Annotated in this window: 53 protein-coding genes (1 of these 53 running past the window's edge); 12 read left to right on the top strand and 41 right to left on the bottom strand. The window is 67.4% G+C overall.

Features of this window, described 5'->3' with window-relative positions; all coding sequences use genetic code 11:
• From ftsY to rpmB, 15 genes are all read right to left on the bottom strand, one after another.
• Window positions 1-545 carry the 5' portion of a signal recognition particle-docking protein FtsY gene (gene ftsY / locus WD184_10520; protein ID MEX0827169.1) on the bottom strand. The gene continues 436 nt to the left of window position 1, outside the view, so 545 of the gene's 981 nt are visible here — the first part of the coding sequence; the start codon lies at window positions 543-545; its stop codon lies beyond the left edge, outside the window.
• A 60-nt stretch (window positions 546-605) separates the two neighbouring features.
• Window positions 606-4,055, bottom strand: a complete 3,450-nt coding sequence (gene smc, locus WD184_10515) for a chromosome segregation protein SMC (GenBank protein MEX0827168.1) — start codon at window positions 4,053-4,055, stop codon at window positions 606-608.
• A 126-nt stretch (window positions 4,056-4,181) separates the two neighbouring features.
• Complete coding sequence (locus tag WD184_10510; protein MEX0827167.1) at window positions 4,182-4,451, bottom strand: acylphosphatase; 270 nt, start codon at window positions 4,449-4,451, stop codon at window positions 4,182-4,184.
• Complete coding sequence (locus WD184_10505) at window positions 4,448-5,101, bottom strand: hypothetical protein (protein MEX0827166.1); 654 nt, start codon at window positions 5,099-5,101, stop codon at window positions 4,448-4,450. The genes WD184_10510 and WD184_10505 overlap by 4 nt, the downstream gene beginning before the upstream one ends.
• Window positions 5,080-5,910, bottom strand: coding sequence for a bifunctional DNA-formamidopyrimidine glycosylase/DNA-(apurinic or apyrimidinic site) lyase (gene mutM / locus WD184_10500; GenBank protein MEX0827165.1), 831 nt, complete (start codon window positions 5,908-5,910; stop codon window positions 5,080-5,082). The genes WD184_10505 and mutM overlap by 22 nt, the downstream gene beginning before the upstream one ends.
• Entirely contained in the window at window positions 5,903-6,589 is a 687-nt protein-coding gene (gene rnc / locus WD184_10495) for a ribonuclease III (protein MEX0827164.1), read from the bottom strand. Before rnc ends, mutM begins: the two co-directional genes overlap by 8 nt.
• A complete protein-coding gene (gene plsX / locus WD184_10490; protein MEX0827163.1) occupies window positions 6,582-7,568 on the bottom strand; it encodes a phosphate acyltransferase PlsX in 987 nt (328 codons plus the stop codon). Before plsX ends, rnc begins: the two co-directional genes overlap by 8 nt.
• A 76-nt stretch (window positions 7,569-7,644) precedes the next feature.
• Window positions 7,645-7,818, bottom strand: a complete 174-nt coding sequence (gene rpmF / locus WD184_10485) for a 50S ribosomal protein L32 (GenBank protein MEX0827162.1) — start codon at window positions 7,816-7,818, stop codon at window positions 7,645-7,647.
• A gap of 18 nt (window positions 7,819-7,836) precedes the next feature.
• Entirely contained in the window at window positions 7,837-8,337 is a 501-nt protein-coding gene (locus tag WD184_10480) for a DUF177 domain-containing protein (protein MEX0827161.1), read from the bottom strand.
• A gap of 107 nt (window positions 8,338-8,444) precedes the next feature.
• Window positions 8,445-8,966: a hypothetical protein gene (locus tag WD184_10475; protein ID MEX0827160.1), complete on the bottom strand. Its 522-nt coding sequence runs from the start codon at window positions 8,964-8,966 to the stop codon at window positions 8,445-8,447.
• The gene (gene coaD, locus WD184_10470) at window positions 8,963-9,436 is read right to left on the bottom strand and encodes a pantetheine-phosphate adenylyltransferase (GenBank protein ID MEX0827159.1); all 474 of its coding nucleotides are present in this window, start codon (window positions 9,434-9,436) and stop codon (window positions 8,963-8,965) included. The genes WD184_10475 and coaD overlap by 4 nt, the downstream gene beginning before the upstream one ends.
• The gene (gene rsmD, locus WD184_10465; GenBank protein MEX0827158.1) at window positions 9,433-9,975 is read right to left on the bottom strand and encodes a 16S rRNA (guanine(966)-N(2))-methyltransferase RsmD; all 543 of its coding nucleotides are present in this window, start codon (window positions 9,973-9,975) and stop codon (window positions 9,433-9,435) included. Before rsmD ends, coaD begins: the two co-directional genes overlap by 4 nt.
• On the bottom strand, window positions 9,972-12,053 hold the full coding sequence (gene recG, locus WD184_10460; protein ID MEX0827157.1) for an ATP-dependent DNA helicase RecG: 2,082 nt from the start codon (window positions 12,051-12,053) through the stop codon (window positions 9,972-9,974). The genes rsmD and recG overlap by 4 nt, the downstream gene beginning before the upstream one ends.
• Window positions 12,050-13,696 (bottom strand): DAK2 domain-containing protein, encoded by a 1,647-nt coding sequence (locus WD184_10455; GenBank protein MEX0827156.1) that lies wholly within the window; start codon window positions 13,694-13,696, stop codon window positions 12,050-12,052. The genes recG and WD184_10455 overlap by 4 nt, the downstream gene beginning before the upstream one ends.
• A gap of 96 nt (window positions 13,697-13,792) precedes the next feature.
• Window positions 13,793-13,981 (bottom strand): 50S ribosomal protein L28, encoded by a 189-nt coding sequence (gene rpmB / locus WD184_10450; GenBank protein MEX0827155.1) that lies wholly within the window; start codon window positions 13,979-13,981, stop codon window positions 13,793-13,795.
• A gap of 142 nt (window positions 13,982-14,123) precedes the next feature.
• Between rpmB and WD184_10445 the strand changes: the two genes are divergently transcribed.
• Window positions 14,124-14,336 (top strand): cold shock domain-containing protein, encoded by a 213-nt coding sequence (locus tag WD184_10445; GenBank protein ID MEX0827154.1) that lies wholly within the window; start codon window positions 14,124-14,126, stop codon window positions 14,334-14,336.
• 22 nt (window positions 14,337-14,358) lie between these two features.
• On the opposite strand, the gene WD184_10440 is transcribed toward WD184_10445, so the two are convergent.
• Window positions 14,359-15,519, bottom strand: a complete 1,161-nt coding sequence (locus WD184_10440) for an alpha/beta hydrolase (protein MEX0827153.1) — start codon at window positions 15,517-15,519, stop codon at window positions 14,359-14,361.
• Window positions 15,520-15,603: 84 nt separating this feature from the next.
• Here WD184_10440 and WD184_10435 point away from each other — a divergent pair, with 84 nt between their 5' ends.
• Window positions 15,604-15,837: an Lrp/AsnC ligand binding domain-containing protein gene (locus WD184_10435; protein ID MEX0827152.1), complete on the top strand. Its 234-nt coding sequence runs from the start codon at window positions 15,604-15,606 to the stop codon at window positions 15,835-15,837.
• Between the two features lie 82 nt (window positions 15,838-15,919).
• On the opposite strand, the gene WD184_10430 is transcribed toward WD184_10435, so the two are convergent.
• Window positions 15,920-16,930 (bottom strand): D-alanine--D-alanine ligase family protein, encoded by a 1,011-nt coding sequence (locus tag WD184_10430; protein MEX0827151.1) that lies wholly within the window; start codon window positions 16,928-16,930, stop codon window positions 15,920-15,922.
• 16 nt (window positions 16,931-16,946) lie between these two features.
• Between WD184_10430 and WD184_10425 the strand changes: the two genes are divergently transcribed.
• Window positions 16,947-18,017, top strand: a complete 1,071-nt coding sequence (locus WD184_10425; protein ID MEX0827150.1) for a HAMP domain-containing sensor histidine kinase — start codon at window positions 16,947-16,949, stop codon at window positions 18,015-18,017.
• Here the strand turns inward: WD184_10425 and fabI are convergent.
• From fabI to WD184_10400, 5 genes are all read right to left on the bottom strand, one after another.
• Complete coding sequence (gene fabI, locus WD184_10420) at window positions 18,014-18,802, bottom strand: enoyl-ACP reductase FabI (protein MEX0827149.1); 789 nt, start codon at window positions 18,800-18,802, stop codon at window positions 18,014-18,016. The two genes, WD184_10425 and fabI, sit on opposite strands and share 4 nt — an antisense overlap.
• Before the next feature lie 184 nt (window positions 18,803-18,986).
• The gene (locus WD184_10415; protein ID MEX0827148.1) at window positions 18,987-19,340 is read right to left on the bottom strand and encodes a hypothetical protein; all 354 of its coding nucleotides are present in this window, start codon (window positions 19,338-19,340) and stop codon (window positions 18,987-18,989) included.
• Window positions 19,341-19,407: 67 nt separating this feature from the next.
• The gene (locus WD184_10410; protein ID MEX0827147.1) at window positions 19,408-19,869 is read right to left on the bottom strand and encodes a YbaK/EbsC family protein; all 462 of its coding nucleotides are present in this window, start codon (window positions 19,867-19,869) and stop codon (window positions 19,408-19,410) included.
• On the bottom strand, window positions 19,866-21,470 hold the full coding sequence (locus WD184_10405) for a long-chain fatty acid--CoA ligase (protein ID MEX0827146.1): 1,605 nt from the start codon (window positions 21,468-21,470) through the stop codon (window positions 19,866-19,868). The genes WD184_10410 and WD184_10405 overlap by 4 nt, the downstream gene beginning before the upstream one ends.
• Window positions 21,471-21,561: 91 nt before the next feature.
• Window positions 21,562-22,179 (bottom strand): PH domain-containing protein, encoded by a 618-nt coding sequence (locus WD184_10400; protein ID MEX0827145.1) that lies wholly within the window; start codon window positions 22,177-22,179, stop codon window positions 21,562-21,564.
• 928 nt (window positions 22,180-23,107) lie between these two features.
• Here WD184_10400 and WD184_10395 point away from each other — a divergent pair.
• Both WD184_10395 and WD184_10390 read left to right on the top strand, forming a co-directional pair.
• Window positions 23,108-24,289, top strand: a complete 1,182-nt coding sequence (locus tag WD184_10395) for an MFS transporter (GenBank protein MEX0827144.1) — start codon at window positions 23,108-23,110, stop codon at window positions 24,287-24,289.
• Window positions 24,290-24,305: 16 nt separating this feature from the next.
• A complete protein-coding gene (locus tag WD184_10390) occupies window positions 24,306-25,100 on the top strand; it encodes a PD-(D/E)XK nuclease family protein (protein MEX0827143.1) in 795 nt (264 codons plus the stop codon).
• A gap of 15 nt (window positions 25,101-25,115) precedes the next feature.
• Here WD184_10390 and WD184_10385 read toward each other — a convergent pair whose 3' ends face one another.
• On the bottom strand, window positions 25,116-26,402 hold the full coding sequence (locus tag WD184_10385) for a Glu/Leu/Phe/Val dehydrogenase (GenBank protein MEX0827142.1): 1,287 nt from the start codon (window positions 26,400-26,402) through the stop codon (window positions 25,116-25,118).
• 61 nt (window positions 26,403-26,463) lie between these two features.
• On the opposite strand from WD184_10385, the gene WD184_10380 reads away from it, so the two are divergent.
• From WD184_10380 to WD184_10365, 4 genes are all read left to right on the top strand, one after another.
• Window positions 26,464-26,940 (top strand): DUF488 domain-containing protein, encoded by a 477-nt coding sequence (locus WD184_10380; protein MEX0827141.1) that lies wholly within the window; start codon window positions 26,464-26,466, stop codon window positions 26,938-26,940.
• Window positions 26,941-27,088: 148 nt separating this feature from the next.
• Window positions 27,089-30,022, top strand: a complete 2,934-nt coding sequence (locus tag WD184_10375; protein ID MEX0827140.1) for an ATP-dependent DNA helicase — start codon at window positions 27,089-27,091, stop codon at window positions 30,020-30,022.
• Entirely contained in the window at window positions 30,019-33,081 is a 3,063-nt protein-coding gene (locus WD184_10370; protein MEX0827139.1) for an ATP-dependent DNA helicase, read from the top strand. Before WD184_10375 ends, WD184_10370 begins: the two co-directional genes overlap by 4 nt.
• On the top strand, window positions 33,078-33,656 hold the full coding sequence (locus WD184_10365; protein ID MEX0827138.1) for a glycerol-3-phosphate acyltransferase: 579 nt from the start codon (window positions 33,078-33,080) through the stop codon (window positions 33,654-33,656). The genes WD184_10370 and WD184_10365 overlap by 4 nt, the downstream gene beginning before the upstream one ends.
• Here the strand turns inward: WD184_10365 and dtd are convergent.
• Window positions 33,653-34,108 (bottom strand): D-aminoacyl-tRNA deacylase, encoded by a 456-nt coding sequence (gene dtd, locus WD184_10360; protein MEX0827137.1) that lies wholly within the window; start codon window positions 34,106-34,108, stop codon window positions 33,653-33,655. The two genes, WD184_10365 and dtd, sit on opposite strands and share 4 nt — an antisense overlap.
• 220 nt (window positions 34,109-34,328) lie before the next feature.
• On the opposite strand from dtd, the gene WD184_10355 reads away from it, so the two are divergent.
• Window positions 34,329-34,799, top strand: coding sequence for a hypothetical protein (locus WD184_10355; GenBank protein ID MEX0827136.1), 471 nt, complete (start codon window positions 34,329-34,331; stop codon window positions 34,797-34,799).
• Here WD184_10355 and WD184_10350 read toward each other — a convergent pair.
• Window positions 34,787-34,909: a hypothetical protein gene (locus WD184_10350; protein ID MEX0827135.1), complete on the bottom strand. Its 123-nt coding sequence runs from the start codon at window positions 34,907-34,909 to the stop codon at window positions 34,787-34,789. The genes WD184_10355 and WD184_10350 overlap by 13 nt on opposite strands.
• Window positions 34,910-34,922: 13 nt before the next feature.
• On the opposite strand from WD184_10350, the gene WD184_10345 reads away from it, so the two are divergent.
• Window positions 34,923-35,297 carry a hypothetical protein gene (locus WD184_10345; protein MEX0827134.1) on the top strand — a complete coding sequence of 125 codons (375 nt, stop codon included), beginning with the start codon at window positions 34,923-34,925 and terminating at the stop codon, window positions 35,295-35,297.
• Window positions 35,298-35,337: 40 nt separating this feature from the next.
• On the opposite strand, the gene WD184_10340 is transcribed toward WD184_10345, so the two are convergent.
• From WD184_10340 to WD184_10300, 9 genes are all read right to left on the bottom strand, one after another.
• A complete protein-coding gene (locus WD184_10340; protein ID MEX0827133.1) occupies window positions 35,338-36,606 on the bottom strand; it encodes a cation:proton antiporter in 1,269 nt (422 codons plus the stop codon).
• A complete protein-coding gene (locus WD184_10335; protein ID MEX0827132.1) occupies window positions 36,606-38,048 on the bottom strand; it encodes an NAD-binding protein in 1,443 nt (480 codons plus the stop codon). The genes WD184_10340 and WD184_10335 overlap by 1 nt, the downstream gene beginning before the upstream one ends.
• A gap of 208 nt (window positions 38,049-38,256) precedes the next feature.
• Window positions 38,257-39,327, bottom strand: a complete 1,071-nt coding sequence (ychF, locus tag WD184_10330) for a redox-regulated ATPase YchF (protein ID MEX0827131.1) — start codon at window positions 39,325-39,327, stop codon at window positions 38,257-38,259.
• Between the two features lie 62 nt (window positions 39,328-39,389).
• On the bottom strand, window positions 39,390-40,526 hold the full coding sequence (locus tag WD184_10325; protein MEX0827130.1) for a CaiB/BaiF CoA-transferase family protein: 1,137 nt from the start codon (window positions 40,524-40,526) through the stop codon (window positions 39,390-39,392).
• A complete protein-coding gene (locus WD184_10320) occupies window positions 40,523-43,039 on the bottom strand; it encodes an SMC family ATPase (protein MEX0827129.1) in 2,517 nt (838 codons plus the stop codon). Before WD184_10320 ends, WD184_10325 begins: the two co-directional genes overlap by 4 nt.
• Window positions 43,026-44,192 (bottom strand): exonuclease SbcCD subunit D C-terminal domain-containing protein, encoded by a 1,167-nt coding sequence (locus WD184_10315; GenBank protein ID MEX0827128.1) that lies wholly within the window; start codon window positions 44,190-44,192, stop codon window positions 43,026-43,028. Before WD184_10315 ends, WD184_10320 begins: the two co-directional genes overlap by 14 nt.
• Before the next feature lie 109 nt (window positions 44,193-44,301).
• On the bottom strand, window positions 44,302-46,011 hold the full coding sequence (locus tag WD184_10310) for an ATP-binding protein (GenBank protein MEX0827127.1): 1,710 nt from the start codon (window positions 46,009-46,011) through the stop codon (window positions 44,302-44,304).
• Window positions 46,008-46,934 carry a hypothetical protein gene (locus tag WD184_10305; GenBank protein MEX0827126.1) on the bottom strand — a complete coding sequence of 309 codons (927 nt, stop codon included), beginning with the start codon at window positions 46,932-46,934 and terminating at the stop codon, window positions 46,008-46,010. The genes WD184_10310 and WD184_10305 overlap by 4 nt, the downstream gene beginning before the upstream one ends.
• Window positions 46,935-47,040: 106 nt before the next feature.
• The gene (locus WD184_10300; GenBank protein ID MEX0827125.1) at window positions 47,041-48,426 is read right to left on the bottom strand and encodes a PQQ-dependent sugar dehydrogenase; all 1,386 of its coding nucleotides are present in this window, start codon (window positions 48,424-48,426) and stop codon (window positions 47,041-47,043) included.
• Window positions 48,427-48,465: 39 nt separating this feature from the next.
• Between WD184_10300 and WD184_10295 the strand changes: the two genes are divergently transcribed.
• Window positions 48,466-49,050, top strand: coding sequence for a GNAT family N-acetyltransferase (locus tag WD184_10295; GenBank protein MEX0827124.1), 585 nt, complete (start codon window positions 48,466-48,468; stop codon window positions 49,048-49,050).
• Here the strand turns inward: WD184_10295 and WD184_10290 are convergent.
• From WD184_10290 to WD184_10260, 7 genes are all read right to left on the bottom strand, one after another.
• On the bottom strand, window positions 49,047-50,222 hold the full coding sequence (locus tag WD184_10290; protein MEX0827123.1) for a hypothetical protein: 1,176 nt from the start codon (window positions 50,220-50,222) through the stop codon (window positions 49,047-49,049). The genes WD184_10295 and WD184_10290 overlap by 4 nt on opposite strands.
• A 34-nt stretch (window positions 50,223-50,256) precedes the next feature.
• Window positions 50,257-50,451, bottom strand: coding sequence for a hypothetical protein (locus tag WD184_10285; protein MEX0827122.1), 195 nt, complete (start codon window positions 50,449-50,451; stop codon window positions 50,257-50,259).
• A 38-nt stretch (window positions 50,452-50,489) separates the two neighbouring features.
• Window positions 50,490-51,293 carry an alpha/beta fold hydrolase gene (locus WD184_10280; GenBank protein ID MEX0827121.1) on the bottom strand — a complete coding sequence of 268 codons (804 nt, stop codon included), beginning with the start codon at window positions 51,291-51,293 and terminating at the stop codon, window positions 50,490-50,492.
• A gap of 93 nt (window positions 51,294-51,386) precedes the next feature.
• Window positions 51,387-53,375: an adenylate/guanylate cyclase domain-containing protein gene (locus tag WD184_10275; protein MEX0827120.1), complete on the bottom strand. Its 1,989-nt coding sequence runs from the start codon at window positions 53,373-53,375 to the stop codon at window positions 51,387-51,389.
• 61 nt (window positions 53,376-53,436) lie between these two features.
• The gene (locus WD184_10270; protein MEX0827119.1) at window positions 53,437-54,732 is read right to left on the bottom strand and encodes a FecR family protein; all 1,296 of its coding nucleotides are present in this window, start codon (window positions 54,730-54,732) and stop codon (window positions 53,437-53,439) included.
• A gap of 47 nt (window positions 54,733-54,779) precedes the next feature.
• Entirely contained in the window at window positions 54,780-56,693 is a 1,914-nt protein-coding gene (locus WD184_10265) for a FecR domain-containing protein (protein MEX0827118.1), read from the bottom strand.
• Window positions 56,694-57,069: 376 nt separating this feature from the next.
• On the bottom strand, window positions 57,070-57,671 hold a 602-nt coding region (locus WD184_10260), incomplete at its 5' end, for a hypothetical protein (protein ID MEX0827117.1).

Genomic DNA, 57,671 nt, shown 5'->3' with positions numbered 1-57,671 from the left:
TCGACCCCGAGGCGAGCACCCCACTGCTTCAGCTGCTCTGCGGCCGCGGCGCGGAAAGTGTCGGCCGCCCCCAACAGCACCGATTTCCCCTCGCTTTGCAGGAGGGAGGCAATCTTGGCGATCGTCGTGGTCTTGCCCGAGCCGTTCACGCCGACGACGACGATCACCGCCGGGCTTCCCTCCAGGGTGAGGCTCCGATCCCGGTCGGCGAAGGCGGCGATCAACTCGCGCCGCAGCGCTGCCCGCGCCTCCTCAGGCGTCGACACCCCTTGATTGCGGACCCTCTCCACGATCCCCACAGAAGATGCCACCCCGACATCGGCCTCGATCAGCGTCTCCTCGACCCCGGCCCAGAAGGCGTCGTCGATGCCTCTCCCGAAGAGACCGCCGAGCCGCCCCCCGAAACCGCGGATGGCGGGGGGGCGATCGACCGTCGGAGTGACTCGACGGATCTGGGGTGACTCCCGGCGGAATCGCCATCGCCAGACGACGACCCCGATGACGAGGGCGGCGACAACCGCGGCAACCGTCAGAATCGGGTCCATGCCCACACGGTAGTTACGGGGTCGACAGACGAGCCCGGGCGCCCGAAGCCATCGAGTCGATCAGTTCGAGGTTGCCTTTGCCGCAACGGTCATGCGTTTGGCCAGTACTCGCGAGGTCTCGCCGGGCTCCATGGTGACGCCATACAGGATGTCGGCCGCTTCCATCGTCTGCTGCTGGTGGGTGATGATCACCAACTGCGAAGTGTCACGAAGCGTGTCGACGAGCCTGATGAACCGTCGCAAGTTGGCGTCATCGAGTGCCGCCTCGACCTCGTCGAGGACGTAGAAGGGGCTGGGCCGCGAGCGGAACACCCCGAACAGAAAGGCGAGGGCGGCCAGCGATCGCTCGCCGCCCGAGAGCAGGGTGAGGCGCCCCACCTTCTTGCCCATCGGCTGGGCGTGGATCTCCACACCCGTCTCGAGCGGATCGTCGGGGTGGGTGAGTTCGAGGCGGCCAGTGCCACCGGGGAACAGCACCGAGAAGTTCTCGGCGAACTTGGCCGCGATGTCGTCGAACGCATGCCTGAACAGGCGGCCGATCTCCTCGTCGAGAGCCTTGATCACCTTGCGGAGTTCGGACCGGCTCTCCTCTAGATCGGCCAACTGCCCGTCCATGAACTCGACCCGTTCACTGAGTTCGCGGTACTCGGCCGCAGCCAACTGGTTGATCGGACCGAGGCGGCGAAGGGTGGCGTGCAGTGAGTCGGCGTGCGCCTCGGGTTCGACCCCCTCGGGGATCTCGGGCCGAGGAGCGCCGAGCGCTTCCTCCTCGGAGGCGTCGATGTCCCGACGGAGTCCCTCGGAGATCGACTCATCACGCACCCGCAGTTCGGCTGCTTCCACCCCCACCGCCGACAGCGACTCCCTGGCGGATTCGATGATGGAGTTGAGCGCCTCACGCCGTTCGCGCGCTTTGTCCAGCCTCGATCCAGCTTCGCCGGCCTCCGACCGCAGCAGCCGCTGGCGCTCGCGGATTGCGCCCAGGTGGCTGCGAACCGCTTCACCCGCACGGCGGGCGTGGTCCTCGACCCTTGCCAGCAGCGTCACCCGGCCGGTGTCAACCACGGGTTCGCCTCCGGCGAGCGCTCCGGCGACTTCGGCCAGTCGCGTCTCGAGGAGTGAGCGCCGCTCGGCAGCGGCGGCGAGGACGGCGGCCGCCTCTTCGCGGCGCTTGCGGGCATCGTCGCGCCGCCCCGCAATCTCCTCGCGGCGGCGGGCGATGTCGTCCCACGCTGCCTGCCGAACCGAGTCGTCACCTTCGAGGTCATCGACCCTGCTCCGCATCCGCACGATCCGTTCACTCCGCCCGGAAGCAGCCTCTGCGATCGCCCGGGCGCGGGCATCGAGCCGATCGAGCTCAGCCTGGCGCTCCGCCCGTGACCGTTCGAGCAATGCCAGGGTTTCCTCGATCGCAGCCACCCGGCGCTCCATCGCGTTGGAGGCGGCGGCAGCCTCGGCCTCCCGGGCGGTGGAGGCCTGACGCGCCCGAAGCGCGGTGGTTTGCCGGCTGGCGGCGCGGGCGGCATCGGTCTCGGCCCGTTCGGCAGCGACGCGGGCCGCCTCGATCGCCGCGGGGCCGACACCGTCGGGGTGAGCGGCGACGATGCCGACCGAAGTGACCAGATCGCCTTCAGGCGTGACCACCCGTACCCCCGGGTAGGCCGCGACGATCGCTCGTGCCTGGACCCAGCCCTCGACCAGGACGACATCACCGAGCAGCGAGCCCGCCAGTACCCGGTCGGCTCCGGGCCCGAGCAGGTCGACGATGGCGTGCCCACCACCGGACACGGCCGCCTCACGGGCCGGCACCTTGCCGTCGCCGGTGCCGCTGACGAAAGCCACTCCCCCCCGGCCCTCAGACTTCAACGCCCCAGCCGCGGAGGCGACACCGGCGACGTCCCTGGTGACGAATGCGTCCGACCACGGACCCAGGGCGGTGGCGACGGCGGCGATCAACCGGCCGGGTACATCGAGGCGGGCGGCAATCGTGCCCATGACCCCCTCGAGGGCCGCCGCCCGCTCCCGGGTTTCGGGGTCGGCCAGACCTGCCCCGGCCGCTTCCAGCGCCTCCACCCTTGCCCGGGCGGCGGCGAGCACCGTCTCGACAGCCCGATGGGCGTCCTCGGCTGCAGCGAAATCCACTCGATCGCGTTCGGCTGCGATCCCGGCACTCTCATGCTCCCTGGCCAACCGGGAGCGCTCGGCAGACAACTCGCCGGCTTCGCCGCGGAGCCGGTCCAACTCCCTTCCCTCCTCGTCGACGATGGCCGCCACCCCGCCACGGCGCTGCGCCAACTCGGCCGACTCGCGCTCGTCGCGAATTGCGGCGGCCTCGAGGGCGGCGAGGTCACCCCGCATCGAAGCGGCGGCGCCCTCGGCGGGGAGCCGATCGGCATCGGCCAACGATCGCTCCTCCTCTTCGAGCGAGCGGAACATCATCTCGGCGCGATCGGCTGTCTCCCCGGCACCGGTCTCCTCGGTGCGGGTCGCCGCGATCCGACTGGCGAGGTCGTCGTGCTCGGCGGTGAGGTCGCGCCGCCGAGTATCGACCCCGGTCATCGTCGCCTCCAGCGCGATCCGGCGCTCACGGGCGACCAGGGCTATCCGGTGGAACCGCTCGGCCGAAGTCTCGAGGCGCCCTGCGGCCGCGGTGTCGCGGTCGAGTGCCTCTCCGGTCTCGCCTGCGGCGGCTTGCAGGTCTCCAAGACTGGCGACGATGTGCTCGCGTTCGGCCACGGAAGCGTCGAGCGACTTGCGGTTCTCGGTCTCGGTGGTCGAGAGCTCTTGGAGACGGGTCCGTGCATCCCTGAGACGCTCACCCCCCACCCACAGCCGCACGGATCGCCAGGCGTTGCGAACCTCATCGTGGCGAGCGGCGGCACTCGCCTGACGCTTGAGGGGCTTGATCCGCTTCTGCTGCTCGTTGAGCAGATCGCGTAGCCGGGAAAGGTCGATGTCGGTGGCCTCGAGTCGCCGCATCGCCCGGTCGCGGCGTGCCCGATGCTTGACCACACCGGCCGCCTCCTCGATAACTGCCCGATGCTCCTCGGGGCTGGCATTGAGCACTGAGTCGATCCGGCCCTGACCGACGAGAACATGCTGATGGCGCCCCACCCCGCTGTCGGAGAGGAGTTCCTGGATGTCGAGCAGCCGACACGGGGCTCCGTTGATTTCGTACTCGCTCGTGCCGTCCCTGAAGAGCCGCCGGGTCACCGTCACGTCGGCCATGTCGAGTTCGAGACGCCCCGAGGAGTTGTCGAAGGTGAGCGAAACCTCCGCCCGGCCCAGCGCCGACCGTATGGCCGTCCCGGCGAAGATCACGTCCTCCATCTTCGAGGTGCGAAGGGAGGTGGTGGCCTGGGTACCCATGGCCCACGCGATCGCGTCGACCAGGTTCGACTTGCCAGAGCCATTCGGGCCGACGACCACGGTCACCCCGGGCTCGCACTCGATCCTGGTCCGCTCGGCGAAGGACTTGAATCCCACCAGTGTGAGGGTCTTCAGATGCACAAGTGGTCGCAGGGTATCACCCCGAAATCACACGCGTGTTGTTCGTATTTATGGCTCTTCGGCTGACGCCTCATCGCGGTGTCGACTGGGTCCCTGCCCAGCCGACCCTGGGCCTGAGGCCCAGGGTCAAGCCCTGATCCCGAACCCTTCGACGCCCTCTGGCGATGCCTCGGCGGTCTCGACACTGGCCACCTTCGCCTCGGCAGGACCCTGCTCGAGCCACGCCACCATCGCCGCCACCCGCTCCGCTGGCCCCTCGATGTGAGCCTCGACCGCGCCATCCTCCCGATTGCGTACCCATCCGGTCACTCCGATTCGTTCGGCGGCCCGGCGAGTCGACCAGCGAAAACCCACCCCCTGCACCCGCCCGGCAACCACCACCCGGATCGCCTTCATGCCCCACCAACGAAGTCTGCGACGACCTGCTCGTGCTCGGGGCAGAAATAGAGGGCGGCGGAGGCCAGCGTCGCCCCGACCGCGATGCCCTGGGAATCGTCGAGCGCACCCTCCAACTCCTCGATGGTGGATCGCTCGACCCCGAAGAGGATGGCGGCCGCGGAGAGGGCTGCACCATCGACGCCCCCGCCCGCGTCGAGCGAGGCGCAGGCAATGGTGCCGCCCGCGATGAGGGGCTCGTCGTCCAGAACGAGGTCCGCTCCTGCTGAAGCGATCGCGGTCCGCACCGAGGCGAGGAATGCGTCCACGACCGAGGCGTCGCCGGTCTGCGTCGGGCACACCTGCACCAATCCGGCCACGATGACTTCACGAATGATCAGGTCGTCGGCCGGGTCACCGGGTGCTGCCGGCAACCCTTCGATGACCTCCTCGATCGAACCCCCCGACGCGCAAAGGCTGACGATGGCATCGGCGAGATCGTCCGCCGGCATCTCCTCGAACCTCGAACCGTCGAGAGCGCGGTCTGCCTCCGCGGCAAACTGGATGGCGGCCGGCATGAGCCCACTCGAGGAGTCCTCTGGTGTTCCGGCGGAGCAAGCGGCGGCGACCAGGGTCATCGCCACCACCGTCACACTTGACAGCCGGCGCACCAGAAACTGCTCCTATCGCGGATGACGCTCCTCTCGATGATGCCACCACATCGCCGACATGGTTCCCCCTCGCGCCCGTACGCCGCCAGACGCTGCATGTAGTCGCCGGCGCGGCCATCGGGGAGCAGGTACGCGAGGTCGCCCAGGCTCGTCCCCCCGTGGCGGATGCCGGCTTCGAGAACGGGTCTGATGGCCCGCCGGAGTGCCCGCACCTCGAGGGCGTCGAGAGATCCTCCGGGGCGATCAGGACGAATGGCGGCGCGGTGGAGGACCTCGTCGACATAGATGTTGCCGAGGCCACTGACGATCCGTTGGTCGAGCAGCAGCGCCTTGATCGGGCTGGTGCGACCGGCCAGCGCCTGCTCGAGGTCCCGAGAGGTGGGGAGATCGCCGAGCGCGTCCCGTCCGATCCGGCCCTCGAACATCAGCGCCAGTTCGTCGGCCGTCCACGCCGCCACGAACCCGAAAGTGCGCGGATCCACCAGCCTGATCTCTACCGGCCCGTCGATGTGGACGACGACGTTGGTGTGGGGGGCTTCGGCCTCGCCCGGTTCGGCCACCGCGATCCGTCCCGACATCCCCAGGTGAGTCACCCAGGTGATGTCGCCGGCGAGCCGGGCGAGGAGGAACTTGCCTCGTCGGTCGAGCGATTCGATCCGCCGGCCGACGACCCGATCGGCAAAGTCGCCGGGCCGTTCGTGGCGACGGACCATCCGGTCACGCCGCACATCGGCCGCCCGAATCGTGTGCCCGACGATCACCGGGGCGAGAAATCGGCGGGTGGACTCGACCTCAGGCAGCTCAGGCATCGGCGAAGCCGCGCGCTTCGAGCGCCGCCCGGGCAGCGGCCTGTTGGGCGCGCTTCTTCGATGTGCCGGTGCCGCGGCCGATCACTTCGTCTCCTACCCGGACCGTCGCGGCGAATGCCCGCGAGTGGTCGGGTCCCGATCCGATCATGTCGTAGACCGGGACACTTCCCTCCTGGGCGATCACCTCCTGAAGCCTGGTCTTGTAGTCGCGCTCCCCGGGAGCCGAGGCGCGTTCGGCGATGATCGGCCGCCACCGTTCGAGAACGACTTCCCGGGCGGCTTCGAACCCACCGTCGAGAAACACCGCGCCGATCAGAGCCTCCATGCCGTCCGACAGGATCGATGCCTTGTGGCGGCCCCCGCTGGCCTCCTCGCCACGGCTGACGCGCAGCGACGCGTCGAGGCCGATCGAGCGGGCGACCACGGCCAGCGTCGCCTCGTTGACGACCCCCGCCCGCACCTTTGCCATCTCGCCCTCGGTCAGATCCCAGGCTTCGTGGAGTTCAGTCGAGACGATCAGCCCCAGCACCGCGTCGCCGAGGAACTCGAGGCGCTCGTTCGATTCGTCGGTGTCCTCCTCGCCGATCCACGACCGGTGGGTGAGGGCGAGGTCGAGAAGCGAGCGGTCGGCAAAGGTGTGGCCCAGGGCAGTCTCCAGTGCCGGGGCGGGCTCAGCCACCACTCAGCCCGGCCTCGATGCGCGCCACCAGTCCCCGCTCGGCGCCTTCGGCGGCCATCGCGAGGGCATTGGCGATGGCGACGCGCGACGACGACCCGTGTGCGATCACCACGGTGCCCTTGACCCCGACGAGGTGCGCTCCGCCATATGCCTCGGGATCAAACCGGGCGCGCAGCGCCATGAGGCGGGGGAGGATCACCTGGGCCGCGGTCTGCACTTCGGGATCGGTGTCCGACGAGATCGCCTCGAGGATCACCCGGGCCACTGCCCGGACCGAGCCCTCGGCGGTCTTGAGAAGCACATTGCCGGTGAAACCGTCGGTCACGATCACATCGGCCTTACCTCGGCCCAGGTCGCGGCCCTCGACATTGCCGACGAAGCGGATGCCCGCCTGCCCGGAAAGGACCTTGTGGGCCTCGCGCTCGAGATCGCGGCCCTTCCCCTCCTCCTCACCGATGTTGAGCAGACCCACCGTGGGCTCGGTGACCCCGAGGTACACCTCGGCCACCACCGATCCCATGACGGCGAATTGGGCAAGGTGGCTGGCCTTGACGTCGATGTTGGCGCCGGCGTCGAGCACCACGGTCGGGGTGCCCAGCGGGAAGATGGTGGCGATGGCTGGCCGGGATACGCCGGGGATACGCCCGATGACGATGGCGGCCGCAGCCATTGCCGCTCCGGTCGATCCGGCCGAGACCATGCCAGCGGCCAAGCCTTCGCTGACCAGACGGGCGGCGACGCTCACCGATGCGCCCTTCTTCTCCCGGATCGCGGCGGCGGGGTCATCGCTCATGTCGATCACATCGGGGGCGTGAACGATCGGGAGATCGGGGCCGGCCTTCTCGAGTTCGGTGCGGAGAAGGCCCTCGTCGCCTACGAGGACGACATCGACCCCGCGGGCCGACGCGTCGATCGCGCCAAGAACCGTCTGCTGTGGGGCGAAGTCCCCGCCCATGGCGTCGAGCGCTATACGGACCATGAAATGGGCCTCAAGATATGCGGAAATCGTTCACGGCACCAATGAGAAGTCGTTATTGCCGATCGCCGCCATGACCTCAGCTGGGGAGGACCTCCCGGCCCTTGTACGTACCGCACTCCTTGCAGACGCGGTGAGAAAGCTTGGGCGCGTTGCACTGCGGGCAGCGAATGGTGGCAGTAGGAGTGATCTTCCACATCGCCTTCCGCCGCCGGGTGCGGGAGGCGGACATCTTCTTCTTCGGGACCGCCATGACGCGCCTTTCGAGACCTCAGGATTCGAACAATTCCCGCAACGACGCAAACGGGGAGTCACCATCCTCGTCATGCCCCGGGCAGGAGTTGGTATTCAAGTCGCCCCCGCACGTGGCGCAAATTCCGCGACAGTCGGGCTTGCACGTCGGAACAAGCGTCACCGACAGCAATACGGCGTCGCGTATGGGGATTTCGAGGTCGGCGACGTCTCCGTCGAGGGGGTAGGCGTCGGGATCCTCATCGAGCCCGAGCACCTCGGAGAACTCGACTCGAAGGGGTTCGGCCCACTCCACCAGGCAGCGGTGGCAGGTGTGGGTGACGTCGGTGTCGATCACCCCCCGGACGAGCACTCCGCCGGCGGCGCCCTGCAACACCAGATCGGCGTGCAGATGAGGCCCCACCACCGACAACTCGAGGGGCCACTCGATCTCGGCGTCGATGGTGACGGAACGGCGTTTGCCGCCATCACCGTGGACATCGGAAACGGGGATGCGGAAGGGAGCATGTCCCCGGGTCATTGGTGCCTCGTCTTAGGGGGTGAGCGAATAGGTCGCTGGCTTCATAGGGTCTCGGCTTGTGGCAAGCCGAGACCCTATCCCGGGGCGAGCCTATTCGCTCACCCCCTTCAGTCTTCGTGGCGCCGCGCCTGGTGCAGCTCTGCGCGGAACCCTCTCACCTGAGAGAGTAGATCGGACAGCACCGTTTCGGTTTGCTCGAACGCCTGCTCCGAGTAGTCCTCTGCCTCGAGCCGGATCCGTGTCGCCTCGTTCTCGGCGTGGCGGATCAGGGCGTTGGCCTCGTCGACCGCTTCCTTCACGATGTACGACTCGGTCACCAATTCCTCGGAACGCTGTCGGGCTCGTTCGAGCATCTCGCGCGCCTTCTCATTGGTACGGGCCACGAACGCCTCACGCTCCCGCACCATCCAACGCGCCGCCCGCAGCTCCTCGGGGAGGTCGTCGCGCAGGCGATAGAGCATGTCGATGAGCCGGTCGCGATCGAGCATCACGTTGCCCGAGAGGGGAACCGTTCGGGCCCCTTCGACGGCGATGATCAACTCGTCGACGAGTTCGAGCAGTTCACCCAACCGGGGCGGTACCGGGATCTCGTCGGGGGGATCGATGCCAAGGTCGTGCTCGTCGGTCATTTGCGGAACCTCTCCTGAAGGGCCTTGGCGACGACATCGGGGACGAGTTCATCCACCGATCCCCCGAATCCGGCTACTTCCTTCACCAGTGACGAAGACAGGTAGCCGAACTCAGGCTTCGTGGCGATGAACATGGTCACGATGCCGGAAAGCTGTCGGTTCATCTGCGCGAGCTGGATCTCGTAGTCGAAGTCGGTCATCGCCCGCAGGCCCTTCACCACGATGTCGGCGCCGATCTCACGGGCGAAGTCGACGAGCAGGCCCTCGAACCCGGCCACCTCGACGGTGTCCCAGGGGCAGCACTCCTCGAGCATCGCCTTGCGCTCTTCGATAGTGAACAGCGGCTGCTTCGACGGATTGGTTACCACTCCGACCACCACCCGATCGAACACCGCCACGCAGCGCGACACGACATCGACATGCCCGTTGGTCGGCGGGTCGAAACTGCCAGGGACCAGAGCCGTGATCACCGATCCTCCTTGGTCAGCATGGTGACCTCCGCATCTCCGTATCGGTGCCGACCGGCAACCTCGAGACCGGGAGGCAACGCGGGTTCGCCGGATCCCACCCTGCGGTGGAGCACCACGATCGCGCCGTCGACCAGCCTACGGGTCAATAGACCGAGAACCTGTTCAACCGACGGTAGTGCCAGGTCGTAGGGGGGGTCAACGAATGCGAGATCCACTCGCGCCCCCGGCTTCTTGAGGTGATCCTCGACCTTCTCGGGGACGACCACCCCACCGAGCGCGACCGTGTCGACGTTCTCCCGCAGTACCCGGGCCACATCGCGCCGCCACTCGACGAAGGTGGCTGACTCCGCCCCTCTGCTCAACGCCTCAAGGCCCAGGCTGCCGGATCCTGCGTAGAGATCGAGCACCCGGGCCCCGTTGACCGCCGAGCCGAGCGAGGAGAAGATCGCCTCCTTCACCCGGTCCATCATCGGCCGGGTGGAGTCACCGGGCGGACCCTTGAGCCGGCGTCCCTTGGCGGCTCCGGCGATGATCCTCACGAGATGAACAGCCAGTCGTCGGCCTCGCCGAGCAGCGCCCGTATCTCCTCGGCCAATTCCGGATGGGTCACCAGTTCGGGATCATTGGCGACGAGGGCGAAAGCCTCCCGGCGAGAAGTGACCAGCATCTCGGTGTCGCGCAGGATGTCGGCGAGGTGGAGGTCGGCCATGCCTGCCTGCTTGGCGCCGAAGACGGTGCCGTGGCCCCGGATGCGAAGGTCCTCCTCGGCGAGAAAGAAGCCGTCGTTGCTCTCCGCCATCGCCGCCAGCCGCTGCTCTCCTTCGGGGGTACCGGGGTCGGCGATCAGGATGCAATACGACTGATGCTCGCCGCGCCCCACCCGGCCACGCAGTTGATGCAATTGGCTCAGCCCGAATCGATCGGCGTCCTCGACCACCATCACGGTGGCGTTGGCGATGTCGATGCCCACCTCGATCACCGTGGTGGCGACGAGCACGTCGACTTCGCCGGCCCGCATCCGTCCCATCACCTCTTCCTTGTCGGCGGACCGCATCTGGCCGTGGATCAGGCCAACCCGCAAGTCGGAGAACACCGTCGACAGGCGCTCGTGCTCGGCGGTCGCCGACGCCGCTTGCAACTTCTCGGAGTCCTCCACCAGCGGGCACACCACGAAGACCTGGCGGCCGGCGGCGACCTCCTTGCGGATCAACGAGTACACCTCGGCGAGCGATCCCGGATCAGGTGGGACCACCCGGGTGATCACCGGGAGCCGACCACCCGGCATCTCGTCGAGAATGCTCATGTCGAGGTCGCCGTAAAGGGTCATCGCCAGCGTGCGCGGGATCGGGGTCGCCGTCATGATCAGCAGGTCGGGTTCGGGGCCGGTGGCCTTCTCCTTGAGTTGCACCCGCTGGTGCACCCCGAACCGATGCTGCTCGTCGATGACGGCCACCCCTAGCCGGCTGAACTCCACCCCCTCCTGGATGAGGGCGTGGGTGCCGACGACGATGTCGACCGTCCCTTCGGCGATGCGGGATAGCACCGTCGCGCGGTCGGGCGACGACCCGGTGAGAAGTGACATCCGCACGCCGACCCACAGCGCCATCGGGGCGAGACCGAGGAAGTGCTGCTCAGCGAGCACCTCGGTGGGCGCCATCACCGCCCCCTGATAACCACCCTGGACCGCGGTGAGCAGAGCCGCCATGGCGACCACCGTCTTGCCCGACCCCACTTCCCCCTGGAGCAGCCGGTGCATCGGATGGGGTGAGCTCATGTCGCCCTGGATCTCGGCGATCACTTTCTTCTGGGCATTGGTGAGCGTGTAGGGGAGCACATCGATGAACTCATCGACCAGACCGCCGTCCACAGAATGGGCGATGCCCTCGGCTGCCTGGATCTGTCGGTGCTTACGCACGGCCAGCGCGACCTCGAGCCGGAAGAACTCGTCGAATACCAGCCGGTCTCGCGCCGGGTCGATCAGTCCCATCTCCTCGGGGAAGTGAATGTCGGCGATCGCCGTGTCGCGGTCGATGAGGCCGAGGCGCTCCCGGATCCCCGGCGGGACCGGGTCGGTGACCGGACGCGCCCGGAGAAGGGCGTTGTGGATCGCCCGCCGCATGTGCCCCGGTCCTACCCCTCCGGCGGTCGGGTGGACCGGCATCACCCTGCCCGTGGTGAGCGACTCCGAAGGGCGATCGAGCACGTCGGCATCGGGCGACGCCATCTGCAGCCGTCCCCGGTAGCGCTCGACCGTGCCGGAGAGGGCGACCTCCACTCCCTCGGTGAGCTGCGTCGCTCGGAACCCCTGGTTGAACCACGTGGCGACGAGCAATCCGGAGCCGTCGTCAATCGTTGCTTCCACGATGGTGAGATTGCGCCGTGGCCGGCGAGTCGACACCTTTGTCACCCGGCCGATCACGGTGATCTCCTCGCCCAGCGGCAGCTCGCCCAGCGGCAAGAGACGGGACCGATCGACGTAGCGGCGGGGAACGTGCATCAACAGATCGGCGACCGACTCGATGCCGGCCTTGCGCAGGTTCGCTCCCCGTTTGCCCGTCAAGCCTTGCACCCGCTCGATCGGGATCCCGGCGAGATAAGCGAGGCTGCGCCCGCTCACTCGACCCCGAAGATGTAGGGGTAGAGCGGCTGGCCGCCGTCGATGACCGACACCTCCACCGCGGGATGGTCATCGGCCAGGTGAGCAACCAGGGCGGCAGTGGCGGCGGCGGCGGCGTCGCTCCCGGTGAAGATCGTGATCATCTCGGCGTCGTTGGCCACCAACGCATCCATCACCCTGGTGGCTGCCGGTGCCAGCTCGTGTTCGACCAGTGCCACGTCGCCCCCGATGATCCCCAGCCAGTCCCCCTCCTCGCAGGCGCCCACCGGCGTCATGGCGCCGCGGACCGCCTGGGTCACCTCACCCCACGCGACCGAACCTGCCGCCGAGGCCATTGCCTTCACCAGCTCGTCGGGGTCGGCACCGGGGAGGTAGGCGATCATCGCCGCGAGCCCCTCTGGCACCGAACGCGTGGGCACAACGAGGACTCGTTTCGACGAGAGCGCATCGAGCTGCTCGGCGACGGGAATGATGTTCTTGTTGTTGGGCAGCACGATCACCGTGTTCGCCGCCGTCGAGTCGACGACGGCCAGCATCTCCCGCACCGAAGGGTTCATCGTTTGGCCGCCGACGACCAGACCCTGCGCTCCGGCGTCGCGAAATAGCTCGACGATCCCGTCACCCACCGCCACCGCCACCACCCCGACCTCCATCTCTGCGAACTCGGGCAACGGACTGAAGGACAGAGCCCGGTGGAACGCCTCCTCGGCCGCCTGATCCAGCAGGTCCGTGATCTTGATGCGCTCGGGTCGGCCCAAGGCGATGCCGGCTTCGACCGCAGGGCCGACGTCATCCGTGTGGATGTGGCAGTTCCACACCCCCTCTGCGCCGACGACGACGATCGAATCCCCCATATCCGACCAGGACTCCCGCAGCCGGTCACCGGCATCGGGATCGTCCGCGTGGAGCAGGAACATCACCTCGTAGCGGAGCAAGGCGACCGAGTGGTCTGGATCGGCACCGCTACTGGGGATCAGTTGCGCCGCGGCGGCGCGGAAGATCGCCTCGGGCAGCACCACGTCTTCACCGGTCACCTCCTCGAGGAAGGCCACCAGTAGCAGCAAGAACCCGGCGCCGCCGGCATCGACCACTCCCGCCTCCTTGAGGACCGGCAGCAGGTCGGGGGTCGAGTGGAGCGCGTCCTCGGCGCGTTGGTAGATCCTCAGGAGAAACGCCGCGAGATCCTCCCCTTCGGGGGTGTCGGCATCTTGGGCGGCTTCAGCGGCCTCGCGCAGCACGGTGAGAATGGTGCCTTCGACTGGCCGACCGACGGCCCTGTAGGCGGCGACCGAGGCGCGGCCGAGAGCGTCGACCAACTGCGCCGTGCCCAGCGATGGGGAGCCGCGAAAGGCGTTGGCGAGCCCGGCGAGGATCTGCGACAGAATGATCCCGCTGTTCCCCTGGGCGCCCATCAGCGAGCCGTGGGCGAGAGCAGTGGCAACCTGATCCATCGTCTCGGCAGGCCGAACCTCGTTCATCACCGATTCGAGGGTGAGGGTCATGTTCGTACCGGTGTCGCCGTCGGGGACCGGATACACATTGAGCCGATTGAGGGCATCCCGATGCTGGTGCAGGCGATCGAGGTACCGCTGGAGGATCGATTTGAGGTCCTGCGCACGAAGCAACAAACGGTGGGCAGCCACCCGAGGAGTATACGGAGGGCCTGCTCCCGCCCCGGCTTAAGCCCCAGCAAGACCGGCCCGGGCTGACCGGAACCGCCGAAGACCTACTCGGTCGGGCTACGCCTTCTCGATCTTGCCGGCCTTGATGCACGACGTGCACACGTGGGCACGGCGGGAGTTGCTCCCGTGGCGCACCCGGACGCGCTGGATGTTCGGCACCCACCGGCGACTGCTACGCCGGTGCGAGTGGCTGACCTGTTTACCGACCCACGGCTCTTTTCCGCAGACCTCACAACGAAAAGACAAGGGAACCTCCGAAGCGGAGGTGAACAGTAACACGGGGGAACAGGGTCCAGACCCTCCGCTCGCGTTCCACTACTCCTGCCAATTGCCAATTGCCAATTGCGGGGCCGAGCGCAGCGAGGCCCTCTTCTATACTCCCCGCTCTATGCAGGGTGTCGTCAAGGTGTATGACCCGAAGACCGGGTTCGGCGTGGTCGTGCTCGACTCCGATCAGTCCGAAGTGTTCCTTCAGCCGGGCAGTTTGAAGGACAGCGTCTTCCGGGTGCTCAGGCAGGGTCAACGGATCGTCTTCGAGGTCGACTCCAGCGGCGCCAAGCCTTTCGCCAGCCGGGTGCGAATGGGGTCCGACGGCTACTGATCCGACCGCCGTTCGAACCCCCTCATGGCTCTTCCACCAGCCGCTGCTTCTGCCGCTCGTACAGCCGGTTCAGTACCGCCCCCACGGCAACGGCGAGGCGCTGTGCTCGGATCGACGAAAAGAAGTCGAAGCCGTGATGAGCCCAGGGCACTTCGATGTATCCCGCCGGAGGCCCGCCCGCTCCCCGCAGCCTCTGCGCCAGCAGCCTCGACTCCTCGGCGTTGACGAGAGAGTCGTCACCGCCATGCACCACCAGGAACGGAGGCCGGTCTGCCGTGGCCCGATGGATCGGCGATGCCGTCAGCCACGCCTCCCGATGGGTCACTGGATCCGATTTCATGATCTGAGTCACCAAGTACGGCCACTTCGCCGACACGCCATCGGAGGCGAGCATGTCGTGAACGCCGTAGAAAGGCACAGCCAATTGCACGCGGGCCGCTCCGTTGCCGAGGCCCGCCAGCGCCGCCAGGTGTCCCCCAGCCGATCCGCCGGTGACGGCGACGAAACCGGGATCGATCCCCAGTTCGTCGGCATTCCCTCTGGCCCATGCGATAAGGCGCTCGACGTCGTGGAGGTGGTCCGGGAAGGTGGCCTCAGGGCTGAGGCGGTAGGTGGCGGCAAGCACCACCCACCCCGACCGGGCCATATGTCTGAGCAGCGGCCGTGCCTGCTGCCCCTTCTCGCCCCGCCACCATCCGCCGCCGTGGAGGTGGATCAGCACCGGGGCGGGGCCAGTGAAACCCACCGAGGTCACCCGATCCACCAAATGCCGCTCGTGGGGTCCGTACGAATGGGTTTCCAGCCGGAGACCGCTCGCAAGCGGCGGGAACGGGCGCAGCAGCGTGCGAAGCCGGATACGCGGTACGACCACGTTCTCGCCGAGCACCTGCTCGACCCCGGCGACGATCGCCGCCCGTCCCCGCAGGCTGCGGAATAGAGCTAGGAGGAACCCGGACGCGCCCAACCCCATGAGCAGCAAGCCGATCATCCCGGCCCAACCCGCCGTCCACTCGGCGGCAATGAACACTGAGGCGACCAAGCCGATCCCGCCGAGGAACCAGGGGGCCAGTTCCGCCGCCGCCATTGCCGGCCCCCACCACGGCCCCCGCATCCCCCGGCCCATCGTGGAGGTGACTCCGAGAACGAGCGCGGTGAGCGACAGCGCCAGGAAAACGAAAGACATCCGCCAAGAGTACGGCACCCGCCCCAACCCTTGAACACCGGCGCGGGTATAGTCCGCGGAGGACGACGACCCCTAAGGAGTGACATGGTCGAGGCCTACGTGCTGATCCAGACCGAGGTCGGAAAAGCGGCCCAGGTGGCAATGGAAGTCGGGAAGATCGACGGTGTGAAAGCATCCGAAGCCGTCACCGGGCCCTACGACGCCATCGTCCATGTATCCGCGGACGACGTCGATTCACTCGGCAAGTTGGTCGTGGCCAAGATCCAGTCCGTCGAGGGGATCACCCGCACCCTGACCTGCCCGGTCGTCAAGCTCTAAGAGCCTCGCTGCGCTCGCGGTCCATGGCCCATAGCCCGACGCGTCCAGGCGCCTCGTTTGGGCGCGTTCTGCCACCTGCGACCTAAGAAAGCGCCAGGCTTACCAGTTCGTCGCATAGTTCGGCGTACGACATCCCCGTCGCGGCCCACATCATCGGGAACATCGACTTGGGGGTGAATCCGGGCATGGTGTTCAGCTCGTTCACCAGGAACCCGCGTCCGTCGGCCTCGTAGAAGAAATCGACCCGGGCGAGGCCGCGGCATTCGAGCACTTCGAACACCTTGCATGCCATGGCCCGGACTATTGCCGCCTCGGACTCGTGCAGGTTGGCCGGGACGACCAATTCGGTGGCGTCGTCCCGATACTTGGCGTCGTACGTGTACCAGCCGTCCTTGACGACGATCTCCCCCGGTACCGAAGCGCGAGGCCCCTCGAGCACCGCCACCTCGATCTCGCGTCCGTTGACCTCCTTCTCGACAAGCACCTTGCTCCCGTGACGGAGGGCGTCGTCGATGGCGTCCTTGAGGCTCCCGTGATCGTCGGCGCGTGAGATCCCCACCGATGAACCCAGGTTGGCGGGCTTGACGAAGACCGGGAAGCCGAGGTCGTCGGCGACGCCACCCACCACCGCTGAGGGATCATCGAGGTAGGCGGACCTGCGCACGACGACGTAGTCGGCAATCGCCAGCCCGGCATCCCGGCAGAGTCGGTTCGCCACATCCTTGTCCATGGCCACGGCCGATCCCAGCACACCTGACCCGACATAGGGCAGCGACGCCATCTCGAACAACCCCTGGATCGTCCCGTCCTCTCCGAAAGGGCCGTGCAGCACGGGAAAGGCAACATCGATCTCGATGGCAAGCCCATCGGCCAAGAGGCGGCCACCAGGGACCTCGAGGGATGCGTGCGGCCCCTCGGCGCTCAACGGCCGGGTCGCCGGGTCGGCGAGGTGCCAGATGCCGTCGCGGTCGATTCCCACGGCAGTAACGGCATGGCCGCGGCTCTCCAGCGCCTGGAGGGTCGAAACTGCCGAAACGCACGAAACCTCATGTTCCTCGGAACGTCCGCCGAAGAAGAGGGCTACTCGAGCCATATTTGGAGATCCTGCCGTGAGCGTGCCTGCCGAAGTGTATCGACGACCCTTGGGGTTCAATGGTCACCGGGCCACATCCGTGGTTGCTGCTGAGAGCCGCGGTCATACCAATCCGGTCGAGGCGGCGCGAGCCATCGCCGGGGCGATCGCGGCGGTAACCGGCGCTTCCAGCGTGGCGATCGTCGCCGGCGGCGCAGTAGTCGCAGTGCACCGTGACGGCCACGACCTGGCCCCGCTCTCCCCCAGCGCCTCGGCCGCGATCCAGAGCGATCCTTCGAACACCGTGATCGTGCCCCTGCCCGCCGAAGCGCTCCCCTCGCCCGCCAGCCTGGTGGTGGTCGGCGCGGATCCGGCCTCTGATCACGAAACCCTGGCCGAGATCGCCGCGCTTGGCATCGACATGGCCGCGCTGGCTGCAGCCACCCAGAAGGCAATCCGATCCGCCGCTCTCAAGGACGAGTTCGTCGCCCACGTGAGCCACGAGCTGCGGGCCCCCCTGACCACGATCGTCGGAGCACTGCAAACCCTCGAACGCCTCGACCCGGCAGACCCCAAGGCCGACTCGCTACAGATCTCGGTGCGCGAGGGCGCTTCCCGCCTCCGCCATCTGGTCGAGGACCTGCTCGTCGCCACCAAGATCAATGGGGGTCGCCTGCCGATCCGCCCGCAACTCACCGACGTGGTGGAGGTCGTGGAGCAAGCCGTTGCCGACGTGCCGGGGGCGGCCGGAGTCGACGTTCGCGCCGTAGGACACATCCCCAAGGTCGACACCGACGAGGACCATCTCCGCCGCATCGTCACCAACCTGGTCGACAACGCCGTCCGCCACGGAGACCGACCGGCAGTGGTCATCGAGGCGTCAGGGTCGGGCGCTCTCGTCGAGGTCACCGACCACGGCCCGGGACTGCCGCCGATCGTTGCCCTCGATCCGTTCTCCGGGGACCACCAATCCGAAACGGGGCTCGGCCTCGGCTTACGGATCGCCGGGGGCTTGGCCTCCGCCGTCGGCGCCAAGTTGAGCCACCACGCCACTCCTGGTGGAGGGGCAACGTTCGTCCTCGAGCTTCCCGCGGAAGCCGACTCCTAGGACTCGCCGGTTCCGCCGGCAGCGATGGCGTGAAACCCGCCGTCGACGTGCACTACCTCGCCGGTCGTCATCGGCGCCCAGTCACTGAGCAGGACACCGATCATCCGGGCAACCGGCTCCGGGTCGCCGACATCCCAGGTGAGGGGCGCCCGTTCGGCCCAGACTTCTTGGAACTTGGCGAACCCGGGGATCGACTTGGCGGCCACGGTCCCCAACGGGCCGGCCGATACCGCATTCACCCGAATGCCGTGCTGGCCCAGGTCGCGAGCGAGGTACCGGGTCACCGCCACCAGCGCCGCCTTGGCGACCCCCATCCAGTCATAGGCGGGCCACGCCTGGGTGTTGTCGAAGTCGAGGGTGACCAGCGCGCCGCCCCCGGCCTTCTGCATGAGCGGCAGCAGTCCGACGGCGAGGGTCTTGTACGAGAACGCCGAAGTTAGAAACGCGGTCGAAGCACTCTCCGCCGGGGTCGTGAGGAAGCGGCCCCCGAGGGCATCCTCCGGGGCAAAGGCGATGGCATGGAGCGCGCCGTCGACGGACCCCCACCGCTTGTCGAGGTCGGCGACCAGGGCCTCCATGTGGGCCGGGTCGTTGATGTCGAGTTCGATCACGTCGGGCGGGTCGGGGAGGCGCTTGGCCGACCGCTCCGTGAGGCTCATCCCCCGCCCGAAGCCGGTGAGGACGATCGAGGCGCCCTGCTCCTGGGCGATCCGGGCCGAGTGCCACGCAATCGAGTCGTCAGTGAGCACCCCGGTGATCAGCAGCCGCTTGCCGTCCAAGAGCACGGAATCTCCCCCTCCGGTGTGTCAGGGCATGGTATCGGAGCGGGCGGGTGGCCTCGCTCCGCTCGGCCCGCAATTGGCAATTAGTAAGACCCGACCAACCACGTTCGGGATTTTGCACCCGGTCTGGCCGGAGCGGGAGCCGTAGCCGGAGCGGCTCTTCCTGGTGACTGGCGACTGGCGACTACTAGACGTTGGCCCAGGCCCGCAAACCCAGACCCATCACGAAGAGGAGGAGCAGGCCGTACGCCAAAGCGGGGCGCTTGGCGAGTTGGGACCGGTAGATGTAGGCGAAGGTGAAGGTGAAGAGGATCACGAAGCCGTAGAACAGGTGGAAGTCGTCGTCGGGCCGGATCCCCTGGCCGTAGAGGGCGAACCCGAGGCCCACCTGGACCAGCATCGCTCCGATCGCCACCCACGTGGCCACCTTGAACCAGCGTCCCGGTGCCTTCTTGGCAATCGCCGCCGCCAGGCCCCAGAGTCCGACGAGCCCTGTAGCGATCACCGCGACAAAGAACCATTTCGAGTGAAGACCGCGCATGGGGGTGATGGTAGGTAGGAGAGCACCGCGACCCGCGTCCAGGCCAATTACCAATTGCCGCCCGCCGTCAGGCGGGCTTGGTCACATCCGCCACCGTCGCCGCGAAGTGTCGGATCAGGTCGGCGGCGTCGAGGTGGATGGCTACTCCATGGGCTCCTCCTCCGAGCGAGGCAAGCCCTTCGATCGTGGCGTCGGCGATCACCGGCAGGGCCGTCTTCGATCCGAACGGCGTGATCGTCCCCGGGCGATACCCGGTCACCTCGAATGCCTCCTCCGCCTCGGCCAGGGACATCCGCGAGACGCCGGCGAGCTTACGCAGCTTCGCCCAGTCGATCACCCGATCGCCGGGCACCAGGACCATCAAGTGGTCACCCTCGGCCCTCCGCACGACGATCGACTTGAGCACCCGGCGCACCTCTACGCCGCGCTTCTCGGCCGCCTCCTCCACGGAATTGACCCGGCCGTACTCGACCACCTCATGGGCGACTCCTGAGTCAGCGGCGGCCCGGGTCGCCGGCGTGTCGGTCACCCTTCGAGGAGCAGGTCGGAGTAGCGCTCCCGGACCACCTTCTTGTCGAACTTGCCGGTACCGGTCTTCGGCAACTCGTCGGCGAAGTCAATCCGATCGGGCAGCCACCACTTGGCGACCCGGCCTTCGAGATGAGCCAGCAACTCCTCGGCGGTGACCTCCGCGCCGGGGCGGCGGACCACCAGGGCGAGCGGGCGCTCCTGCCACTTGATGTGCTTGACCCCGATCACCGCCGCCTCGGCGACTCCGGGGTGAGCCATCAGCTCCCGCTCGAGGTCGAGGGAGGAGATCCACTCGCCACCCGACTTGATCACATCCTTGGCCCGGTCGGTGATCACGATGTAACCCTCCGTGGTGATCTTGCAGACATCGCCGGTGCGCAGCCAACCGTCGACGAAGGAGTTGGGCGACCGGGGGTCCCGGTAGTACTCGGCGGCGATCCACGGGCCCCGGATCAGCAGCTCGCCGAACGCCACCCCGTCCCAGGGAAGTTCCTCGCCCGCCTCGTCGACGATCTTGATCTGCAGGCCAGGAGCGGGCAGGCCGGCGGTCTCGAGACGATCGAGTTTGCCGTCGAGCGACAGGCCATTGTGCTCAGGCAGCAGCATCGCCGCCGACGCCACCGGGTTGGTCTCCGTCATCCCCCAGCCCTGCTGTACCCGGATTCCGCGTTCCCGCTCGAACCACTCGACCAGGGCCCGCGGCACCGCTGACCCGCCCGACAGCAGCATGCGAATGCTCTCCAGCCGCTTCTCCGGATGGTCCATCAGGTACTGCTGTACCCCCAGCCAAACCGTGGGCACCCCTGGCGAAAACGTGACCTTCTCGGATTCGAACAGATCGACGAGACCGCTTGGGCTGTAGTCCGGCCCGGGATACACCAGCCCGGCCCCGGCCGTCACCGCCGTGAACGGATAGCCCCAAGCGGCGGCGTGAAACATCGGGACCACAGGGAGGATGGTGTCCTCCGGCCCGATGTGGAGCATCGCCAGGCCCGAGATGGTGTGCAGGTAGGTGGACCGCTGGGTGTAGGCCACCCCCTTGGGGTTGCCCGTGGTGCCCGAGGTGTAACAGAGCATCATCGGCGAGCGTTCGTCGAGCAGCGGCCACTGCCCCCAGGGTTCGGCATCGGCGATCAGGTCCTCGTAGGAGATAAACCCGAGAGGTGAGTCGGGTGCCTCGCCTCCCATGACCACGAAATGCTCCACGGAGGTGAGTTCGGGGGCGAACCGCTCCACCAGGGGCACCAGGTCGATGTCGACGAACAACGCCTTGTCGCCGGCGTGGTTGACGATGTACGACAACTGGTCGGCGAAGAGCCTGATGTTCAGCGTGTGGCAAACCCGCCCGGTGTTGGCGGTGGCCCAGTAGAGCTCGTGGTGGCGGTGGTTGTTCCAGGCGAAGGTGCCCACCGCGTCGCCCTGGTCCACCCCGAGCCCGGCCAACGCGGTGGCGAGCCGGCGCACCCGCCCGTCGGTCTCGGAATATGTGGTGCGGGTGCGGGCCAGGTCGTGGCCCACCGAGACGATCTTCCTGTCGGGATGGATGCGCACCGACCGGTCGTAGAGGGTCGAGAGAAGCAGCGGGAAATCATCCATCATGTGCATTTCGTAAACCTATCGGACGGGTTCAGCCGACGACGCATGTACCGGGCGAAGAGCGAAAGGCAAAACCCGGTCCGAGGCGTTCTCGTTAGGTCTGGTCGCGGAGGAGTTTTGCCTTCTGGCGGTCGTACTCGTCCTGGGTGATCAGGCCCTCCTTGAGGAGTGCGCCAAATCGCTCCAACTGGGCCACCGTGTCGGTCTCCTCGATGCCGTCCCTCCCCAGGCTCTTCGCCCGCAGTTCGCGCAGGCGGTAGACGAGGCTCTGGAACGCCTCAGGCTGGGGGATGTCGTTGAAGTTCGACTGGGCGTTCTCGCCGGCCGACTCGATCAGCAGGTCGCCGGAGCGCAGAATCCGCTCGAGGATCGACTGCGAGAACGACATGTGGTTGATGTTCTCAAGCGGGATCTCCGTGCCGGCGCGGGAGAGGATCCCGCTGCGCCGGATGATGCGCTCGTTGGTCACTATGTAGTGGGTGAACCACCAGGCAATGAAGGGGTAGAGGCCCAACTTCAGGAATGCCAGGAGAACGATTCCGGTCACGGCCCAGTCGAAGGTGCTGTTGTCGGGCGGGTAACGCCAGGTGAGGAAGATCAGCGCGGCGAACAGCAGCGTCCACGCGAATGGGATGAAGAGCAGTCGCCAATGCGGGCGGAACTCCCGGACTACGGACTCGCCCTCGGTCAGAAACTTTTCGGGGTAGGACATGTGCCAAGAGTAGGCGCGGGCAGGGGCCTGGTGACGGGCCGGCGGGCCGGAATGTCAGACTGAGCGCATAGAGAAGCCTCCCGGGATGATCGCCCCGGCGGCATCGACCGATTGCTACGGCGCAGATTCGATGGAGTTCGCCCCCAGAACGCGGAAAACCCCGAGGGAGTCTTGGCCGAAGCCTCCACCCTCTCGGGGTTGTTCCGATCGAAGCGCTCCTTGCGAATCGCTCCTGTCCCTGACCTCGAACCGAAGTTCGGTGTCAAAGCCGGCCCGGCGACCGCACCGTACCTTTCGGCCGATGCGACCCTCCCGAAGGAGCTAGGTCGGAAGCCGCCGCCTGCCGTTACCGGCTCTTGGCATCCCCGCATCGCTGCTTGGACAAGTGGGACAGTACGTGCCACCCCCACCGAGCGCAAGCCAGAACGCTATATGGATTTCGCGTCTCAGCCGGAGTTTTCGCGGGCAATTCCAGTCTCCAGTCACTGGAGACTGGAATCTGGAGACTGGAGAGACTGGAGACTGGAGACTCCAAAAAGGTGGAACCCCGAGAAAGCTTTGGCCGAAGCCGCAGCCCTCTCGGGGCTCCATGTCCCCCCGTTGAGCAAACCCTTGCGGGCTGCTCCCCAGGGGGAACCGACCGGTGTTGCCACCGCCCGGCACCCTCCTGCTGGACCGAAGCCCAGCGGTGGGCCGTGGCCCCGTGGCGCCGAAGTGAGCCCGAAGACCCTCTCCGGCGACCCCTTGCGGGGTGGTCCCCGGGGCCGCCTCCCGTGTTTCCTTTCGGATCCTCGGGAAGAACTGGGGGCACCATACGACCTTGCCCACGACGCGGGCAACCGAAACTGCTATCTCGTTTTCGCGTGCCTACCCGAGTTTTCGCGCGGGATTCCGGTGGCGTGCGGCAGTTCTAATGTCCCGCGCCGCGATGGACCGCCTCCTCACCCCCCACTTCGTGGCCGCGTGGCTGGTAAGCCTCGTGTCGGGCCTCGCCTTCTTTCTGTTCGTCCACTTCCCCCGGTTCCTCGAGGGGGTGGGGGCGAGCAAGGTCGAGATCGGGTTGGTGGTCGCGGCGACGGCGCTCAGCGCACTGGCGGCCCGCCCCCTCCTCGGCCGGGAACTCGACCGGCGCGGCCGGCGGCCGGTGCTGTTGCTCGGCGGCGCGGTGAATGTCTGCGTCCTCGGCCTCTACCTCACGGTGACGTCGCTCGGACCGTGGCTCTACACCATCCGGATCATCCATGGCTTCGGGGTGGCGCTGGCGTTCACTGCCATCCACACGATCGCCGCCGACCTGGTTCCCGAAAGGAAGCGGACCCAGGGCCTCGCCCTTTTCGGAGTGTCAGGGCTACTACCGATCGCGCTGGGCGGAGTGCTCGGCGAGTTCGTGCTCGATCGTTGGGACTTCGACGGCCTCTTCCTGACTTCCCTCGGCCTCAGCGTGATCGGACTGGCGCTCTCCACCCGGATTCCCGAATCGTGCGTTCCCATGGGCAAGGACGGGGCGGTGTCCTTCTTGCGCCCCCTGAAGCAGCCCAACCTCCGCCCGCTGTGGTGGCTCACCCTGGTATTCGCCCTGTCGTTGACCGCCTACTTCACCTTCCTGCGCACGTTCGTGGATGAGACGGGGATCGGGACCGTCGCCGGCTTCTTCGCTGCCTATGCCGGCACCGCGATGTCGTTGCGGCTCGTCGGTGGATGGCTGCCGGACAAGATCGGCCCCAAGCGAGTGCTGTACCCGGCGATGTTGGTCTTCGCCACCGGTTTCGTCCTGCTGGCGACGGCCAGCGACGGCGGATCGATTCTGCTGGCCGGAGCGTTCTGCGGAGCGGGGCACGCCTATGCGTTCCCAATCCTGTACTCGCTGGCGTTCACCCGGGCTGCCTCCACCGACCGGGGGTCCGCGTCGGCGATCTTCACCGGCCTGTTCGACATGGGGGCCCTCATCGGCGGTCCGATGTTCGGGGCCCTGGTGACCTGGTTCGGCTACTCGTCGATGTTCCTCATCGCCGCCGTTTGGGTGACGGTCGGGTCGCTCGTCTTCAGCCTCCTGGAAGGCGACATCGGACCCCGCAAGCAGCTCCGAACTACATCTGTGTCAGTCGGGTGACGTATAGTCCCGAGGCATGGGACTGGAGACATTGAGTCCGAGCCGGGCAAGCGATTTCAAGACCTGCCCCCAGCTCTTCAAATTCCGAGCGATCGACCGCCTGCCTGAACCGACCACGGTCTATCAGGCACGAGGCACCACGGCTCACCTCGCTCTGCAACGGCTGTTCGACCTACCCGCCGCAGGCCGAACGCCCGAAGTGCTCTTCGATCTGTTCCGCGTCGCTTGGGCCGAGGTGCGGATGGGCGAATACGAGGGCCTGTTCGAGACGACCGAGGAGGAACGAGCCTGGGGGATCGAGAGTCTCGCCCTGTTGGCCAACTACTTCTCGATCGAGGACCCCACCTCGTTCGATCCCATCGATCGCGAACTCGACATGCTCGAGGATCTCGAAGGCATCACCATCCGGGGAATCCTCGACCGGATGGAGGAGACCGCCGATGGCCGGCTGGTGATCACCGACTACAAGACGGGAAAGGCGCCCCCCGAGCGATACGCCCTTCCGGCATTCTTCGCTCTCAAGATCTATGCGCTGTTGATCCGCCGCAAGACCGGGCGCACTCCCGACGAGATCCAGCTGATGTACTTGAACGGGCCGACGGTGTACCGGATCCCGGTGAACGACGCCCAACTGGACGCGATGGACCGTCAACTGCGAGCGCTCTGGTCCGCGATCGACAAGGCCATCGACGAAGAACGGTTCCCCCCACGGGTCAGCCGCCTCTGCGACTGGTGCTCGTTCCAATCGATCTGCCCCGCATGGGCGGGCACGGAGGTCGCGGCCAAGGCATTGGCGGCGGCAGGCCAATAGAGGCGTAGCCCCGGCCTACGGAAAGACGCCGCGGGCCAGTTTGGCCTCGGCGACTCGGCGAATCCCCTTGATGAGGGCGGCGGTGCGCAGGTCGGTGTTGTGCTTCGTCGCCACCGACGACACTTCGTCGTAAGCCCGGCTCATGATCTCGCGCAGCCGCCCCACGATCTCCGACTCCGACCAGAAGTAGTTCTGCAGGTCCTGGACCCATTCGAAGTAGGAGACGGTCACGCCACCGGCGTTGGCGAGGATGTCGGGGATCACCAGCACCCCCCGGTCTCTGAGAATGTCGTCGGCGGCGAGAGTGGTCGGCCCGTTGGCGCCTTCCATGATCATCTTCGCCTTCACATCCCCGGCGTTGGCCTCGGTGATCACTCCCCCGGTGGCGCACGGCATCAGCACGTCGCAGTCGATGGCGAGGATCTCCTCGTTGGTGATGCGGTCGCCACCGCCGTTGTAACCCTCGAGGGTCCGGTTCTTGTCGACATAGGCCATCGCCTCGTCGATATCGAGCCCATTTCCGTTGTGGGCCCCGCCGGAGATGTCGGAGATCGCAACCACCTTGGTGCCGAGTTGGTGGGCGGCCACTGCCGCATAGCGGCCGACATTCCCGAATCCATGGACGGAGACGCGCGCTCCTTCCACGGTGAGACCGATCTGTTGGGCGGCCACCGGCAAAAGGCTGACCATTCCCCGACCAGTCGCCTCGCGACGAGCGACTGAACCGCCGAGCGCCGGGGGCTTACCAGTGACGACCGCCGGCACGGCGTGGCCCTTCTGCTGGCTGTAGGTGTCCATGATCCACGCCATGGTCTGCTCGTCGGTACCCATGTCGGGGGCGGGGATGTCCTTGTTGGGGCCGATGAAGTCGATGATCTCGGCGGTGTACCGGCGGGTGACGCGTTGCTTCTCCGACCGGCTGAGGGTGAGCGGATCCACTCGCACCCCACCCTTGGCCCCGCCGAACGGCAGGCCGACGATGGCGCACTTCCACGTCATCAGCATCGCCAGGGCGGCGACCTCACCGAGGTTCACGTCGGGGGAGTAACGGATGCCGCCCTTGGTGGGACCCATCGTGAGGAGATGCTGAACCCGGTACCCGAACAGGCTCTCGACGTCCGAGTAGTCGTCCCGCCGATACGGGAAGGTGACGATGATCGATCGCTGTGGCACTCGGAGCCGTTCGGCGATGTTGTCGTCGAGGCCGGTCATCTCGGCGACCCGGTCGAACTGGTGCAACGCTTCTTGGTAGAGCGGTGAGTCCCACTCGCGCAGACCCTCACCGACGAACTTCTGCTCCATGGTCCTCTTTCCAGCAGAATGGCGGGAAGTCCAATCTAACGGGTCGAAGGGGGCCGCCAGCTTGACCGTCACGATCTACACCGTCGGTCATGGACGCGAGCCGTTCGAGAGGATTGCGGCCCTTCTCCGTGAGGCCGGAGTCAGCACTCTGATCGACATCCGCTCGGCTCCGTACAGCACCCACGCGCCCGACTTCGCCCGCCCCCTTCTCGACCAAATGTGCGCCGACGCGGGTATCGGCTATCGATTTCTCGGCCGCCAGCTCGGGGGCCGGCCCACCCACCCCTCCCTGCAAGGGCCCGATGGTCTGCCGGACCCCGCCCGCATCGCCGCCACCCCCGGCTTCGCCGCCGACCTCGGCCTGCTCCTCGAAATCGCCGCAGGCGGACCCGTCGCCATCCTCTGCGCCGAGGAGGACCCAGCCAACTGCCACCGGTCCACCCTCATCACCCCCGCCTTGCTCGACCGCGGCGCCCGGGTCCTCCACCTCCGCCACGACGGCACCACCCAGATGCATCAGGAGCCACTGGGAATCTGAGAGCCATCCGCCATCCTCCATCCTCCATCCGCAAGATCCGACCTGACCCCGTCGAGTGCGATCACCCGTTCTTGCGTTATTGCGAATTGCGGGGGCCGAGCGAAGCGAAGGGCCCCCGCGTGTCACACCTAACCGTTACCTTCACATCGTGCGTGAACTGCTTGTAGAGCCGGAGGGCTGGGATGCGGCGATTGCCGATACCGAGGGCCCTCAGTTGGTGGTCGCCGGGCCGGGAGCCGGCAAGACCGAGTTCCTGGCGCGCCGGGCGCGCCATCTGATCGCCTCGGGCGTCGCCCCGGAACAGGTGCTCCTGCTGTCATTCTCCCGACGTGGTGCAGCCGAGCTCCGCTCCCGAGTCGTCGCCGGGATCGAGCGGTCGCTCACTGTCGTCCCGGCCATGACTTTCCACGCGCTGGCGATGCGGGTGGTCGAAGCACACGGATCTGCCGGCGACTGGGCAACCGCCCCCCAGATCCTCACCGGCCCCGAGCATGTGGCGTTGATCTCGGAGTTGCTCGCCGCCGAGGACGCGAGCGACTGGCCGCTGCCCTTCCGCACGATGCTCGGTTCGCGCAGCTTCGCCGACGAGGTCACCGATTTCATGCAACGGGCATCCGAGCGGCTGATGGGGCCCGACGAGATCGCCGCCAGGGGCCGGGCTGACTGGCGGGCGCTCCCCGCCTTCTTCCGCAGGTACCGCGTCGCGCTGCTCGAACGCGACCGCATCGACTACGGCACCCTCCAGGCCGAGGCGGTCCGTCTGCTGGAGGCACCGTCGGTACGCGAAGCGATCGCGGCGGCGTTTCAGTACGTCCTCGTCGACGAGTATCAGGACACGACCGTTGCCCAGGCGCGCATGGTCGAGCGAATCTGCCAGCCGCACGGAAATGTCACGGCCGCGGGCGATCCCTATCAGTCGATCTACTCGTTCCGGGGCGCCGAGCTGTCGAATGTCGCCGCCTTCCCCGAACGGTTTCGAGGCGCCGACGGCGAACCGGCACGGCGCATAGTCCTCACCACCTCATTCCGGGTACCCCGGGCGATCCTCGACGCCGCGGTGCGAGTTACGGCGGGGGCAGGCCTGCCGGGAGCGGCCGGCCCGGTGGTGCCCGCCCCGGGGGATGGCTCGGTGGAGACCTACGCCTTCGACCAGGCGTCCAATGAAGCGGAGTGGATCGCCTCCGAGCTGCAGCGAGTCCACCTTCGCGACAACATCCCCTATCTACGCATGGCGGTGGTGGTGCGCTCGAAGCGGCGCTTCCTCCCCGAGCTGTCCCGGGCCCTCGACCGCCGCCGGATTCCCCACGACCCCCCCGACGCCCGGCTCGTCGATCACCCCGCCATCCGCCCGGTCCTCGATCTGGTCGCCGCCGTCGCCCGGCCCGAGCCCGAACGCTCCAATTCGCTGCGCCGGGTGCTGCTCGGCCCGATGGTCGGCCTCACCCTGTCGGCGGCCCGCGACCTGGAGCGGATCGCGATGCGGGACGATTGGTTGACCGCGGTGACCGGCAGCCCGGCGGCGGCCCCACTCGTCCCCTTCCTCAAGATCAGCGACTGGGCGACGAAACAGCCCGCCGCCGACGGGTTCTGGGAGCTGTGGACGCGGCTCCCCCATTTCGAACGAGTTGTCGCCGAACCGGCCCGGTCCGACGACCGGGCAGCGCTCGCCTCGTTCGCCCAGGCCCTCGACCGGCTGCGCGAACGCAACCCACGCGCCTCGCTCGTCGACTACGCAGCGGTGGTCGACAGCGAGGACTTCGAGGCACAACCCCTCCTCGAGTACCGGGAGCACGGCGTCGACCGCGTCGCCCTCACCACGCTCCACCAGGCCAAGGGGTTGGAGTTCGACGTGGTCATCGTCGCCGACGCCCGCGAAGGGGTGCTCCCCGACCTGCGCACACGCGACTCGCTGCTCGGCGCCCGCCATCTGTCGCCCAACCAGGGTGAGGACGATGCCGGCTACCTGCGGTTCCGGCTGCAGGAGGAAATGCGGCTCGTTTACACCGCCATGTGTCGTGCCCGCCTGCGGGTGGTCTTCACCTGCACGGTCGCCCCCAACGAGGGCACCTCGGGTAATCCGAGCCGGGTGCTCCCCCTCGTGGCGGGGTCCTCGATGGAGGAGGCTTCACAGCCGCCGCCGCCCTGGGTCGACCCCACCACACCGCTCGAGGCCGAGGCCTGGCTGCGGCGACAGGTGCGCGACCCGCTGCTCCCTGCGGCGACCCGGCTTGCCGCTCTGGCGGCCCTCACCGACGAAGCCGAGTGGCACCCCCGGCCCCCATCAGAGTTCGCCGGGATCCTCGATCGAGGTCCCGACCATGGGCTGGTCTCCCCCGGGATGTCGCTCTCGCCGAGCGCCGCCGACGCCTACATCTCGTGCCCCCGGAAGTATGTGTTCAGCCGGTTGCTCCACGTCGACGACGGCGGCTCGGTGTACCAGGAACTCGGATCGGTGCTCCACCGTGTCTTCGAGCTTGCGGAGGAAGGCGCTCGCAAGCAAGGGGCCGACCACGCCGACCTGGCGACTGCCTTGCGGATCCTCGACGAGGAGTTCGACCCCGTGGCCTTCGGCTCCGAGGCATGGGCCGAGGCGTGGAAGGCACGGGCGGTGCGGATCGCCACCAAGCTCTACGAGGCCTGGCCGGGCCAGGGTCCCGCCGTGAGCCTGGAGCAGCGGGTCACCCACGAGGTCGACGGCGTCACCTGGTCGGGTCGGGTCGACCGGATCGAGCGCCGGCCCGATGGCCGTTGGATCATCGACTACAAGACCGGCACCACAGTGCCCGGCGTGCCCGCGGCAGCCCAGTCGGTCCAGTTGGGCTTCTATGCCCTCGCCACCGACTCATCCGACGACCCGGTGGGCGGCGCCGAATTGTGGTTCCCGGCCACCAGGGCCAAGAGCGTCACCACCCGCAGGTTCGATCTCGCCAACCTCCCTCTGGTCGAAACAGCGATGGCCGACGCGCAGCGAGGAATTTTCGGCGAAGACTGGACCCCCATCCCCGGGCCTGCTTGCGATGGATGCGCCGTCCGCTCCGTATGCCCCGAATGGCCCGAGGGCCGGGAGGCATTCGCCTCATGAAGCCCACGGCCGAGCAGCAGAAGATCATCGAGCATCCGCTCGAACCCGTCCGGGTCACCGCCGGCGCCGGCACCGGCAAGACGACCACGATGGCCCTACGTCTCGCCCACCTGGTGCGGGAGAATGGCCTCGAACCGGAACAGGCGCTCGGGATCACCTTCACCCACAAGGCGGCGGGAGAGCTGGCATCGCGGCTGCGGGAGTACCTACCGGAAATGGCCGCACATGGACGCGAGGTGGAGGTCGCCACCTACCACGGCTTCGCCCATGGTCTGCTGCGCGAGTTCGGCCCGATGGTGGGGGTGCCCCGTGGGGTCCAGGTGATAACGCCGGGGTATGTCCGCCAGCTGCTGCGCGACTCCCTCGGGGCAAAGCCACGAACCCACCTCGACCTGACGATTCCCGGGAGTCGGGTCGCCGAGTTGGTGACGCTGTCGTCTTCGATCGGCGATCACCTGGCGGCCGTCGATCTCGTCCGAGAGCACCTCACTGGCGACGCCGCGGTCGATGGCCCCCGACTCGAGTTGGTCGAGGTCATCGCCGATTATCAAGCGCGCAAGGACCGCCTCGGCGTCCTCGACTATGCCGACCTCGTGGTCCGGGCTCACCGGCTGCTCACCGAAGTGCCCGAGGTGGCCGCCCGGGTACGCGACCGCTACCGCGTCGTCCTGCTCGATGAGTATCAGGACACGAACCCCGGGCAGCGCGAGATGCTGCGGGCAATCTTCGGGGGCGGCTTCCCGGTGACCGCGGTGGGCGACTCCGACCAGACGATCTACGAATGGCGCGGAGCATCGCCCGCCAACTTCAACCGATTCCCCGAACACTTCCCGCTGGCATCCGGAGAGCCGTCGCCATCGCTCGACCTGTCCACCAACTGGCGCTCGGCCGTGTCGATCATCGATGTCGCCAACGCGGTGCGCGGCCGGATCGTCACGCGCAGCCCGCTGGACAGGCTGAATCCGCGCCCGAATGCTCCCGAGGGCAGTGTGCGCACCCACTGGCTCCACTCGGCGGTCGAGGAGGCTCGCTGGATCGCCGCCGAGGCCGAATGGCTCCACGAGGGCGGCCTGGCGTGGAGTGACATCGCCGTGCTGTTTCGCAAGCACCGCCAGATGGGTCTGGTGCGCGAAGCACTGGAGCACCGCGGTATCCCGGTGGAGGTGGCGTCGCTCGGCGGACTACTCGAGGTGCCCGAGGTGGCCGATCTGCACGCATGGTTACGGATCCTCGGCAAGCCTGACGATGCCCCCGCCCTCATCAGGTTGCTGCTCGGCGCCTCCTATCGGCTCGGACTCGGGGATCTCGCCCCACTCGCCGCCTGGGTACGCGCCCGCTCGCGGCCCCGCGACGAGGATTCGCCGATCGGCTGGGCGATCCTCGAGGCGATCGACGACCTCGAGTCCGTCGATGGCCTCTCCCCCGAAGCCCGCCGCCGCCTGGAAGGGTTCCGTTCCCGCTACCGGGATCTGCTCGAGATCGCCCAGGGGGTGAGCCTGGTGGAACTGAGCCGGCGGGTGCTCGACCGTACCGGCGCCTGGCCCGAGGTCGATGCCCTCGATGGTGCCGCCCGCCTGTCAGCCCGCCTCAACCTCTACCGGTTCCTCGACCTCGCCGAGGAGTGGAGCCCGCTCGAAGGCGCCCCTTCGCTGCAGGCGTTCTTGGAGCACCTCGAGGTGCTCCAAGACGAAAACACCTCCGACGAACTCGATACCGCCCGCATCAGCTCCGAGGATGCGGTGGTCCTCATAACGGTCCATCGGGCCAAAGGCCTGGAGTGGCCGGCGGTGTTCCTCCCCGCGCTCTGCAAGGGCACCTTCCCGTCCGGGATACGAAGCTACGAAGACCCCCGCTCCAAACCCGAGGTGATGCCGCGCGAGTTGCGGCTAGACGCCTCTGACCTCCCTCATCTCGGCGAGGATCCCGACGAACGCAAGGCGGCGTTGCTGGGGGCGCATTCCGATCAGGAGTGGCGCACCGCCTATGTCGCAGTGACCCGAGCCCGGGACGTCCTCATCGCCACCGGGGCCTTCTGGTACACCGAGAAGACGGCCAAGGAGCGGAGCGAGCTGTTTGCGGTGATCGACCAACTGGCCAATCCGGCTCCCGGTCGCTGCGAGGAGCCGGGCGATCCGCCCGTCACCCTGCGTTTCGACTCCGAGCGCGCCGCCGAGCCCGATCCGCTCTTCGCCGATGGCTGGCGGTCGGCATTGGCCACCGCGGTCACCGACCGTTCGACCGTGCGCAATCTGGCCAAGGAGGCGGGGGTGAGCGTGGCATACGATGCGGCAGTGGACCAGCTTCAGCTCAAGCTCGACGGCTTGCCCACCCCAGGCGACACATCACCCACAGACCCGCCGTTTCGCACTTCGGTCACCGGCCTGGTCACCCTCGCCGGCTGCCCTCTCCGCTTCTACTGGACCGAGGTCGAGCGCCTGCCTCGCAAGCCCACGCCTGCGGCCCGACGCGGGGTCGAGGTCCACCGAAAGATCGAGCTCCACAACCGGGGCACGGTGGCGTTCGACGAGGCCGACGAGACCTTCTACGACGCCGTCGACGGATACGAGGGGCCGGTCACCTCGGCATACGACAAGTTCCTCGCCTCCCGCTTCGCCGACCGCCTGCCGCTGCTCGTAGAGGCCCCGTTCGACCTGCTGGTCGAAGGGGTGAGGGTCGCCGGCCGTATCGACGCCGTCTACGAGGATGAGCCCGGGTCGTGGGAGGTCGTCGACTTCAAGTCCGGTAGGCCGAGCGACGATCCGGCGCGCCGTGTTCAGCTGGAGGCCTACGCAGTCGCCGCCGAGGAAGCGGGGTTCAGCGGAGGTCGGGCCCCCGACAAGACCCGGGTGACTTTCGCCTACCTCGGCGGTGACGCCATCGTCGAGCAGTCGGAGGTCGTCGACCGAGAGTGGCTCGCGGGTGCCCGCACTCATCTCGCCGAACTCGTCGGGGTGGCCACGGGCGACGTGTTTCCGGCCGCCCCGTCGGCGGCATGCCGCAACTGCGACTTCAACCGGTTCTGCGAACCCGGCACTGCATGGCTGGCGGCCAACGCATGACCTGGGCGCTGCTCCTCGGTTACCTCATCGGCAGCATCCCCACCGCCGACCTCGTCGGAAGACTCCGGGGCGTCGACCTGCGGACGGCCGGTACTGGCAATCCAGGGACCGCCAACGCCCTCCGCGTGGTCGGGCGGGCGGCGGCAGTGACGATCCTGCTCCTCGATCTGCTCAAAGGCGCCGGGGCGGCGATTTTCGGGCTGGCCCAGGGGGGTGACTCGACCGCCGTGGCGGCGGCGGTGGCCGCGGTGGCCGGGCAGGTGCTCAACCCGTGGTTCGGCTTCCGTGGTGGGAAAGGTCTCGGGGTCACCGGCGGAGCCGCGCTCGTGATATGGCCGGTGGGGGTTGCAGTCGTGCTGCCGGTCATTGCGCTCGGCGCAGTGGCCTTCCGGGCCGCGGTAGGTGCCGCCCTCGGCATCCTCTCATTCTTCCTCTTCAGCCTTCTGTGGGCCAACGAAGGATGGACGACATTGTGGGGTATTGCCCCTGACGACACGCTGGTGTGGTTCACGATCGGGATCGGCGTCCTCACCCTCCCCAAGTTCGTCGACGACCTCCTCGGCCGCGGGACCTAGAGCACCCGCCCGGCAGAGGTCTGCAGCGGAATCGTCACCGGGCCGTCGTTCACCAGCTCGACCTCCATGTGCGCCCCGAACCTCCCGAGGCTCACGGGGATGCCCTCGGCGGCGATGGTCGATGCGAACAACTCGACCAGTTGCTCGGCGATCACCGGCTCGGCGGCACCCACGAACGATGGCCGGCGGCCGCGACGGACGTCGGCGAGCAACGTGAACTGACTCACCACCAGCACCGAACCTCCCGCCTCTCCCACCGACCGGTTCATCTTCCCGTCTGCGTCGGGGAACACTCGGAGGGTCGCCACCTTCTCGGCAAGTGCCACCGCATCCGGGTCCCCATCGTCGGTGCCGACCCCGACAAGAACGAGCAGCCCGCGGTCGATCGAGGCGATCGGCAGGCCGTCGACCGTGACCGATGCTCGAGTGACTCGCTGTACCACGGCTCGCATTCATCGGGAGCCTAAGGGCGTGCGCGGATAGGTCGCGGATCCCATCAACTCTCGGCTTGCGGCAAGCCGAGAGTTGATCCCGGGGCGAGCCTATCCGCGCACGCCCTTAGGGGGTTTACCCCCCGGGGCACGGTCGAGCGCACTCTTCTTGCATCCACTTCACGAATCCCGAACACGCGCGGTCGACATTGACGATGGCAACCAGCAAAAGGAGGTAGCCATGCGTAAGCGAATGATCGTCGTGGTGGCGTTGATCCTCTCGGTGCTCTCGGTGAGCGGCGCGGCCTTCGCGCTCGACACCACGAGCGACGAGGTCACGATCGACGGCACCGGCAAGCTCAGCGCCCACGGCGTAGGCAACGTCGCCATTGAGGGGGCGGGCTGGGTGAAGATCAAGATGAATGGCGACATCACCATCGTGGACAACGCCGGTGACGCTTCCATCCGGATCCGACCCTTCGGCCACCACTGGGAGCGCTCCGACGACACCACCGTGGTCCTCGAGGACTTCAAGGGCGTGATCGTCGTGAGGGGTTCGGACTTCACGATCGAAGCCGAAGGCAGGTTCCGTCGAATCTTCGCCAAGGGCACCGGTGTCGCGTTCCTCCAAGGACGAGGCTGGTACCGGGCCACCGGCGGGTACTTCGGAACCTGGACACCCGGCGGAGTGCGAGTGAACTACTCGCTGTAGATCGTCAGGGAAGCGATGAGGGTGGGGCGGGCGAAAGCCCGCCCCACCCTCGCCAGCGTACGGGTGTCATTCGGGGCCGACACCCCCTGGAACCAGGGCTTCCCGGCCATCGTCTAACCCGGCGTGATTCGCATCGGCGGGTTGATTCTCGGTCTCGTCCTCGGCGCAGCGTGCACCGGCAGCGCCGGACCTTCAGGAGTAGAAGGGATCCTTCGCGAGGTCGGCGGCCCCGCAGGTCTCCTCGACCGCCCGGTGGCTGGCACCGTCGCCATCTATACCTATACCGGCCAGGGCCATCAGCACGAAATCTATCGACTACCCGGAGCGGAACCCCTCATGAAGGTCCCGGCAGATTCGATGGGCCAGTTCCACGCTGATCTGCCCCCTGGCGCATACCTTCTGACGGCGGTGATGCGCGGTGGCACCGTCTGCTCTGCTCAGCAGGTCCTCATAGAGCCAGACGACTTTCTCTCCGTCGTGATCACCTGCGCTGCCTAATGGACCCTCCGGGTCAGACGGGTTTTCACCCCCACCCGGGTCAGGGCCGTCGGCCGCCGAGCAAGCGGCTCCGCAAACTTGCTTGAGACCCCGTCTGGACGATTGGAGGGGCCAGGAAGCGAAAGGCCACCGGACTGATGACGGCGGACACCGCCACAAGCATGATCGCCCCCGCCCTCAGCCCCGTAGACAGCAGCCCGAGGTCGAGGCCGAAGTCGGCCAGGGCGATGATCACAGACAGCTGTCCCGCGAGGATGAACCCCGAAGCCAGCGCCTCCCGGGCGGAGAACCGTCGCAGCATCAGCAGCATCGACGGAACCAGCTTCACGACGAAGGCGATCACCACGAGCGAGAGCGCCTGGCCGAGAATCGCCGGATCGCGCAACTCGTCGAGCGGGAATGCGATCCCGACATTGATGAAGAAGATCGGGATGAAAAAGCCGTAGGCGAAGCCGTTGAGCTGTTCCTCGAGGCCCCCCGGCTCCCGGAACACAAACTTGAACACCGCTCCGGCGAGAAACGCCCCCAGGATCGCTTCGATCTCCAGGAGGGCCGACAGTCCGACGAAAACGAACAGGAGCGCCAACGTGGCGCGGGTACCCATCTCCGCAGGGTCATCGGACCGGAAGAGCCGCTCGAATCTCTCCGGGTGCCACCAGGCCGCCCGCCGCAGGACGACCAGAGCGACGAGCATCACGGCAAGCAACGCCGGGATCGAAAGCAGGTCGATCCCCAGGCCCTTCTCCACCACCACACTCAAGAAGACGATCCCGACGAGGCTCAGCACCTCGCCGAGGACGGCAGTGATCAGGATCATCTGGCCGACCCTCGTTCCGGTCCTCCGGGTGTCGCGCAGCGCCGGCACCACGAGGCCCAGCGCGGTCGCTCCGATGAGGAAGGTGACGAAGAGCCGCTGCTCCAGCGACTCGTGCTCGAGAAATCCTGCGCCGAAGAAGGCCGCGGCCACGAAGGCACCCACCAGTGCGAGACCGCTGACCAGCTGGGCCGGGCCCTGACGTTCCAGTCTGGTGAAGTCGATTTCGAACCCGGCGAGGAACATCAAGAGGAACAGGCCAAACTCGGCCAGAAAGCCGAGCAGCGGTTCGCTGGCGGCGATGATCCCGAATACTGGGCCAACGACGACCCCGAACCCGATTTCGAGCACGATGGCGGGAACCCGAATCCGCCCCGCTATCAGAGGGATGAGAAACGCCGCCGCCGCGATGGCGATCAGGGACACCGGAGTCGCAATGCCATGCGGGCTGCCCCCGCTCGACACCTCCACCCCGGCCGCCAGCGCGGAGAACATCAGCGCCGACTCGGCACCACAAGGGTGCTGATGTCGACTCGCAACACCAGATGCCCGACGATGCCCGGCGCCAACACCGTCGGCCTTCGGTCCGACGCGCCCAGCACCAACAGGTCGGCGCCGTCGACCTCTGACTCGATGACCCTCACCGGGTTGCCCTCCCGCAGCTGCCGGGCTACCTCGACCCCATGAACCGAGGCATCCTCCCGAATCCGAACCAGCGCCTTCACCGCTTCGTCACGTCCGTCGCTCCCGGTGATAAAGGTGGGAGGCACCACGGCCACCGCCTTGACCGAAGCCCTTCCCGCGGCCGCAAGGTCGATCGCGGCGCGAGCCGCGGCGGCGCCAGACGGGGTATTCCGGGCGGGGGCGACGATCCGCTGATATGGGTGAGTGCCGCGAGCGAACAACACCGGGCGGTTCCAATCGGCTGCGCGCCGCAGCATTCGTATGGCGCGGAACCTTCCGATGATGGAGGACGAGGGTGCGGGCACGACCACCAAACCGATGCTCTGTTCGAGTACCACCGCCCCGATCCGCTGTGATGGATCTCCAGCCACCGGGTGGAAGCGAACGTCCACGCTCGCAGCAGATCCCTTGATCTCATCCAGCATCGCCTCGACCTCGGCCGCTTCTGATTCTTCGCGGATTGCGCCGAGGTCGGGATGGGCCACCACCAGCTCCTCAGCCGGGCTGTTCCGGGTTATCTCGAGCGCCTCAGCGAGTACCTGGGATGCTTGGCTGACCGACCCGAAGGCGACCAGCACCCCCTTCCCGAAGTCGAGCGGGAACCGCGCCTCGCCCGCAGTGAACCGCCGCACGATGAGGCTGAAGTCGGCGGTAGCCCCGACCACCGTCACCAGATCGCCGGTCTGGATGACGGTCGAACCGTGCGGCACGATCAGCTCCTCACCTCGCAGTATCGCCGCCACCAGCCACGACTCCGAATGGATATCGCGCAATGCCATTCCCCGAACGGGGCTGTCGTCGGCGATGAAGAACTCGAGCGCCTCGGCGCGGCCGGCCGCAAATGCCGTCGACGAGATCCGCCGGGGTTCGAGGCTGATCTCCAACTGGCGGGCGGTGAGCGAATCGGGCGAGAAAGCCGGCACGCCGAGATCCCGGTAACGCGGGATCTGTTCGGGATCGGCGGCGATCGCCACGACCCGGATCAACCCGGCATCGAGGGCGAGTTGGCACACCTCGAGGTTCACCTCGTCGTCCCCGGATGCCGCCACCAGCGCATCGGCGTCGGTGTAGCGCGCCTTCTCCAGAACCACCCGGCTGGAGCCATCGCCCTCGATCACATCCACCTCACGGACGGCCTGGACGCGGGCGAGGAGTTCCGGATCGAGATCGATCACCGTCACGCTCCAGCGTTCACTGAGCCGCCGGAGCAGGTCCCGAGTAGCCCCCCGAGCACCGACGATGATTGCTCTCATTGCCCTCTCCAAAGACGACGCCGCTCAGGCGGGTCGGGACATTATGGCCGAGGCGAAAAGAGCCTTCCGCCTTCCGCCATCCGCCATCCGCCATCCGCCAGAGGGGACCAGGCTCCTTGTGTTCGTTTGGTCTGAGCGCCCCCCTCCCCAAGGAACCCAGAGGATTCCCGTACTCCCCCCTCCGGAGGGAGAAACGCGAGGGTCCTCCTCACACCGAGAAGCGCACCACCATTACGTCGCCTTCGGCGACCGGGTATTCCTTGCCTTCGAGTCGTATGAGCCCGCCGGCTTTCGCCTTGTCCCAGCCCCCGGATTCGATCACGGTTTCGATCGGGGCGACTTCGGCGCGGATGAACCCGCGCTCGAGGTCGGAGTGGATCTTGCCGGCCGCCTCTTTGGCCGAAGCGCCCGCGCGGACCGTCCAAGCGTGGGATTCCTTCGGTCCGACGGTGAAGAACGACAGCAGCCCGAGCGCCCGGTAGGTGGCCTGAACCATTCGGGCGAGCGCCCCCTCGCCGAGGCCGAGCCCTTCGTAGAGCTCCTGCCGGTCGGCAGGGTCGAGCCGGGCGGCCTCTTCCTCGAGCGCCGCACTCACCACCACGACCACGTCACCCGGCGGCACGGCCGCCTCCACCGCCGACTGCAGCTTCTCGGGCGCTTGATCCTCTCCGGCGTTGACGACCCACACGCATGGCTTGAGCGTCAACGGCGCAAGGTCCCGGAACGCGGCGAGCTCGCCTTCATCCCACACGCCCTCCCGTAGCGGTCTGCCGCCGACAAGCATCTCGGATCCCTTGGCAATAGCGGCGGCCGAACCCTTCTTGGATGCATCGGCCGTGGCCTCCTTCGCGGCCTTCCCGGCGCGGCGCTCGAACACCTCCGCGTCGGCGAGCACGAGTTCGAGCAGCAACGTCTCCGCCTGGACGACCGGGTCGGTACCGGATTCGGCGTCGGGGACCGACTCGTCCTCGAACGCCCGCAACACCACCGCCAGCGCATCCATCTCGCGCAGCCGCCCGACGAACTGGGCGGCGAAGGAGGAGCCGCCCGGCGACATCGCCGGCAGGTCGAGGAGGTCGAGGGTTGCGTGGACCACCTTCGCCGACGCCTCAACCACCGCGGCGCGCTCGAGGCGGTCGTCGGGGATCTTGGCCACACCGACATTGGGCTCGGTGGTGGAAAAGGGATGCGCAGCCGTGGGGGCGCCCAGTGCGGTGAGCGCGTTGAAGAGCGTCGTCTTTCCGACGTTGGGCAGTCCGATTAGGGCGAGGCGAGCCAAGAAGGGCGATGGTACCGAGGCAGCAGCATCGCTCAGCCGTTGGCCCGCGTAGACAACGGGGGCTAGCCGCGGCCCACGGGTCCGTCGAGCAGCACGGCAACCTCGCCTTTGTCGTATCCCAGGAGCGCCAACACTCGCTCGGCATCGGCCCCAACGGGACGGGCGGCATCCGGGTCGGACGGCCGGGTCCGTGAGAACCGCGGCGCCGGCGCCGGCTGGTGGAGACCCGACAGTTCGACGAAACCACGCCGCGCCGTCGCGTGCGGGTCACTCGGGGCCTCGGACATCGACAGCACGGGGGCCACGCATGCGTCGGTGCCGTCGAACACCTCGGTCCAATCCGCCCGCGTCCTGGCCGCGAAGGCCGCCGCGAACCGCGCCGCCAGTACGGGCCAGCCGCCACGGTCGTACTGCCCGGGTAGGTCTTCACCTGAAAGCCCCAGACCCTCGAGGAGCACCTCGTAGAACTGCGGTTCGAGCGCACCCACCGCCATGAACCCGCCGTCGGCGGTGCGGTAGCAGCGGTAGAACGGCGCTCCCCCGTCGAGCAGATTGGACCCGCGCGCCTCGGTCCACAGTCCGCCAGCGGTCAGCCCGTGAAACATCGCCGTGAGCAGCGCCGCACCGTCGACCATCGCCGCGTCCACCACCTGCCCCCGACCCGACCCGGCTCGCTCGACGAGGGCGGCGAGCAGGCCGGCCACCAGCAGCATTCCCCCTCCGCCGAAGTCGGCCACCAGGTTGAGCGGTGGAGGCGGCGGGGCATCCGCGGGGCCGATCGGATGGAGCGCCCCGGCCAATGCGATGTAGTCGATGTCGTGACCCGCTTGTGCTGCCCGGGGGCCTTCCTGGCCCCAGCCGGTGATCCGCCCGTAGACCAGGCGGGGATTCCGATCCAGGCTCTCCTCCGGCCCTGCCCCGAGACGTTCCATGACGCCGGGCCGAAAGCCTTCGATCAGGATGTCCGACCGTTCCACCAGGCGAAGCAGCACCTCGAGGCCGGCGGGATCCTTCAGGTCGACGGCGATCGAAGCGTCACGGCCGCGCAGCATCACGTCGGGCACGATGGGAGGGCCGGCTCCCTTGCGCTCCACCCGGGTCACCGTCGCCCCGAGATCGGCGAGCACCATTGCCGCGAACGGCCCGGGCCCGATCGACGCCACTTCGACGACTTCGATCCCGCGCAGCGGACCGCTCATCGCGAGGCCCCCTCGACCACCCGGGTGGCCCCCGTCAACCCGTCGCGGTCGAGCACGATCAGATCCTCGATCCACTCCCGCATCGCAGGCACGTGGCTGACCAGTACCACCAGCCTGTCTGTCTCGGTCGCGACCAGGCGTTCGATCCCCCGCATCGCCAGATCGAGGTGCTCCACGTCGAGGCTGCCGAAGCCCTCATCGAGGAAGAACGCGTCGAGCCGGCCACCCTCACGGGCGACGATCTCGGCGAGGGCCAGAGCGAGGGCCAGTGAGGCGAGAAAGGTCTCGCCGCCGCTCAACGATGACGGGGCCCGCACCGAGTCGGCCGCGGCGAGATCCACCATGTTGAAATCGCCGTCGTCACTGAACCGGTAGCGGCTGGCCGTGAGAGTCTCGAGGTGCGCACCGGCGAGGTCGGCCAGGTCGTGCCGGCGCTCGTCGAGCACAAACACCAGAAAGCCCGAAGGAAGCAGATCGGTGAGCAGCCGATCGAGCAGGCCCGCCTGGGCCACCAGATCGGCCTCCTCCCCGGCCAGGGCGTCCATCTCGGCAAGACGCTTCTCGAGATGCGCGACCGTGGCGCCGAGGGCGGTCGCCTCCTTCGCCGCTTCAGCCGCCACCTCCATGATGTCGTCCTTGGCGGCGAGACCGGCTCCCTCGAGTAGTTCGACCCTGGCCTTGTGGGCGGCTTCCGCCTCGTTCGACGCCTGCTCTCGCTCCCCGTCGGCGCCGGCGTGAGCGTCGAGCCAGTGTGATCTGACCGCCTTCAATCCCGCCTCGACCTCGGCGGCGGTCTCGCCGATGTCGATCTCCGCGCCGAGTCGTCCGGCCAGGTTGGCGAGGCCGGTCCGCAGGCGCTCGACCGCCTTACCGGCGGCGTCGCGAGCCCCCCGAGCCTCCTCTGACTTCTTCCGGGCCGCCGCTTCGGCACTTCGGGCTGCCTCGAGCGACTTCTCGGCCGATGACACCGCGGCGCGGTGGGCGGCGAGGCGCTCCTCGGGATCGCCCTTGCCCAACAGCGCCTCCAGCACCGCGCCGAGTTCCGTGACAGAACCGACCGCGGTCTGGGTGGCGACCTCGGCCTGCTCCACCGCGGCGAGTGACTGGGTCACCCGGTCGATCGCGGCGTCGCGCGCCGCCTCGCGTTGGGCCACCAGGCTGTGGGCGGCTGCCCGCGCCTCACGAACCTTGGCCGCGAAGGCAGTTGCCTTGGCCGCAGCCTTCTCGGCAGCGTCCACTTTGGCGGCCGCCCGCTTCGGTGGAACCTTCGCCACCAACTGGTCGCACACCGGACAGGGTTCGCCGGCAGCCAGTTCCGACCGGAGGGAGTGCGCCCTGTCGGCGGTGTGGGCTGCGTGTAGCGCGTCGCGAGCGGCCCGTTCGTCCTCATCTGCCTTCTCGACCGCCGCCGCAGCGACGTTCTCGGCCTCGAGCGCCTCCACCAAAGCAGCCTCGGAGGCGTCCCGCCCCTTCTCGGCCACGGTCACTGCCTCGCGGACTTCGGCGAGACGCTTCGCCTCGGCTTCCGCTCGCACGCCGGCAGCGCGGTGGCGCGCCACCTGGTCGGCTGCCGATTCAAGCGCTTGCCGACCCCCCACTGCCTCGATGGCCGCCTCCAGTTGAGACAACGCCTCGACGGCCATCTCCTCGGCGGCCGAAAGGGCACCGACAGCCGCGGTGAGGGTGGTGTCGGCGTCCGTCGAAGCCCGGAAAAGGCCCTCGGTGGATTCCCTGTCTGGAATCGAGCCGGCCAGTGCGTCGAGGGCGGCGAGCCGGGTGGCAGCGGCGGCCCTCTTGTCCTCGGCGCCGCGCAGCACCTCGTCCACCTGATTCACCGACCCCCGCAGCGCTTCGAGCGTGCGGGCGCGTTCGTCGGTGCCGACCAGGGTCTTCTTCTTCTCGGCCAACTCCTTCCGATCCGATTCGGCCGTCTCCCGCCGATCGGCCAACACCTGCATCCGCCCGCCGAGTTTGTCGACGCGGGCCTTCACCGCCTGCCGCATCGCGTCGAGCCGATCGAACCCGAACACGCCCTTGAGCACCTTGTTGCGGTCGGTCCCGGTGGCTTCGAGGAATCCGGCGAACTGGTTCTGCGCCAGGAGGACCGAACGGCGGAACGCCTCGAAGTCCAGGCCGAGGATCTCCTCGATCTTCTCCCCCATGTCGCGCGCCTTGTCGGCGATCGGGTGGTCCTCGCCGTCCTCTACCCGGTAGAGGGTGTGCGCCGCTGCTCCGTTACGGCGCAGCGCCCGCGTCGCCTTCCACACGGTGCCGTCGACCTCGAAGGACAGGGACACATGGAGGCTGTCCTTCCGCTGATTGATGAGCGTCTTGGTCTCGCCAGCGATACGCGGGGTCTTTCCGTAGAGGGCGAACGACACCGCATCGAGGATCGACGACTTCCCGCTGCCGATTGGCCCGACGATCCCCACCAGGTTCCGACCTGTGAAATCAAAGGTGGTGTCGTCGGCATACGACCGGAATCCGCGCAGCGTCAGCTCAATCGGCCGCATCGGCCACCTCGAGGGTGATCTCGCGGAAAAGGTCCATCAAGTCGTCCGAGGCGGCCTCGCCATGGACCTCGCGGTGGTAGTCGGCATACAGGTCGTCGAGCGGCCGACCGGTCGTCGACGGCCGTTCGTCTCGCGACCGCTCGTACTCGGCCCGCACCTTGATCACGTCGGGAAAGCGCTCGCGGACCACATCCATCAGCCCGGGATCAGGCCCGTCGGTGCGCACCGCCAGGTCGAGATAGGCGTCGTCGAGATCGTCGCGCCCGACGATCTCCTCCCAGGTCCCCTCCACCCGGATCAAGGGCCTTCCTCCGGACACCGGAACCGATCGAATCGAGGCGGGCGCGTCCGGGGCGGTATCGACGACGACCACTCGCTTCACCTCGCCGGCCTCGCCGAAGTCGAGCTGCAGCAGTGAACCGGCGTACTCGGCGGGCACCCGGGCGCCGGGAACCTTCTGGGGCGCGTGAATGTGCCCGAGGGCGACGTAGTCGACGGTGGTCGGCACCGCCGACTCGGCTGCGGCGTATGCCTCACCCATGTGGAGGTCGCGTTCGCCCCGGGGCGCCCCGGTGTTCACCTTCACCCCGCCGACCATGAAGTGGGCCACCACGAAGGTGGCATCGTCCGGCTCGGCTGGCTCGCCCAGGGCCGCCGCGTACCGCTCGGTGATCTTGCGCACCCGGTCGGCGTACTTGCCGTACCAGTCGTCGGCCCGAGCCATGAAGTCGACCGTCTGGGCGGCGCGGAGAAACGGGAAGCAGGCGACATGCGCCCGTCCGTTGGCGGTTTCCAGCGACATGATCCCGCCCTCGTCCGGGGGCTTGATCCGCCCCACCAGATGCACCCCGAACGGTGCCAGGAACGGTGCGAGAGTCTCGAACAACTCCGGCGAGTCGTGATTGCCGGCGACCACCACCACCGGGCGGGTTCCCCCGTCGGCCAGACGCACCAGTCCCTCGAGGCCGAGACGCAGCGCTTCTACCGGGGGGACCGCCCGATCGAACAGGTCACCGGAATGGAGCACGAGGTCGGCGCCCTCGGCGGCGGCGATCGCCACCACCGAATCGACCACGGCGCGGTGCTCCTCCAACCGGTCGTGCCGCTCCAGCCGCCGCCCCAGGTGCCAATCGGAGGTGTGAAGGACTCTCACGTCAAACGCTCAAGGAGAGCCGGCGCGCGATCGCCGCCCAAAGGCGTTGCCGGCCGAGGGCCAGCCCAAGGCGGCCGAAGGCCGCCCGGAGGCGGGAAGCGGGAAGCTCTCAAAGCCCCTCGAACACGTCCGCGTCGTCTTCGGCCACCTCTTCCTTACGGGTGGCCCATGGGGGAAAGGGGAAGTCGACGACGAGGGGCACCGGGATCGACGGCTGCGAGATGACCATCGTGCCCGGCTTGAGAAGGCGCGCCCGGGCCCGGGTCGAAGGCAGCATCCACCCGTATTCCGCGCGTTCGGCCTCGGCGGCGTCGAGACGGCCGGTCACTCGAAGGGCGGCGTTCTCCAGCACCTCCGACGCCACCCGGGAAGCGGTCTGCTGGGCGCCCACCAGGAGCACCCCCAGCGAGCGGCCCCGCTGGGCGATATCGATCAACATGTCCTTGATAGGGCTCTGGCCCTCGCGGGGGGCGTACTTGTTCAGCTCGTCGAGGACCACGACCGACAGCGGGAACCTCTGGCCGCTGCCCTCCTTCTCCTTGAATGCTTCGGACAGCAGCGCACCCACTACGAAGCGCTGCGCGAGGTCGTGGAGCGACTGGAGGGCGACCACGGTGACCTGGGCCTGGGCCCGGTCGATGCGGCGGCTCTCCCCCGGCTGGATCAAATGCCCCAGTCGGATCACCGCAGCATGGAACCGTCGCATGAACGCCGAGACGGTGCCGCCTTGAACTCTTCCAGACCACCGCAGGTCGGGTTCCCCATCGGGCGGATCGAGGAATTCCTCCAATGCGGTGGCGAGGCCGGCGAGGTCTTTGATCACTCGCTCCCCCTGGTTGGGGCGAACCAGATCGCCGGGGGAATGGCCCTCCGAGGGGTCGCGCAGCACGATCGCCCCGGGTACCCCGGCGACGTCGACCGCGAACCGCCGCAATTGCGACTCCACCCGCTCGGCGACGAAGGAGATTTGATTGCGGGCGTCGGAAGCGTCGGTGAAGAGAAATCGCAGCAGTCCCTCGTCGATGAACTCCCGGGGGGTCCAGGCGAAGACGCTCACGTCCTGACGACCGGCGATGTCGGGCACCAGCACATCCCCCGAGCGCGGGCGCGGTGGGGCCCACAACGACACCGAGGGGAACGCCTGAGGCTCGACCCCGAGGGCCGCCCACTTGGTGGCGTGCTCGGGCGTGAAGTCGCGGTTCGGCTTGTCGAGCCAAAGCAGGTCCTCGCCCTTCACGTTGAACACCAGGACGCGCAGGTTCTTACCCGCTTCGCCGACGATGTCGCGCCGGCCGGTGAGCATCCGCAGAAAGAACAGGGCGAACGAAGTCTTGGTGGCGACGCCCGAGATGCCCGAGATCGACATGTGGCCGCCCTTGCGGCCGTCGAAGAAGTCGAGATCGACGTAGAGCGGCAGGCCGTCGCGACCGAGGCCGACGGGCAGGGGACGGCCCATCTCGTCGGTGTAGAGGGCTTTCGCCCGTGCCTCGCCAGTTGCCCTTTCCACTGCCCCGCCCGGATCAGGCGCCACCCACAGCTCGGGATCGACCCGGGTGACCGCCACCTGGGCCGACCGCACCTTGGCCCCCGGCATGCTGCCCTCGTCGGCGATGCGAAAGGTGTCGGATTCGAACGACGCCCCTTCGTACACGGCTTCGACCTCGGTGACGATCCCGTAGGTGCTCACCTCGTTCGCGCCCGGCACCTCGGTGCGGACCACCACCAGATCGTCGAGCTGCAGGTACTCACCATCGCCGATGACCACCCGGAACTCACGGGTGTTGGTGTGCTGGCTTCCCAGGACCCGCCCGACGCTCATGCGGCCACCGCCGACCGCAGCGCCCGCAACACCAGGCCGGCGTCGCCGAGCCGATGGCGCAGGTCGCGTTCCAGCGCGGCGATCGGCACCAGGTTCTGTGGTGCCCGCGGCTCGATGTGTGGCTCTGACCCCACCCTCGGGAGCACGGCCGCCGACCGGTCGGCTATTCGCACCACCGTCTCGCGGTCGAGGGAGGCCGAAGCCTCACAGCGGACCACCCCCACCCAGGAGTGGCCGTCGGCGCGATCGGCGAGGCGCAGGTACCACGAGTAGCGGCGGAACCGCCCCTCGCCGATAGTGAACAGGGGGGTGCGGTGCGCAGCCGGCAGTTGCCCGACGATGGCGGTATCGGGCAGGTAAGACCGCCGATGGCTCTTCACGTAACCCATCTTGTCGGAGGCCGTGTAGTCGTAGAGGGGGCCGTCGGCCACCACGAAGTACCCGGAGCCGGCGAGGTCCTCGGCCAGCACCGCCTCGGCGCGGCGCATTGCGTCATGGAACGACCGAATGAGGGACGCAGGATCGTCGTCGTCCACCGACGAGCTGCGGTACTGCAGCCACGGCGGAAGCGGGGGGAGACTCGGCGAGTTGCCCTTCCCGAGCAGCGCCATCCGGACGACCTGCGGCCTCACCACCTCGCTCCTCGGCGCGGTGCGATCCCACACCACCGCGCCGACGGCGAACGACCCGCAGATCCCGGGCACGGGACCGGACTCGTCGTCGAGTAGAAGCCGGGCATCGATTCGCCGAACCCCGTCGACGAAGGCGACCATCGGCACCCCATCGTCGACCCCGGGAATCGGCTCCCAGGGGCGGTCCTCGACGTCGATGTCGACCGAACCCTCTGCCGGAGAGAGCGCATCCTCTGGTTCGACGGCGGCGCCGTACTCCGGTGCCCACCCCTCGACATGCAATCGGGCCATGGCCGGCGATGGTAGTGAGAGGGGGTGACGGGAAAGGAGAGTCAAGAGTCAAGAATCAAGAATCAAGAATCCTGCTCTTGGCTCTTGGCTCTTGGCTCTTGATTCTCTACCTGACTGGCACCAGCCGGTAGACGAAGCCGGCCTGGTTCAGGACGTACATCTCGCCGTCGCCGCCCAGGCCGAATGATTGGACCTGGCCGATCTGTCCCAGGTCGTTGGTCCAGTCGGCCTCGTCGACCGCGGCTCCATCCTCATAGCGGAACGAGCGCACCCATTGGCCGCACCAGTCGCCATAGAAGTAGTGGCCAAGCAGCTCAGGGATGGCGGTCCCCCGATAGACATATCCGCCGATCACCGAGCAACCCTCGGCGTGGGGATAGACGATCACCGGCTCGATCATCCCGGCGTCGTCACAGGCCTCCGCCCGATAGCAGTCGAAGCCCTCGACGATCGGCCAGCCGAAGTTCCCCCCGCCCCCGTCGAGCGGCACCACCGACACTTCTTCGGCAGCGTCCTGGCCCACATCGGCGATGTAGACCAGCCCGGTGGCCGGGTCGATGTCGATCCGCCACGGGTTGCGCAGGCCATACGCCCAAATCTCGGAGCTGGCAGCGGGATCACCTGCGAACGGGTTGTCGGGTGGCACCGCGTAAGGGTCGCCGGCGTCGACATCGAGCCTGATGATCGACCCCAGCAGGGTCGTCAGGTTCTGGGCGTTACCGAACTCGTCGCTGGCGCCGCCGCCGTCACCCAGGCTCACATAGAGGTATCCGTCAGGCCCGAACAGGAGCATCCCCCCGTTGTGGTTGACGTCTGGCTGGTCGAGAGCGAGAAGGACTCGTGCGCTCTCTGGATCCGCTTTATCAGGATCAGCCGACACCCGGTACTCGACGAGGCGGCTGTCGCCGTCGACATTCGTGTAATAGATGAAGAACCGCCCGTTCGACTCGTAGCCCGGATGAAAGGCGAGACCGAGCAGGCCCTGCTCGAGTGCATTCGAACCGACGATCACCTCGATGTCCAGGAAGGGCTCTTCCGACACACCGTCCTCGGTGATGATCTCGACCAGGCCGTCTTTCTCCAGCACGAAGAGCCGGTGGTCGCCCACCGGGGCAGTGAGGAACACCGGGTTGATCAGGGTACGGGCGACGGTCTCGACATCGAGGCCGAGCAGCGGTCTGGCCGGCTCCATGGTCGTGGTCACCGGAGGCAGAGTCGTCGTGGTCGGCGCACCCGTGGTCGTCGTCGCATCGTCATCACCGCACGCCGCAACAACGAGTCCCAAGACGAGGAGAAGTCGAGCGAGCCGGGTCACGAACCCTGGAGGATAGGCAGCCACCAGTCTCCAGTCTCCAGCCACCGGGCGTCCTCCTCTGCCGTCTTCGGCGGGGGAGGTGGCGCCGCCGTCGGGCGGTGCCGGAGGGGGCAGCTGACCCAGCGAGCACTCCCCCGACTTCTTCAAGAACGGCATCACCCCTGCTCGGCGAGTCACTAGGTTCGCGCCGCATGGACTTCAAGGAGGTGGGGCACTGTGGCTGACGCTTCGATCCGGGTGGAGGAACTCACCGAAGACCGCTCGTCGGACCTCGACCGGCTCTTCTCGTCCGACGACGACCCCGACCACTGTTGGTGCATGTGGTTCCTGATCCCCGTGAAGACCTTTCACGAGCAGGGCCACGACGGCAACAAGGCGGGGTTTCTCGCCCGGATGGAGGCCGACCCTCACCCGATGGGCATGATCGCCTACGACGGCGACGAGCCCGTCGGATGGTGCGCCGCCGGTCCCCGTGACAGGTTCACCCGGGTGCTCCGGGTGCCCACCCTGAGGAACCGGAACAAGGCGGAAGACTCCACCGCGTGGCTGGTGCCGTGCTTCTTCGTGGCGACGAAGGCTCGGGGCAAGGGCGTCAGCCGGGTGCTGCTCGAAGGCGCCGTGGAGCTCGCCCGGCGAAGCGGCGCTCCCGCCATCGAGGGCTTCCCGCTGGCCGGATCGGCGCGCCGCTCGAGCGGCTCCGACCTGATGACCGGGGTCGAGCCGCTCTTCTCGTCGTGCGGTTTCGAGCCTGTCGACCGCCCCTCCGACAACCGGGTGGTGATGCGGCGCAACCTCGCCTAGGGGCACCAGGCCGGCAGTTGCGAGCACAGATTGAGGGTCGAGAGAGTCGAGGCGATGCCGACCCACGAGCCATCGCGGACCACCAGTGACTCGACCTCGTCATCGGCCGCGGCGAAGAACTCACGCGTTTCCCGCTCGACGATTGCCGCGTCGTCGGGCGACCCCAGCCAGATCTCCATCACCATGAATTGCAGGCCGCCGTCGCCAAGAACTCGTTGATGATCGGCGCACCACCCACTGATTCCGCTGATGTCTCCGCCCAACTGATTCAACATGATGTTGAGCCAAATCGGCCCTCGCGATGCTTCGAACCGCACCGGCCAATCGATCGGCGTCAGGGTCGTGTCCTCGACGGCGCATTCGATGCCGAGGATCTCCGCGGTCGACCGGGGTGGGTCGGAGTACGCCTGGTTCACCCGATCCCAGCCCCCTTCGACGTAGAGGTTGCACACATAGGAGTTGCCCGCCCCCCAGTTCGAGTTGAAGCCGAGGGTTCGAGGCGATAGGCACCCGCCCGCCGCCGGGATCCATTCCGACCCAGTAGCCAATTCCCATCCGAAACCCGATGCGGTGAAAACCGCATCTCCCGCCGCGAGGGTGCGTAGCGCATCGAGTTCGTCACCTATGAGCCCGGAGCGCATCAGGGCGTCCATACGCTCGCGGTGGTGATAGTGCTGGTCGGTCAACGAGGGGAGCATGGACTGAATCAGGTTCTCGGAGGTGATCGTGTCCGCACCCTCGATCGGGATGACTACGGAATCGGAGATAGCCCACAGGCCCCAGAAGTCATCGGGACCCCAATCGACACCGAACAGCGGGGCCACCAGGCCGTAGGAAGGCCATTCGTAGTCCTTGCCGTCTTGCAGTTCCTGGGCGAGGGCGTCCCGACCGTGCTCATCGAACACCTTGATATCCAGGGGCCTGAGAAACGGCAGCCCCCGATTCTCGACCAGCCAGGACTGGATCGAAGCTACCCGCTCTTCGAGAAGGCTGGGTTCGAGGTCGTCGTCGGTTGGCGTGGTCCGGTCGACCCACGGAAGGGTGGTGCTCGCCGGCACCGTCGTCGCCGTCTGCGGCGACGGCGCGGTGCCGGTACCGGACAAGAACACGATCACGACGCAAACGGCCACGACGGCACCGATGAGGAGCCGCCGCAGCGTGGTGGGACTCACCCTGGAAGGGTACGAGCGGCAGTCCGACTACGCACTACCGCCGCTCGTTGCCACGCTTGTAGTCGCCGGTGGCTCGCGCCATCACATGCTGGGGATCGCCCGTGGCGATCGCTCTCAAGAACTTTGCGGCGCGCTCGCCACGGAGCACGGTGGCGACTCGGCCGTGGTGGGAGATGACCACCTCACCGTTCTTGCGAGTCGCGAAGGTGAATCCGATAGGGGCAGGCATCGCGCCAGGTCTCGATTCTTGATTCTTGATTCTGCTGCTCAACGCCACCAGACGACCTTGCGACCCTCGAACAGCTCGATCAGGGCCTCGTTCACCGCATCCGGCCGCTCGAGCGGGGGCAGGTGACCGGCGCCGGAGATGATCGAAGTGCGGGCGCCGGGGATCTCTCCAGCCATGGCGCGCATCACATCGGGCGAAATGAGGCCGTCCTCCTCGCCCCCGATCACGAGGGCGGGCACACCGATGCCAGGCAGCAGCGCGCTCCGGTCGGCGCGGTCCTTCATTCCCAGGATCGACGCCACCATCGTCTCGTAACGAGTGCCCTCGATCATGGAACGCAGCCGCGCCTGAACCTGTACAGACGGTGTGGAGCCGAGGAGTCCAAGCACCATCTCATCGGCAAGGGCGGCGCGACCCTTGTCGAGAAGGCGGTCGACCATGGCGTCCCGTTTGGCGCGGCCCTCGGCACTGTCAGCCGCAGCGCGGGTGTCGATCAGGGTGAGGCTTCGGACCAATGCGGGGCGCAATTCCCACAGGGCGAGGGCGACATACCCGCCCATCGAGAGCCCGACGATGTCGGCCCCGCTGGCGCCGAGCGCTTCGATCAATCCCGCCACATCGTCGGCGAGCATCTCCATGGTCAGGGTTCGGTCGGTGGTCGCATCCGACTTTCCGTAACCCCGGAGATCGAGTGTCACGCACCGGCGCACATGAGCCAGGCCGTCGAGTTGGTCGAGCCAAACGCTGTGGTCCAGCGGAAACCCGTGGATGAACACGGCGAGCGGCCCCTCACCGGCCTCCCGATAGAAGAGCATCGTTCCATTGACCCGCGCAAACGGCACTCGGACTCCTTAAGAATCAAGAATCAAGACTGTTGACTCTCTCGGTTCTTGGGTCTTGATTCTTGATTCTTGATTCTTGGCTCTCGGCTCGCGTCACTCCGTGCTTGCTTCCGTGGGTTCTTCCGGCCGCGGTTCCACTGGGGCGTAGCCGGCGACCTTGGGGGGTGCTTCCTGGGTCTTCTCTTCGTCCGGCTTCGCGGCCTCGGGGGCTTGGAAGGCGCCCTTCTCCTCGGTGGTGTCGATGACGGCGTCCTCGCCGAAGACCTTGGCCTCCTGGCCTTCGCGCAGCACCTGGAACACCCGGAGGACCTCCTCCTTGCCCTTGACCTTCAGCGGAGGCAGCGGGGCGAGGCGGAACTCGCCCGGGGGTAGGGCTTCAGCGAAATCGGCGGTAATCACGATCTCGCCGCCGGCGGCGACGCCGCACACCCGGCTGGCGGTGTTGACCGTGTCGCCGATGGCCGTGTAGTCGAGCCGCTCGTTGGATCCGATGTTGCCGACGACCGCTTCTCCGAAGGCCAGCCCCACGCCGCAGCCATTCACCCGCAACTGGCCGGCGTTGCCGTGGGTGACCGCGTCGTCGACGTAGTCGAGCATCTTGATGGCCGACCGCAGTGATTTCACCGCCATGTCGGGTTCCCGCCGGGGCGCACCCCAGAACGCCATGACACAGTCACCCATGAACTTGTCGATCGTCCCCTGCTCTTCGATCACTGCCCGAGTCATCGCATCCAGGTACTCGTTGAGGGCAGCGACCACCGCGGTCGGAGAGGCCTTCTCCGATGCGGCGGTGAATCCGCGGAGATCGGCGAAGAGCACCGAGAGGGGGCGGGATGCCCCGGACAGCGTGGCAACCGCACCTTCGGGGGAGTTCAGCACCTCGTGGACCACATCCTTCGCCAGGTAACGGCCGAACACGTTGGTGACGTACTTCCGCTCTTTCACCTCGGTGAAGTACCTGACACCCAGGGCGGCGACGTACGAGATGGGCAGGGCGAAGGGCGGGTAGACCATGTTCATCACGGTGCCACTGTCGAACCGGGTGAACACCAGCCAGAAGTAGCCGACCAGCAGCACCATCGCGCCGATCACCGCCACCCAGGGTCGTAGGTAGAGGGTTCCCGCCGCCACCAGTAGGGCAATAAGGAAGACCCACACCAGGGTCGAGCTGGTCGTCTCCGACGCGATGTAGTTGCCGGTGATCATCGTGTTGAGGGCATTGGCGTGCACCTCCACCCCTGGCTGACGATTTGCCTTGTCGAGCGGCGTCGCCACCAGGTCGCCCAGTCCCAGGGCGGTCGCACCCACCAGGACGATCTTCCCGTCGAAAGTCCCGGGGGGAAATGTGCCGTCGATCACATCGACGGCCTGCACGGTGGGAAACCCGGCGGCGTAGTTGATCTCGAGGAGGTGCTTCTCCACCGTGAGCACCGCCAGGCCCCCAACCTGCAACGACTCGGGCCGGATCGTCACCGGGCCCCCTTGGCCGGTGGCCAACTGAGCAAGAGTGAACGACAGCGACGAGATCAGCGACCCGGCGGGGTCTTCGATCACCGGGGGTAGTGCCCGCACCACGCCGTCGGTATCGGGGTAGGTGTTGGTGTGCCCGATGCCGGCGGCGCCGTCCGCCAGGATCTGCAGCGGATGGAACACCTGCTCGGCCACCGGCGGGTCTCCCACCGGCTCGAGGGTGGCGGTCTCGCCAAGGACTACGTTCCCGGCGGCGGCGATCGCGTCGGCAAGATCGCGATCACCCTCCGGGTTCGCGGTGTTGGCGCTGGCGAACGTGACGTCATACCCGATCAGCAGCGCCCCGTCCGCGGCCATGTTCTCGATCATCTGGGCGTGGATCGACCGGTCCCACGGCCACCGGCCCACCAAGGCGATGCTCTCGTCGTCGATTCCCACCACGGTGATGCGGGAGTCGATGCCCGTTCCGGGGAAGAGGCCGTCGGAGAACCGCAACTGAGTGCGAAAGAACAGATTCGAAGACATCGCGAACCACGAACCCACGACGATCGCCACCGCGATCCCGACGGCGATCGCGGGCTTGAACCAGGTGCTGCGGTGTTTGCTGGCCATGGGATCCTTCGTCGGCGGCGGTGCAGATCGTACCGAGGGCGGAGGGTCAGTGACGCCTGCCCTAGGGAACGGTGAAGGTCGCCTCGTGGGTCGCGTCGTTTTCGGCCAGCACCACGTCGTCGACCACCAACACCACCTGTCCACCGACCCGGACCGTCAACTCGAATCCGGTCGAGTCGAGCCCGCACAGGTCGTAGACATGCACGGTCACGACGTACTCACCCGAGGGTGCGCCGGAGGACCAGACCGCATTCTCCGGCGGAGCGTCGCTCCCATCGCAGTTGGCATAGGCGTCACGGTCGAGACTTCCGCCCGACGCAGACTGGCGATGGTCCCAGGCGATGGTCTCCCCCGCCGGGTCGGTCACCCACAGGTCGAGGTCGACAATCGCATTCCAGTCGAGGGTCACCTGGATGTCACCGGTGGTCAGCACGATCAGGGTGCCCGTTGCCTGGAGGTCACCGAAGGTTGCCGTCACCGTGTAGTCACCGGCTGCGGTGGGCGTGCATACGGCGTCCTCGCAAGGCACTCCGTCGACGTCGAAGCTGGCCGCCACTGCCCCCACCGGACTCCCGGAATCGTCGAGGCCCTGGGCGGAGTAGACCTGCGACTCGCCGAGGTTGATGGTCGCCTCGGCCGGGACCAACTCGATGCCCGACGGGCCACCTGCGGTGAAATCGGTGGTGCACTCCCCGCTGTCATCGCAGTCGTCGTTGAAGACCAGCCAGTCGCTGTTGAGCATCTCAGCCGACGTCGCCGTCGGGCCGGTGAAGGATCCGTCGGCGGCGACGGTCAGGGTGAAGCCGGCCTCCACCAAAACCTCCTCGCCGGAGGGCAAGGTGACCAGCACCGCTCCCTCCAGCACCACGATCGAAGTGGACCCGTCGGGGGCGACCAGCACCGCGTAGGTGGTTCCCTGCACCGCCGCCGAGGCGGTGGGGGTTTCGATCTCGAATCGGCTGCCGGTCTCGGTGATGTCGACGACGCGGCTGTAGGTGTTGCCGGCCTGCTGCTCGGCTTCGACGACCGTCGAAGGCAACACGCCGCCCCCGCGTTCGAGCCCGACTATCCGCAGCGAGGTCTCGAAGTCGAGGCGGGTGACGCTGCCGTCGGGCCATTCGACACTCGCCCGGCCGGCCAAACCGGTGCGGACGGTGGCGCCTTCGGTGAGGGTTTGGCCTTCGGTACCGGCGCTAAAGGTGCCCGCGCCATCTGCATCTACCTCGACCGTGCCGCCGTGGATGCGAAGCGTGGCGGTGAGCGTGGCGTCCCCGCCGTCGTCGCCGCAGGCTAGCGATAGGGATGCCAGTACAACGGCGGAGAGAAGTAGCCGGAGGGATGGCCGATTCGTCAACATGGCGTCCATTGTGGCCGACGGGGTTGGCCGGTGCGACCGATCGAGGCCTACTCCTCCGGCGGCGGCAGCCCGAGGAAGTCGAAGTAGGTTGTGAAGTCAGGAACGTGGGTGTCGTTAAGCGAGTTGAACGAGCCTTCAATGACCGTGTAGACCTCGCCATTCAGGGTGACCGTGAGCACCCAGTTCACCAGGAGCGTCACTTCGCTGTTCCCATCGCAATCCGACCAGTAGTCGATGTCGACCCGATACTCGCCGGTCGGGGCGTCGACAGGCCAGATGATGTTCTCAATCCCGTTGCTCTCACAGATTGCGTCCCGATCGAGATAGCCGCCCGACGGAGAGAGATTGGGATCTCCGTTCTCGTCCTCACCGACATACAGTGTGTCCCACTTGATCCGGCCACCGTCCGGATCGGTCACCCACAAGTCGAGGTCCACCGGTGCGTCCCAGCCGAGGGTCACCTGCACCACGCCGGTATTGAGCACGGTGAGGTCGGCATTGGCTTCGGCCTCCCCGTCCCCGTAGATGGCGGTCACTACCCAGTCGCCGGCGGCGTCAGGCGTACAGGTCGCGTCGACGCAATCGCCGCTGATCATCTCGAATTCGAAATCGCTCTCGTCGATGTCCGGTATCTGGTTGTCGTACTCGTCGAAACCCGCGCCCGTATACGCCTGTGACTGGCCGAGGTTGATGGTGGAGTCCGCCGGTGAGATCTGGATCGAGTCGAGCTGGCCAGGCACCACCGTGAGGCTGGTGGAGTCCTCCATCCCTTCGAATGTGCCTGTGACCGTGTACGGCCCCGCAACGTTGGAACCGCAGGCATTCCCGTTACAAAAGCCCCCACCTGAGATGGTGAACTCGGTGTCGTCGGTGACGTAGCCCAACGAACCGCCGTTAGCGGCGAACGCCTCGGCGACATAGGCCGTGGAATCGCCGGCGTCGGCAGTCCAACCATCGGGTCTGATCACGATGTGGTCGAAGTCGGGGCCAGCGTCCACCGTCGTAGTGGTGGTCGTCGCAGGCACCGTCGTCGTAGTCGTCGTCGCAGGCACCGTCGTCGTAGTCGTCGTCGCAGGCACCGTCGTCGTAGTCGTCGTCGCCGGCACCGTCGTCGTAGTCGTCGTCGCCGGAACGGTCGTCGAAGTCGTCGTCGCCGGCACCGTCGTCGTGGTGGTCGTCGGCGGAACCGTGGTCGTCGTCGTCGTCGCCGGAACCGTGGTCGTCGTCACTGGCGGCGGCGACACGGCGGTCGTGGTAGTCGTCGGCGGGACGGTGGTGGTCGTCGTGTCGGGGACCGTGGTCACCGTCGTATCGGGGCCGGCCACCGTTGTGGTGGTCGTGCCGTCGTCCGGACAGTCGGGACCTTCGTCGAGCTCGCAGTTGTACACGATCCACTCATCGTCGATCAGGTTGTCAGGGATCGGGATCGGATCGCTGACGTTGCCATCCTCGTCGACGGTCACCATGAACCCAGCGGGCACCGGTCCATCGCCGGCGTCGACTGACCCCTCGATCACCGCGATCGTGGTCGACCCGTCGGCGTTGAGGAGCACCGCGTACACCGTGCCCTGTACCGAAGCGGTGGCGGTGGGGGTCTCGATGTCGAAGCGGCTCGCCGCGTCCGTGAGTGCCGTGACGCGGTTGTAGGTGTTGCCCGAGGTCTGCTCGCCCTCGATCACCTTCGACTGGGCGTCGTTGTCGAGGATCTGCAGCGTGACGATCTTGAAAGTGGTGCCGTGGTCGAGGCGGGTGACCGACCCGTCGAAGTACTCGATGGCGGCTCGGCCGTCTGCCCCGGTGCGCACCGTGGCGCCCTCGGTGAGCGCCTGGCCGTCGGTGGCGGCGGCAAAGGTTGCACCGTCGAAGCTGACCTCCACCGTCCCGGCGTGAACGCGGAGAGTGGCGCTGGGGACACTCGAGCCGGAGTCATCCCCACAGGCGGCGAGCGCGAACGCCGCCACCAGTGCGAGTCCAGCGATAAGACGAAACTTTATGACCGCGTCCCCGCTTCATAGAAGTAGGCCCGACGGGCCATTGTGGTACCGGCCCGAACCTTATGCAACTGAATTCTGTCGGTGGTCAGGCGAGCCGCTGATGGCCCCTGGCCTGACGAGCCAGCGTGGTGCTTATCCCCAGCTAGGACAACCGATCTCGTGGCAGTGGTCAGACGAGCCGGCGCAACGAGCGATGAGCACCATTCACGTCGCGGCGCTACCCGGCAGAATCAATTTCGATGGCGTTGCCAAGGCGAGTGTTGGGAGCGACCGCCGCGCCGCCGCCCCGGAATTTGATCGGGCCTCGGATCTGCCGGGGTCCGAATGTCATCGACGGGGGGTGTCAGTGGCCCAGAAACGTGGTGGCCCAGCCCATACCCGCGGCGCGGGAGGGGCGCCGGATCGCCACTGCGAACAACCCGAGGATGCCGAGGAGGGCGCCGATGGAGATCCCGAAGGGAGCGTCACCGAATCCGCCGGGCGACCGCGGAGGCGGCAGCGCTACGACTGCCGCGCTAGGGCAATCCGCGCTCGGGCTGGAAGTGATGTTGAAGGTCGCCGTGTTGGAGGAGATGATCCCGTCGGCAGTCGCCTGGATGGCTACGGCTCCGTTGGCGTTCGCGGTGATCTGCTTGGTGGCCACCCCGTTCACCGGAGTCGCGTTGGGGCCACCCACGAAGGTGATCCGATTGATCGTCTGCGTGTTGAGGAAGGTGATCGTGGCCGCGTCGTCGACGGTGTTCTCCTGGGCGTCCTTGATGGTCGCCGTAAAGGTCCGAATGCAGCCATTCTTGAGATCCGCGGGCTGAGCCGGTTCAAGGACGAGGTGGTACACGGCCTCGGTCGTGGTCGTCGTTGGGGCCACCGTCGTGGTCGTCGTTGGGGCCACCGTCGTGGTCGTCGTTGGGGCCACCGTCGTGGTCGTCGTTGGGGCCACCGTCGTGG

This window comes from Acidimicrobiia bacterium (assembly GCA_040878325.1).
GTDB lineage: Bacteria > Actinomycetota > Acidimicrobiia > Spongiisociales > UBA11373 > JAUYIV01.
Note: the sequence above shows the minus strand (reverse complement) of the source record. Positions and strands in the feature narration are given on the sequence as shown.

Excerpts from the sequence above, each read along its gene's own strand:
- WD184_10510 (MEX0827167.1), bottom strand. The coding sequence starts at position 4,451 with ATGAAGGCGATCCGGGTGGTGGTTGCCGGGCGGGTGCAGGGGGTGGGT.
- mutM (MEX0827165.1), bottom strand. The coding sequence starts at position 5,910 with ATGCCTGAGCTGCCTGAGGTCGAGTCCACCCGCCGATTTCTCGCCCCG.
- plsX (MEX0827163.1), bottom strand. The coding sequence starts at position 7,568 with ATGGTCCGTATAGCGCTCGACGCCATGGGCGGGGACTTCGCCCCACAG.
- rpmF (MEX0827162.1), bottom strand. The coding sequence starts at position 7,818 with ATGGCGGTCCCGAAGAAGAAGATGTCCGCCTCCCGCACCCGGCGGCGG.
- WD184_10480 (MEX0827161.1), bottom strand. The coding sequence starts at position 8,337 with ATGACCCGGGGACATGCTCCCTTCCGCATCCCCGTTTCCGATGTCCAC.
- WD184_10475 (MEX0827160.1), bottom strand. The coding sequence starts at position 8,966 with ATGACCGACGAGCACGACCTTGGCATCGATCCCCCCGACGAGATCCCG.
- WD184_10445 (MEX0827154.1), top strand. The coding sequence starts at position 14,124 with ATGCAGGGTGTCGTCAAGGTGTATGACCCGAAGACCGGGTTCGGCGTG.
- WD184_10440 (MEX0827153.1), bottom strand. The coding sequence starts at position 15,519 with ATGTCTTTCGTTTTCCTGGCGCTGTCGCTCACCGCGCTCGTTCTCGGA.
- WD184_10435 (MEX0827152.1), top strand. The coding sequence starts at position 15,604 with ATGGTCGAGGCCTACGTGCTGATCCAGACCGAGGTCGGAAAAGCGGCC.
- WD184_10430 (MEX0827151.1), bottom strand. The coding sequence starts at position 16,930 with ATGGCTCGAGTAGCCCTCTTCTTCGGCGGACGTTCCGAGGAACATGAG.
- WD184_10415 (MEX0827148.1), bottom strand. The coding sequence starts at position 19,340 with ATGCGCGGTCTTCACTCGAAATGGTTCTTTGTCGCGGTGATCGCTACA.
- WD184_10405 (MEX0827146.1), bottom strand. The coding sequence starts at position 21,470 with ATGATGGATGATTTCCCGCTGCTTCTCTCGACCCTCTACGACCGGTCG.
- WD184_10400 (MEX0827145.1), bottom strand. The coding sequence starts at position 22,179 with ATGTCCTACCCCGAAAAGTTTCTGACCGAGGGCGAGTCCGTAGTCCGG.
- WD184_10395 (MEX0827144.1), top strand. The coding sequence starts at position 23,108 with ATGGACCGCCTCCTCACCCCCCACTTCGTGGCCGCGTGGCTGGTAAGC.
- WD184_10390 (MEX0827143.1), top strand. The coding sequence starts at position 24,306 with ATGGGACTGGAGACATTGAGTCCGAGCCGGGCAAGCGATTTCAAGACC.
- WD184_10385 (MEX0827142.1), bottom strand. The coding sequence starts at position 26,402 with ATGGAGCAGAAGTTCGTCGGTGAGGGTCTGCGCGAGTGGGACTCACCG.
- WD184_10370 (MEX0827139.1), top strand. The coding sequence starts at position 30,019 with ATGAAGCCCACGGCCGAGCAGCAGAAGATCATCGAGCATCCGCTCGAA.
- WD184_10365 (MEX0827138.1), top strand. The coding sequence starts at position 33,078 with ATGACCTGGGCGCTGCTCCTCGGTTACCTCATCGGCAGCATCCCCACC.
- dtd (MEX0827137.1), bottom strand. The coding sequence starts at position 34,108 with ATGCGAGCCGTGGTACAGCGAGTCACTCGAGCATCGGTCACGGTCGAC.
- WD184_10355 (MEX0827136.1), top strand. The coding sequence starts at position 34,329 with ATGCGTAAGCGAATGATCGTCGTGGTGGCGTTGATCCTCTCGGTGCTC.
- WD184_10350 (MEX0827135.1), bottom strand. The coding sequence starts at position 34,909 with ATGGCCGGGAAGCCCTGGTTCCAGGGGGTGTCGGCCCCGAATGACACC.
- WD184_10340 (MEX0827133.1), bottom strand. The coding sequence starts at position 36,606 with ATGTTCTCCGCGCTGGCGGCCGGGGTGGAGGTGTCGAGCGGGGGCAGC.
- WD184_10335 (MEX0827132.1), bottom strand. The coding sequence starts at position 38,048 with ATGAGAGCAATCATCGTCGGTGCTCGGGGGGCTACTCGGGACCTGCTC.
- WD184_10325 (MEX0827130.1), bottom strand. The coding sequence starts at position 40,526 with ATGAGCGGTCCGCTGCGCGGGATCGAAGTCGTCGAAGTGGCGTCGATC.
- WD184_10320 (MEX0827129.1), bottom strand. The coding sequence starts at position 43,039 with ATGCGGCCGATTGAGCTGACGCTGCGCGGATTCCGGTCGTATGCCGAC.
- WD184_10310 (MEX0827127.1), bottom strand. The coding sequence starts at position 46,011 with ATGAGCGTCGGGCGGGTCCTGGGAAGCCAGCACACCAACACCCGTGAG.
- WD184_10305 (MEX0827126.1), bottom strand. The coding sequence starts at position 46,934 with ATGGCCCGATTGCATGTCGAGGGGTGGGCACCGGAGTACGGCGCCGCC.
- WD184_10285 (MEX0827122.1), bottom strand. The coding sequence starts at position 50,451 with ATGCCTGCCCCTATCGGATTCACCTTCGCGACTCGCAAGAACGGTGAG.
- WD184_10275 (MEX0827120.1), bottom strand. The coding sequence starts at position 53,375 with ATGGCCAGCAAACACCGCAGCACCTGGTTCAAGCCCGCGATCGCCGTC.
- WD184_10270 (MEX0827119.1), bottom strand. The coding sequence starts at position 54,732 with ATGTTGACGAATCGGCCATCCCTCCGGCTACTTCTCTCCGCCGTTGTA.